The sequence below is a fragment of the Phycisphaerae bacterium genome, assembly GCA_035275405.1.
Taxonomy (GTDB): Bacteria; Planctomycetota; Phycisphaerae; order UBA1845; family UTPLA1; genus DATEMU01.
Map to the genome: position 1 here is coordinate 574,445 of DATEMU010000012.1, position 56,498 is coordinate 630,942.

Consider the following 56,498-nt stretch of genomic DNA (forward strand, 5'->3'; position numbering starts at 1 on the left):
CTTGAAACGCTTGTCCGCCTGGGGGTTATTGGGAAACCGCCGTCTCCCGGCTGGGCGACGCGGTACGACAAGAGCATGGATCGGCACCATCACCTGGTCTGCGTGCGCTGCGAGCGGACAGTGGATTTTGACGACGCGGCGCTGAACCGGGTGCGATTGCCGGATACGCGACGAATGGGTTTCACCATCGCCGACTATTCGATTCATTTCATGGGAGTTTGTCAGGCGTGTCGCCGGTCGGCGGCGCACCGCAGACCGCGCAGCGCGGCGCGGTCGCGCGGACGGCGAAAAGCGCGGTGAAGGCAGCGCGCCGCGGGGCGCGCGCGAGTTGGTTGGACTAGTTGAAAGGAATGGCAACATGAACAGACACACAATGTTGGGACGAATTGGGCGAATCGGTGTTATTGCAACGGGCCTCGGACTCGCGATAGGTGTCGCGGTTTGGGCGGAGGAAAAGAAACCGTCGAGCTTTTCGCCGGTCAAGATCGAGGAGAGCTTCAAGAGCATCCGCGAGCGGATGGAAGCGGCCAAGCCGGGCATCGCGGACAAGCACAAGGCGCTGCTGGAGGAGCGCTACGACTTGGCGGATCGTCCTGCGGCGGGAGTGACGATGACCAACGGCAAGGCCGTGCAGGGCGGCGTGCGGGTGAAGCTCTCCGACGGCATGACGTGGGAGCAGCTCGGGGACCTGAAGGCTGAAGACATCAAGGGCAAAGGGCTGTACCCCAAGGGCTTTCTGCCGCTGCCGCATCCGAACCATCCGGAGGGCGGGATGCTCTTTCCCAAACACCATATCGACGAGGTCAAGCGCCAGGAGAATCGCGACCTGACGCGGTTCGATCTGGACTTCGACTTTCCCGAGCATGTCCTGCCGGAGTTTCCGCCGCCGATCTTCCTGACGACACGCCCGGATTTGGGCGACGTGTCGAAGGGCCAGCTCGTCACCATCATGAACTTCTACGAGCTGTTCAACGGCGTCCTCAACCCCAAGCAGATCGAGGGCTTTCGCCTGCTCGTCACGCCCTTTCCGCAGCAGCAGTTCAACCAGACCGAAGACCGGCGGACGGTCGAGCCGAGCCGCGGCGTGGCGTGCTTTGATTGTCATATCAACGGTCATACGAACTCCGCGACGCACCTGGTCGGCGACATTCGGCCGCAGGAGATTCGCCACCGCATCGAGACGCCTTCGCTTCGCGGCGTGAACATTCAGCGGCTTTTCGGCTCGCAGCGGGCCCTCAAGAGCGTCGAGGACTTCACGGAGTTCGAGCAGCGGGCGGCGTACTTCGACGGCGACCCGGTCATTGCCACGAAGAAGGGCGTGAACATCCTGGAGCGCGGCAGCCAAGTCCATTTCATGGCGGAGGTTCAGGAACTGTTCGATTTTCCGCCGGCGCCGAAGCTGAACGTGCTGGGCCGGCTCGATCCGAGCAAGGCCAGCGAACAGGAACTACGCGGCGAGGCGCTCTTCTTCGGGAAGGCACAGTGCGCGGTTTGCCACCCGGCCCCCTACTACACGGACAACCTGATGCATAACCTGCGGACCGATCGCTTCTTTGAAACGCAGGAATATCTTGGCGTCAAGGCGATCAGCGACGGCGCGATCAAGACGTTTCCGCTGCGGGGCATCAAGGATTCGCCGACGTATCTGCATGACGGGCGGCTCATCACGCTGGACGACACTGTGGAGTTCTTCAACCTCGTGCTGGAATTGAAGTTGACCACCGAAGAGAAGAAGGACCTGGTGGCGTTCATGTATGCCCTTTAGCCACGATGAACCACGCTCGCAGGCCACGCTGACACGCACACGGCGGTAAGCCCGCGAAGAACGACTACTCCAACTCGTGCAATTTGCCGGGTTCGACCTCGAAGCCTTCTTCGATGGTGTCGTCGTCGATGTAGATATTCCATTTGCCGGCCGGCACCACCATGACTTGGCCGAACTTTTTACATTGCGTTGCCCTCTCCACGCTGCCAAGGTTGCTCGGTCGCGAGATGACGATTCCCCCTTTCGGCTGGCCTTCGCCACGGATGAGGATCATGCCCAGGTGGTCTTCGGGCCTTATTTCGACGAGCTTGCGCTCTGCGAAGACCTGGCCTCGCAGCATGGGGACCGGCAACATTTCCTTGTCCTTGGGCGCCCACATGATGTCGTACTTCACAGTGGCGGACGGCACTCGGATCTCTTTTTCGTAACCACCTGTGCCGGCGACGGAAACAGAGCCAAGACCGTAGCTCACGATCTGAATCTCGCCGAGGGCCGGAAATTCCTTGATCGGCGGCTTATGTACGATGATCGCGCGCCGCAGCGTGACCTTTTTCTCTGCCGGCTTTGCCGCGACTTCAAGTTCTTTGCGAATGCCACCGAGGGCATCGGCCAATTCCCTCGCGGAGTCGGCATTGTAGTACTTGCCATTGCCGGCATCGGCGATTTCCTTAAGGGTCTTATTTTCTGCAGGCTTTGTGCCGAAACCAACAACGTGCACGCCGAAGGAGCACTTGTTGGCGGCCAAGGCAGCGGCCTCGGCGGCGGGATCACCGCCACAGGTCTCCAGTCCGTCCGTGATGAGGATCAGGCCGCTGAACGCGTTCTTCTTGGCCAGCTCTTTACCGGCGGTCTTCAGCGAAAGCGCGATGGGCGTCGCACCCGTTGGCCGCAACCCGGCAATCAGGCTGCTAAGCTGCGACTTGCCGGCGGAATCCAGCGGGCTAATCGCCCGGGCAACCTTCACTGCCGTGCAGTTGCGCGGATCGTCGGCACGGCCGAAAACCTCGTTACCATATATTACGAACGTCATATTCAAACCTTCGGGCATCTTCTGCACCAGATCCGTCAACACGCGCTTTGCCGTCTCCATCTTTGTGCCGCCTTCGGGAGTCTTTTCTTTCATACTTCCCGAACAATCGAGCACGATCGCAAAGTCGGTGATCATTTCTGCGGCTTGCGGCGAAAGCGGGCGCATGCCTTGCATGGCGGCAATCAGTTTTTCCGACGCACCGGCCTTCTTAAGCTCGGCCACTTGTTCAGCACTGGGCGTCAGTATCGTGGGCGATTTCTGTAATCGCTTCAAAATCGTATCTTCGTCGATGCCCAACGAGACCAGCTTGAGCAGATCGTCGAAGGTGATGTCCTGGCCGGCTTCGGGAGCGGTTTGGCCACTCAGGCAGACCACGGGAAACAATAATTCGTTGCCGGCCCAGCTGTTACGGGCGGCAACGGTCGCCGTGACGAAAAACGCGACGTTAATGTAGCGAGTAATTTTCCGCATGGCTTCCTCCAGCAACGTTGTTCGCTGTACGCGAGATCACACCAAAATCTCAAGCTCACATGTACATAAAGGACAAAGGTGGGTGCTGTGCTCCCAAATTCTTTTGACTTTCATTCGCAGATGACGCGGACACATCCCGGCCCTATCAGCCCGCACCCCAATATCAACGGGAATCCCGACGAGTGCGAAGGAATGATGGGTGGGGGCGAGTCCAGAGCCGAGGGCGACTATGCCACACAAGAAGGCGGCGAAATCGACGATGGGGGCAACCGCGCCCTGGACTCTTGTTATAGTGGCGGGGACATGGCCGAATCGTCCATTGAGCAAGCGCCGGGAATCTCCGCGCCGGCGGCGCCCGCTCCTGTCGAGTTCAGCCCGCGGGTCCTGCGACGGCATTTGGCGGCGATCGCCTGTCTCGGTTGCGTGTACGCGACGTCGGGAATCCTTCCGTTTCTTGCGCGGCAACGTTTCGGCGCGGCCAATTGGCAGACGACCGTGCTGACCGCGGCCGTGCCGGTCACGCAGTTCTTCGCCATCTTCTGGAACCATCTGTACGCGCGGATACCGACGCGGACCTATTTGATCATCATCGGACTGCTCGCATGCGGGCCGCTGGCCCTGATCGGGACCGCCCGGACAATCTGGGAGGTGATGTTCTATTTCGTCCTGGCGGCGCTCGGCGGCGCGGGGGGCGTTGCGTCGCTCTCGCCGATCAGCGCCGATCTCCTGCGGACGTGTTATTACCCGGGGCGTCATGGCCGAATCTTCGCCGTACTCTGCGTCGTTCAGTTTACGGCGACGATGGTCGCAGGGCAGATTATGGGCTCGTGGTCCGACCGCAATCCCGATGCGTTTCGCATTTACTTTCCAATCCTGGCACTGCTCATGCTCGGGGGGCTCGTCTTTTTCGGCCTGATCTCGCGCGACGCGGCGTGGCAGAACCGCATTCGTTACACGCCGGCGAGCGGGGGCTCGTGGTGGACGCCGCTCAAGGACATGCGGACCATTCTTAAGGCGGACCGGCGCTTCGCGGGGTACGAAGCGGCGTTCATGTCGTATGGCATCGGCTGGATGATCTGCACGGCGCTGGTTCCGGCGCTGGCGACCGATCAGCTCCACCTCAACTACTCGCAGTTCGCCCAGGCGACGATCGTCGTGTATCAACTCGTCAACATCCTGCTCTTTTTGCCGCTGGGCCGGGTGTCGGATCGGTTCGGACCGATGCGGTTGGCGTCAGCGTCGTTTTTATGGCTGACGATCTACCCGATCGGGCTGATGTTTACCGGTAGCGCGCTGGAGTTGGGCGCTTGCGTGACGTTTTACGCGGTGGGGATGGTCGGTGTGCAGCTCACGTGGACGCTCGGGCCGTTGCAGCTTTCGGGCGACAGCGCCAAGGCGCCGCACTACCTGGCGATCCACAGCACGATGGTCGGTTTTCGCGGCATTGTCGCGCAAGGCCTGGGCATGGCACTTTATTCGATGACCGACAGCTTCGCGATCCCGCTGGCGATGGCGGCGGCGGGATTTGCGTGGGGATCGTGGCGGATGCGGGCGCTGTCTCAAGGACGCCCTTAGCGAGGAATATTCCGAGTTTGGAATTACCTCCACTTTCTGCTACGATGGCCAACGCAGCCGACGCGGGCCGCGGAAGGTTCGGGCACCACGCATTTCCTTCCGGTGGGCCGTGACGTTGAAAGGGAGCGAGTGATCATGCCACCGCCCACACGCAAGGGTTCTATCGCAATTTTCTTCGTTATTATTCTTACGTTGATTAGTGTCACGCTGGAACCACAGTCCGCCCGCAGCCAATGCAATTCATATGACGTCACCAAGCTCGTCGCGGACGATGCTGCGGAAGGGGACCAGGCCGGTTATTCGGTCGCCGTTGTCGGCGACACCGCGGTTGTCGGATCGCGGTTCGATGACCACGCGGCGGGTACCGATGCCGGCTCGGCGTATGTTTTTCTTAGATCGGGCGGCTCATGGGCTCAGCAGGAAAAACTCGTGGCCTCTGATGCAGCGGCAAGTGATGGCTTCGGTGTCTCCGTGGCGATTTCGGGCGACACAGCAGTGGTTGGGGCAAACGGTAATGATAATGCCGGCGGCGTAAGCGCGGGCGCTGCGTATGTCTTCACTCGCTCGGGCGGGATATGGACGCAACAGTCAAAGCTCACCGCCTCTGACGCTGCAACAAGTGATGCGTTCGGCTGGTCGATCGCGCTTTCTGGCGATACGGCGGTCGTCGGAGCCCCCGGGAATGACGACGCCGGCAGCAGCTCCGGTTCGGCATACATTTTCGTCCGCACCGGCGCCGTATGGACCCAACAAGCCAAGCTGACGGCCTCGGACGCGGCGACGCTGGACGTATTCGGCTGGTCGGTTGCAATATCGGGCGATACCGCCGTGATCGGGGCGGTCTACAACAGCAACCCGGCCGCCTTCGCTGGTGCCGCCTATGCATTTGTCCGCACGGCGGGCGTCTGGACCCAACAAGCAAAGCTCATCGCCTCCGATGCGGTGGAAGGCGACTTGTTCGGTATTTCCGTCTCCATCTCAGGCGACACGGCGCTCATAGGGGCCAATGGCGTCCAGATCGCCGGACAGCCTGGCGTAGGTTCAGCCTACATCTTTGTCCGTTCCGGTGTGGCGTGGTCGCAACAGGCGAAGCTGACGGCCTCCGATGGCGCGGCGAATGAGCAGCTTGGGCTTTCAGTTTCGATCGACGGCGATCGGGCCGTCGTCGGAGCATCCGGCGACAATTCCGCGGCCTTCGCCGCCGGGGCGGTTTATGTTTTCATCAAACCGGCCGGCGGCTGGACGAACATGACGGAAACAGCACAGCTGTTCGCGTCCGACGCCGCGACCGGGGCTAATCTTAGCTATTCGATCGGAATTTCGGCTGACACTGTGGTGGCCGGAGCCATCAGGGACAGCTCCGTAGCTGTCGACGCGGGTTCCGCATACGTGTTCGATCTCGATGACGATGACGACGGCGCACTAATTGGGCTGGACAATTGCCCGTGCGTGTCTAATGCCAACCAGCAAGATTCCGATGGGGACGCTTTGGGGGATGCCTGCGACAACTGCACAAACACCTCGAACCCCGACCAGTGGGATGCCGACGCAGATGGCATCGGCGACCTGTGCGATCCTGATGTCGACGGCGATGGTGTGCAGAATACCATCGACGATTGCCCCAATAATCTGCCGTGTTTAAGCACCAGCTCGTCTGGCCGGCCTCGCGCCGACTTCAATTCTGATTGCAACGTCGACGGCTTGGACATCCAGACGTTGGTGGATTGTGTCCTCCACGGTGGCGACGCCTGTGTCGGCATTGACCCTGACGGTGACGGTCAGACCGCCGATCTGGACCAGGCAGATGATATCGCTGCTTTTATAGCGAATGTTTTCTCACCGAGCGTCGGGCCTTGCAACTAGCCAGAAGCGGCTCCGACACGGCGAACCGCTCGCGGATCTGGCGGATTCGTTGACCGGCAGCTTCGCGATCCCGCGGGCGATGGCAGCGGCGGGATTTGCGTGGGGATCGTGGCGGATGCAAAGGCTGTCTCGTCATCATCATTAAGCGACCAATCTTGCTTTTGATTTCGCTCGCTTCGAGACACCTCTCCTCAAAATATCACACTTAACGCTACGTATTGTTCACCGCGGCGCTAGGGCTGTTCCTAACGGCATCCCCGCTAGGGCCTCAGATTTACTGGTCGCCGGGGTCTATGAATTTATTCATAGAGATTTCAGTCGGTCGTTAACTCGCAGGGCCTACCAATTGAGTGAAGTTATTTATGTTAACGGAACCTCTGGCAACCCGGGTTCGTTGAGTGCGGAACTTTATTGATTTGTTGAGGAACGAGCGGTCGCCGGCCTCGCAGGCGGCGGCCGAGTGGAACAGTCTCAGGAGATGTCGGACGGACGGAGGTGGGGGCCGCTCGCCTTGCGAGAGCAAGACGGGCGAGGCTCGGAAACGGGGGTGTTGATGGCCCAAGCGTTTTTCGGTGTCAGTAGGAATATAGAAGGCAAATTGTTTTTTTGGAGTCAGGCTGCAAATCCAGGCCTGAGAACAGGAGTATCATGATGTTAAAGCGAATTCTGCAGATCTCGGCCGCGTCGGTATGTTCCGTCGCGATTCTGTCCAACATCAGCTGCACGGCGCAGTGCGCGGAGGGCTCAACCGTCCAAGCGTGTGCGACGAAGACATCGTCGCCGTGCGCGAAGCCCTGCGCGACGAAGGTGGCGCATCAGGGCCCGTGTGTGAAGCCGGCCGGCGAACTCTCCGTCGACCTGCCGAATGCGCGAGTCGGCGAGTGCTGGACAAAGGTATGGATGCCACCGGAGTTCAAGACTGTTTCGGAACGCGTGATGGTGCGCGCGCCGTCCGAGCGGCTGGAGATTACCCCGGCCGAATACGAATGGGTCGAAGAGCGTGTCTGCGTCAAGGAAGCCTCGACCGAACTTCAGGAGATTCCGGCGGAGTTCGAGGACCGGCAAATCACCGTCCAAGTTCAGCCCGGGCACACCGACTGGGTCATCATGAAGGATGAGGAGTGCACGCCGGCCAAGGTGGTGCAGACATCGCTGCGCGACAACGGAAAGGACAAGGATGATGACGACGACGCCTTGCACCTCCGCGGACATGACGCCAAGGCGACACGCGACGTGTTCTGTCTGGTCAACACTCCGCCGCGGTCTGAAACGATCAGCGTTCAATGCCTGAAGAAGCCGGCCTGCGTCAAGCAAGTGACCATCCCGGCACAGTATGAAACCGTCAAACGCCAGAGACTGGCCAAGGCGGCCTGCACGAAGCGGATCGCCATCGCGGCGGAATACCGAGATGTCGAGAAGACGATCAAGGTTTGCGACGGCCGGTTTGCGTGGCAGCGCGTGCAATGCGAAGCTGTCAACAAGAACCAGGAGTCGGTTCGCATCGACGCGAACGGCAAGCCGCAGTTGGTGCAGCGGTAGACCCGTATCCCCATCCCGTGCGATGGGGATACATAGGATAGCTTGACTAACCCCCGAGCGACGGTCCGCCGTCGCTCGGGGTGTTGTAGGGGAAATGTCGGCTTGGCAATGTCTCGCCTCAGCGAGCAAGAACGGAGATTCGCTATTTATGTGCAAATGGATTCGCAATTTGAACTCGCTCATGGCGACCGCGTTGCTGGCGGCGGGATGTTCAGACTCAAACTCGTCCATCCGGACGTCGTCCTCCGCGCCGCGAAGCGATCCGACGACGGAGACGTATGCATCGGCCGAGCCGATGTCACCGCCAATTGAAGCTCGGCAACCGGCCGTTTCGGAATTGCGAACTTCGTCCGAGCCGGTCAAACTGACTTCGTTCCGCAACCCTCCGTCGGCCACTTCGGCCCATCCTCAGATCGGCATTGAGGAATTCCGGCAGCACGTGGAAAACAAGAACGCGATGGTCATCGATGCGCGCGCCCCCGACCGGTTCGCACAGGGCCATGTGCGCGGGGCGATCAACATTCCCTCGTCGCAGAAAGAGGCCTACACGGAACAATTCCTGCGCGGCGTGGATCCGAATCAGCCCATCCTTATCTATTGCGGAAGTGAATCCTGCCCGGCGAGTGACATTCTCTACGACTATCTTTCGACGCAAGGCTTCACCAATATGCGCGTCTTCAAGCCGGGTTGGGCGGTACTGAGTTCGGCAAAGCAACTACATTAGCAACTGACGGAAGGCTCCTCTGGATCGCGCTTTTCCGGTTCGCCGATTTCTTGATATGATTTGGCGAACAAAGGAGAAGCGGTGCGGCCGGTCACTCCAAGCCACGGCAGGTTGCCTCTTGCGCGCGGTCGCTGGCACGACGTGTTCGTCGCCTGGATGCAAATGGCCGCGCTCGCTGCCGTTTATTTCCTGACCGGAAAGCTCGGCCTGCGCCTTGCGTTTGTCAACGAGAGCGCGACGGCAGTGTGGCCCCCGACGGGGATTGCCCTGGCCGCGGCGCTGCTCTTTGGCCGCCGAATCTGGCCCGGCATCTGGGCGGGGGCGTTTCTCGTCAATATTACGACCACCGGCTCGGTTCTGACGAGCATGGGAATCGCGACGGGGAACACGCTGGAGCCCGTCGCCGGGGCGTGGCTGGTGGATCGATTCGCGCGGGGTTGCCACGCGTTTGAGGATCCGCGTCACACGCTGCGTTTCATCCTGTACGCCGTGTTTTTTAGTACGGGCATCAGCGCCACGGTAGGAGTGACGAGCCTCGCCTGGGGAGGATTGGCGAACTGGGCGCATTTCACCGCGATCTGGAAGACATGGTGGCTGGGCGACATGGTCAGCGCGGCGATCATCGCCCCGTTGATCCTGATCTGGAGTACGGCGCCGCGCCCGCGCCGATCGGGACGGGAAGCCGCTCAGTTTGTCGGTCTGTTCGTTCTGACGATCGGTGTCGGGTTAGTGGTATTCGGCGGAGTCCTCGTGCCGCCGATGAACCGATATCCCCTCGCATTTCTTTGTTTTCCCGTGTTAATGGGCGCGGGGTTCGCGTTTGAGGCGCGGGGGGCGGCGAGCGCCGCGTTTCTCCTTTCGGGAGCGGCCTTATGGGGGACGCTGCGCGGCGTGGGCCCGTTTGCCGTAGGAGAACCCAATGAATCGCTGATGCTGACCCAGGCATTCATGGCCACGATCACACTGACGAATTTGATGATCGGTGCCGTCATCACGGCACGGCGACGCGACCAGCAATCTCTACAGGAGGGCGAGGCCCGCAAGAGCGCCATCCTCGAGTCGTCCCTCGACTGCATCATTAGCATGGACGATCTGGGGCGCATCGTGGATTTCAATCAGGCCGCCGAGCGGACCTTCGGTCATCGGCGCGCGCAGGTCGTTGGTCAAACGGTGGAAGAGACCATCGTGCCGCCCAGATTTCGAGAGTCGCATCGCCGCGGCCTGGCGCGGTTTCGAGTAACAGGCGAAGGAAGGGTACTGGGCCGTCGCGTCGAATTCATCGCCCTCCGCAAGGACGGAACCGAAATTCCGGTGGAGCTGGCCGTTACGGCATCTCGCGTCGGAGACCACCCGGTCTTTTTCACCGCGTACCTGCGGGACATCAGCGAGCGAAAGCGGACGGAGCAACGGCGCGCCCTGGAACTGGCCGTCTCGCAGGTTTTGGCACAGGCCGCCACATCCGAAGAGGCCCTGGCTCGCATTCTGCAGTCGGTCTGCGAAACGCTGCAATGGAGCGCGGCGGCGATCTGGACGGTGGATCGGGAGAAGCAGTTGTTGCACTGCCGGCATTTCTGGCGCGGCCGGGCGGCGATGCCGCAATTCGAGGCGGCCACGAAGGCGCAGACCTTTCCGATGGGCGTCGGTCTTCCCGGCCGCGTATGGGCGACGGGCCAACCCGCGTGGATCGCCGACGTCGTGAAAGACGATAACTTCCCGCGCGCGCCCTTTGCCGCGGCCGACGGACTGCACGGGGCGTTCGGCTTCCCGATCACGATCGGCGGCGAGGCGTTTGGCATGATGGAGTTCTTCAGCGCGTCGATCGAGCAGCCGGATGACGCCGTGATGGCGATGATGGCGACCGTCGGCGCGCACATCGGTCAATTCCTGGGCCGCAAGCGCGCGGAAGAGGCGGTCGTGGAGGCCGATCGGCGAAAGGACCAGTTCCTGGCGACGCTTTCACACGAGCTGCGGACGCCGCTGAGTTCCATTCTTGGCTGGGCGCAGATGCTCCAGAAGTCCGGGCCCGATCCCGGCACGGTCGGAGAAGGACTGGCGGTCATTGAGCGAAATGCCAAGGCGCAGGCGCAGCTCATTTCCGAACTGCTGGACATGAGCGGGATCGTTTCCGGAAAGATTCGGCTCGAATTGCAGGATGTCGATCCCTGTGAAATCGTCGAACTCGCGGTCAAGGCCGCGCAGCCCACCGCCGCGGCCAGGGGCGTTGAACTTGGCCTTCACGGTCCCCCGCAAGCGGTGTCCGTTCGCGCCGATCCCGGGCGACTGCAGCAAGTCGTCGGCAACATCATTGCCAACGCCATCAAGTTCACTCCCCGGAATGGTCGTATCGACGTTCGGGTCAACCGCGAGCGGTCCGACATTGTCATCAGCGTGGCGGACACGGGCGAAGGGATCGCGCCGGAATTCCTCCCGTACATCTTCGACCGCTTTCGCCAGGCGGACGCCTCCACCGCGCGGCGGCACGGCGGCCTGGGGCTGGGCCTGGCCATCGTTAAACACCTCATGGAAATGCACGGCGGCGCGGTCCACGCGGAGAGCGCCGGACCGGGCAAGGGGACGACGATGCGAATCCTGTTGCCCGTTCGTACGGGCGCCGCAACGGACGCGGCCGAAGCGCCGGCAGACACGGCACCCGCGCAGGGCGGTACGAAGCGGTTGGCGGGAGTGAAGGTGCTCGTCGTGGAGGATCAGCCCGATTCGCGCGCATTGGTCCAAAGGGTTCTCGAACGGGCCGGGGCCAACGTCGTCGCCCTGGAGTCTGCCGCAGACGCGCTCGCCAGCCTGAATGGCAACCCGCCGGATGTCATCGTGAGCGACATCGGCATGCCGTTCATGGACGGGTTCGAATTTCTCCGCGCGGTGCGCGGGCGCGGCATTCGGGTTCCCGCCATCGCCCTGACGGCGTTTGCGGGGGAGAATGATCAGCGGATGGCGAGGCAGTCCGGTTACGACGAGCATCTCGCCAAGCCGATCGATCCGGAGACGCTGGTCGCGACGCTGGTCCGGATGACTCACACGTTTGATTCTCAGGGCGTCCGCAGATGAGTTTGGAATTCGCGTCGCGTCGGTGACGCGAGGTGATGCTGGAGAGATTATCATGAACTCACCGCCCCGGATTCTGGCCTTTGCCGGAAGTACGCGAAAGGATTCTTTCAACAAGAAGCTGGTGAAGATCGCCGCGGAGGCGGCGCGGTCCGCGGGGGCGGAGGTGACGGTGATCGACCTGCGCGATCTGCCACTGCCGCTCTACGACGGAGACCTGGAGGCGGCGGAAGGTCTGCCGGCCAATGCGAAGAAGCTTAAGGACATGTTTCTCGCGCATCAGGGCCTGCTCATCTCCTCGCCGGAGTACAACAGCTCGATCAGCGGCGTGCTGAAGAACGCGATCGACTGGGTCTCGCGACCGGCGCCGGGGGAAGGATCGCTGGCATGTTTCGAGGGAAAAGTCGCGGCGCTGATGAGCGCGTCGCCGGGGGCGCTCGGGGGCTTGCGCGGTCTCGTCCACCTGCGGGCGATCCTGGGCAATATCAAGGTGCTGGTGATCCCGGAACAGGTCGCGGTGTCCAAGGCGATCGACGCGTTCAACTCAGACGGTTCGCTGAAAGACTCCAAGCAGCAGAGCGCGGTCGAGGGGCTGGGTATAAAACTGGCCGGCCTTCTCTCAAAGCTGAAATAGGTAACCACAGTCAATGTCAAAAGGAGACGGGCATGCAGATATCCATAAAAACGGACGCCTACACTCGCGGGATCTTATTACTTATCCTCGGGTGTCTGGCGTGGTTGTGTCTCGAGAAGACCACGTCGTCGCCTGCCCTGGCCAGTAGCGACGACGACCCGCCGAAGGAAAAGGCCCCAAAGGTTCGCGAACTCGTCGCCGCTCGGGCATTTGTTTTGTTGGACGAAAACGGCAAAATCCGAGCGGCCTTAAGCACCAAAACCGGTGGACCAAGCTTAACCTTCATGGATTCCAAAGGAAACAACAATGTCCGCCTAGAAATCGACGAATTGTCATTCACCCTCGAGGGCGAATCACTGTTCAATTTGAGGCTCTCTAAGTCCGGCTCGCGATTACAACTGCGTGATCACGATGAAAAAAACAGCGCTAATCTTTTCGTCGGCGACGGAGGCCGCATTTCGTTCTCCTTGGATGGTGAAAAGGAGCAGGGAATTTCACTTCGCAAAGATGCGGATGGGATGACAAGTCTGAGCCTTCGCGGGAACCGAAATCAAGAGGTTAGCCTCATGACTACGCCGAGAGGAGATGCGATTTTGAGTCTCGGCGATAATGAACGCGCCGAAATCAGCCTATATTCTTCATTGTGTACCGCCGGATTAGTAGTGCAGGATGACGAGAACGTTCCGCGTGTCGTACTTGGATCGGGGTGGGATTCGGTTGAGAAAGAGCCCTCGAGTTGGATTCGCATTCTCGGCAAAGATGGTAAGAACAACTGGAAAGCGCCTTAGGATGTCCCTCTAGCGCGACCGGTATGCATTTGAACTATGGATGGCGTGTCCCCCACCTCGCCACGTTGCGGTCCGGAGTGAAGCGGGATTCGCCGCGCTCCATTCTCCATGTGATGCCGCCGTGTTCAAATGTTGACCCGTCGGTGTTAATCTCGCCTTCGGACTCAAACGTCTCTTGCGCGCGGCGGTAAATCGCATCGGTCAGGCCTGGCGTGGGTTGGCCTTCGCATTCGACCTCGAGGTCGGCTATGCCGAAGGCCGAGAAGCCTACGGTGTCACAAAGGTAGCGACCGGCCTCAGGGCCTTCGAGGGGGAAGGTGCGGAAGTTGAGGCAGGTGGCCTTGGCGAGGTCGAAGTCGCCGGGGGTGGCGATGAGCTTGGCCAGCACGGCGGCGGGGATCAGCCGACCGGCGGCGGGCCAGAGGATGGCGATGACCGGAGCAAACTCGGCGAGGGCGTGTTGGGCGCGGCAGTGGAGGCGGATGTTCGCGTCGCGGGTAGCGCCGGTGTCGGCGCGGGTCGTGAAGACGACGTGAGCGGCGTGCGGGGCGACGGTCCTGGCGGCATCGGGCCAGTCCCAGCTTTGGGCGGCGGCGTCGTTGATCTGCGTGCGGGGGAGAGGTTTGGGAGCGCATTCCAGTTCGAGCGTCAGGTCGTTGACATTGAGCCGGATCGGGGCCGAGGAAGTCAGCTTGGCCCCGCGTTCGCCGCCACGGCGGAGTGAGGCGAGGAAGACCTCCGGCGAGGGATGCCAATTTGAACGCAGCAGCGCGATGGAGATCAGCGGCGGAATGGCGGGCGCTGGAGGCGGAGGCGGTACGGGCGCGGGCAGGGGCATCGCGTGAGCGGACGAGATCGGGGCGGCCGGTTCGCTCTCCGCGGCGTTTCGCCCTATGGGTGACGAAACAGGTCGCGGATGGGGCGAGGCGATCGGCGGCGGTCCCGGCGGCGATTCGATATCGGGCGGGCTCGTTTCGATCACCGGCTCGGTCGCCGGGACCGGCGGGGTTGCACTCGTTCGCTGCGTCCGGAAGCGCCGCAGCCCTTCGACGCCGAATGCCGCGACCAGCGCGACCCAACCCTCGATCGTCGTATGGTGCATGAACCACGCGACGGACAGGAGCCCCACTTCGAGAAGCTCCCAGATGCAGGAGCGCCGCGCCCGGAGCGCAAAGATCAGGCCATACAGCGCGGAGGTGAGCGCGACGAGTCCGAGGATGACGAAGAGCCATGGCACCATCGCGCGTCCTGTGGGGTCAGCGGACTCCTACTCCTGGGCGGCGGCGAAGATCTCGTCGGGGATGGGGATCAGTTTTCCTGCGCGGTCGATGCAGGCGAGCGTGGTCTTCGCTTCGCAGAGCAACGTCTCCCCGCGGCAGAGGATGTATGAATGGTCGATGCGGGCGCGGGTCATGCGATCGATTTTGGTCGTGAGCACCAGTTCGTCGTCGTAGCGGGCCGGGGCGCGAAAGCGGCACTCCACTTTGGCGACGGCGAAAAGGACGCCACGCTCTTCGAGGTCGCGGTAGCGGAATCCGGCAAGGCGGAGCAGCTCGGTCCGGCCCATCTCGAAATACTCGAAGTACTTGGAATGGTGCAGGTAGCTCATCGGATCGCTTTCGGCGTAGCGGACCCGTATGGCGATGTCGCAGGAGGTAGGGGGGCGCTCGGACACGGCCCTATTGTCGGCGGCTATTTTTTTGACGCAAGCGATCGTGGAGCGCGTCGCGGACCCGGCCGTGGCAGTGTTTCAAAAGGGCCTCGGCCTTCGCGCGCGGCAGGCCGAGATGGTGCATGACGATCGCGCATTTGGCGCTGCCGCGGGCGTTATGCAGCAAGCGGAGCGCCGTCGGGCGGGAGTGCCCCGTGGCGGCGGCGACGACTCGCGTTGCCCGTTCGGTCAGCTTACGGCAGGCGTAGCTGTTGAGATCGACCATGAGGTTGCCGTAGGTCTTGCCGATCCCGACCATGCCCAGCGTCGTGATCGTGTTGAGCACAAGCTTGGTGGCCGTCCCCGCCTTGAGGCGCGTCGAGCCGGAGAGGATCTCGGGGCCTGTGAGCACGCGGATGTCGATGTCGCAGGCGATGCGGACCTGCGAACGCGGCACGCAGGCGAAGAAGATAGTCGTCGCGCGTCGGCGCTTCGCCTCGGCTAGCGCGGAGTGGACGTACGGCGTCGTCCCGCCAGTCGCTATACCCATAACCACGTCGTATTTGTTCACGGCGATTTCCCTTACGGCTTTCGCGGCGGCGCGGGCATCGTCCTCCGCGCCTTCGACGCTTCGCCACAGCGCCTTCTTTCCCCCTGAGATAATGCCGCGGACCATTTTTGGATCGGATCGAAATGTCGGCGGGCATTCTGCCGCATCCAGCACGCCGAGCCGGCCGCTCGTGCCCGCGCCGATGTAAACGAGACGCCCCCCTTTTTTCCATGCCGATGAGACCGCCCGGATCGCGCGGAGGATGGCGGGTTTGGCCCGGGCGACGGCCGTGGGGATCGTTTCATCCTCGCCGTTCATGACATCGAACGCGCGGTCCAGCGGCATGGCGTCGAGCGCGGCGGATCGGCGGTTGTGTTGTTCGGTAAGCAGGTGACCGCGGCTGCGGATCAGCCGGCGTTTGCGGCGTTTTAGTGATGCATTTGGTTTCATCGCCGGGCCCTCGGATCGCAAATCTGGCCGAGCACGACACGCTGCCTGGCGCCGGTCACCGAGGGCAAATTGGCGGGCACACGATCGGCGCACGCCGCGGCGAGCATGGCAAACGAGACGCTTTCCTTGGCTTGTGATGGGATGCCGTGTTCCTCCATCACGCTGAATCGAACCGCGAATCGCCCATTGAGCGTCACGCAGCGGCGCAGGTCATCGAGGAGCGTGCGGTTCCTGTCACCTCCGCCGCAGAGAATAATCTCGTCCGCCGGGGGATAGGGGCGGTCGGTGGCGATCGACAGCGTCAGGTAGGCCATGTGGATGCTGAACGCGGTGAAGAAGGTCGCCGTGGCAATCCAGTCGTCGGGTGATCGCCGCAGGCGACCGAAACGCTTCAACAAGTCCGCGAGCCACGCGTCGCCAAACTGCTCGCGGCCGCAGCTTTTTGGAAACATGCGGTAAAGGAACGGGTGCTCTAGTAAGTGGCGAATGATGGCAGGATGCGGACGGCCGCGCCGCGCGCGCCTCCCGCCACGATCGAACGATTCACGACCGCGCGTGAAACGCCGGACGAGGCCGTCGATGACCATTCCGCCGGGTCCGGTGTCAAACGCGCGGACGTTGTTGACGCTTCCGCCGGCAGGAAGCCAGGTGAGGTTCGCGATGCCGCCGATGTTTTGGATGATGCGGTTTTTTCGGGAATGGCCGAACAGGACGTAGTCCGTCCAGGGAACGAGCGGCGCGCCCTGACCGCCGACGGCCATGTCGGACTGGCGGAAGTGGTGGATGACGGGGCAGATGGCGCGGGCGGCGATAATGGAGGCGTCGCCGATTTGGCAGGTACCGAATGCACGTGGTTTTCCAACCCTCACCCCGGCCCTCTCCCTAAGAGGGAGAGGGGACGAAGGGGGAAGATGGCAGATGGTTTGACCGTGTGAGCCGATGAGGTCGGTTCGGCGGAGGCCGAGTTTGCGAACGACGGCTGCGGCGGCGTCGGCGAAGGCGTGGCCGACCTCTACGTCCAGACAACAAAGCTCTTCCGTCCGAGTGGCCGCCGGGGCCATGATGGCGAGGAGGCGGCTTTGCAACACGTCAGAGTAGGGGCGATGTACGAAGCCGAGCAATCGAACGCGCATCGCGAGACCACGGCCCGTGATTTCGCAGGCCGCGGCATCGACGCCGTCGGCACTGGTTCCGCTGTTGAGTCCGATGACGATGCGGCGCGTAGGCATGAGGGGCGGGGGTCCTCCGTGACGTGTGCGGCGGCATTGTTTCGGACGTGACGAGGTTTTGCAAATCGGACGCTCCTCGCAGCACCTCCCCCTTGCTTCCCGCCACGAGTCGCCTCGGCGACCGAACTTCTCGTCGACTTGCGGACCGTCGCCCGCCGCGCCTCCTCGGTATCAGTATTGAGGAACGGCATCTCAAGCGTCTGTGAGCGGTCTCCGATGAAATCCGGCGTTTCGAGGGGATTGCCCAGTGCAAGGTACTCGGACGTGTCGGCGGCCGGCCAACCCGGGCCGCCAAGGATGGGGAGACGCCATGCAGCGGGAAGCGCTTTTCGAACATACTTCGTCCTGGCTCAATGACCGCATGTTCTCGCGTCGGCCGGCCACGCATTGGAAGGCGCTTCGTAGCGGAACCTTTCGCGACGGTCCCGTATCGTCAGACCTCCCGGTCGAGCGATTTGGCCCTCAAGACGATGGCCGGCACCCGGTGGGGTCGACGCGACTTGCCGAGATGGTCGCGTCGTTACTGGCTGCCGCCGAGGCCAAGGACTCCGGCAGCCGGCAACATGCCTGCCGTGTTGCCGCGCGGGCCCGCGAGTTGGGTTTGCGGAGGGGCCTTTCGGAAGGAGAGATGTCGGTCTTGGGGACGGCCGCGCTGCTGCACGACATTGGCAAGATCGGCATGCCCGACGCGATCCTGGCCAAGCCGGGGCCGCTCACGCGGGCGGAATATGCAACGATCCAGCGGCACCCCGCAATTGGCGAATCGATTCTTCGACCGTTTGCCGAATTCGACCAGGTTCGTTCGCTTGTGCGCCATCATCACGAATGGTACGACGGTCGCGGCTATCCTGACGGTCTGGCCGGTGAGCGCATTCCGCTGGGGGCGAGGATTCTGCAAGTCGCCGACAGCATTGACGCGATGCTCACGCCGCGAAGTTACAAGAGCGGCTGCACGGAAGAGGAAATCGTCGCGGAACTGACCCGCTGCCGAGGGACGCAGTTTGATCCGGCGATCGCCGATCTGGCGGTCGCAAGCCTCACGCGGGGGTGATGGCGATCCGTTCGATGTTAGGTCGACTGCGGATTGCCGCAGTCTCCAGTCCCGCCTAGACTCCGCTCGATGTCCGCCAAGCCAAGAGTTCTGGTCGCCATGAGCGGGGGCGTGGATAGCAGCGTTGCAGCCTGTTTGCTTTGTGAACAGGGCTACGACGTGATCGGGGTCTTTATGCGCCTGGGAGCCGTGGACGAGGCGGACGGGGAGGTGCGAGGGGAAGCAGCAGAGGGCGGCTGCTCCACAATTCCTCTGCCGATCCAGAGCGATCGCCATCGCGGGTGCTGTTCGGCGGCGGATGCGGGGGATGCGCGGTTTGTCGCCGGGAAGCTGGGGTTTCCGTTCTACGCCCTGAACTTTGAGGAGGAGTTCGGGCGGCTCAAGCAATACTTTGCGGATGAATACGCCGCCGCACGCACGCCCAACCCGTGCGTGCGGTGCAATCAGTGGCTCAAGTTTGGGCGGCTCATAGACTATGCCCAGACCGTCAAGGCCGAGTGGATTGCGACCGGTCATTACGCGCGAGTCGATCAGGACAATGGGCGGCCGCGGCTGCGCCGCGCGCGGGACCTGGCCAAGGATCAATCGTATGTGCTCTTCGGCGTCGCGCCGGAGACGCTGCGGCGGACACTATTCCCCCTCGGCGAGTTGACCAAGGACGAGGTTCGCGCAATCGCGCGGCGCTGGGATTTGCCCGTGCATGACAAGCCGGAGTCGCAGGATATTTGCTTTGCGCCCGATCGGGACTATGCCCGCGTCGTGCGGCGATACCGCGACGACGCTTTTGTCCCCGGCGAGATTCGGCACGTCGATGGCCGCGTGCTCGGGCGGCACGACGGCCTGGGGAACTTCACCGTCGGCCAGCGTCGCGGTCTGCGTGTCGCCGTCGGTCACCCCATCTACGTGACCGACCTGGACGCCGCAACGGCGACGGTGACGGTCGGTCCGCAGGCGTCGGTGCTCGCGGAGAGGGCATCGGCATCACAAATGTCGTGGCTGATCGAGCGGCCGGCGGCAGCGTTCCGCGCAGAGGTGCGGATACGCTACAACCATGAGGCGGCGCCAGGGGCGGTCGAGCCGTTGCCGGAAGACCGGGTCGAGGTACGCTTCGACGAGCCGCAATGGGCGATCACACCGGGACAGGCGATGGTGATCTATCGTGGCGACGAGGTCCTGGGGGGCGGGTGGATTGACTGAGAAGGGGTCCCCAGAGCCATTGGGGGCGAATCCACGTTAGCGCAACTGATTGTCTTTTCGGGCCTCGGCGGCAATCGGGGTTGCTTCTTTTTCGTCGAGCCAATCCACCCTGAATCCCGACTCGGTTCGCCTGAGGACGTGTCGTCCGCTGGAGAAAAGGAGGAGGTGCGAATCCCGGCAGACGGCCAGGGGCAGGTCTTCTCCGGGAGTTTGACGCGAGGCCCAGTTTTTGACGATGAGATCATAGTGATCCGGCGCGATGCCGCTAGAAATCTGTTCAAACGATTGCCACTGCTGCTCGAGGATTTCGGGATGCTGGGCGCTGAGTTGGCTGGCTAGAGCGACCTCCGCGAAGCGGGTCAGGGCGTCGAAGCATTCGCGCTGGCGGGCCTGACCGCGCGTCCAGACCACCATGAGGAAGAGGGCGGCGCCGCCCAGGGCGAGCCACGCGACGCGCCGCCAGAAGACGACCTTGCGCCGCAGGGCCTGGGTTTCGGAGATGGCGTCCTCGGACGATGCCAGCGTCGGTCGATTTCGATTTAGGTCAGCCGGATCCATGTGTCGCCGTTGGCTCACAGTGTCGCGCGAGGGCGCTCGATGTCAAGACAGTACGGTCATCTAATCGGCATCGGCCGAAATTATTTGCCAAAAAGCGTGATTCCAGCTATGGTTCCCGATCATGGAATTGCCTAAAAGGCCGTTGGGGGACGAATACACCCGTCCTGGCGCGTTCGGCGAGCTGTGCCGCCGTCTGGCGGAGCACCCCAGAATGCGCGAACTGACCGCCCTCGTTATGTACGCCTTTGACCGGCGGACGCGGCTTCTGCCGTTTCTCTTCGCGGACACGCGGATCATTCCCGCGGGAGTTCGCGCGGTCGCGGACACGCTCGACGCAGCGGGACTGACCAAGTCGCGCGTGGTCTTTCAACTTTGGTCCCCCAACATTCGACCCTCGCTCGCCCGGATCGACGGCCGAATCCCCGACATCGTCCTCATCAGCAGCATGCAGATTCACGCATTGGAAGCCTATAAAATGGTCGCCGATGCGTGCCGAATTGAGGAATCCAAGCGGCCGCTGATCCTCTGCGGCGGTCCGAAGTCGATTTACGAGCCCTGGGATTATTTCGGCCTCGGCGAGCGCGGCGAGATCAACGCCGATTGCTGCGTCACCGGCGAGTCCTACATCCTTCTTGAACTGCTGGACCGCTTGATCGACGAAGTCGGTCCCGGTCGGACGATTCGCCAGGCGTTTCTCAGGGCGCGCGACGAAGGGGTCTTGGAGGACATTCCAGGGTTGGTCTATCGGGTCGACGCGCCGGGCGGCAAGGAGGCCCACCTCGTCGATACGGGCATCCAGCGTCTCGTGCAATACCTCGACGAGTTGCCGATGCCGCTGTCGTCGTTTTACAAAATGGAGCCGCCGCACAAGCGCGAGACGCTGGCGCCGCGGCCGTTTCCCCATAACGACATTCAAAAGCGCGCGCGGATCAACTCCTTGATCATGACCATGGGCTGCAAGTTTCGGTGCAGCTATTGTCCGATCCCCGCGTACAACCAGAACACCTTTCGCTTCAAGAGCCCGGAGCGCCTCGGCGACGAAATGACGCTGCTCAACCAGAAGCTGGGCCTGCGCAACTTCTTCGGGACCGACGACAACTTCCTCAATCGCCGCGAGACGGTCGAGGACATCGTCAATCATCTCGCCTCCCGGCGGATCGACGGGATGCGCTTTAATAAGAAAGTGCGCTGGGCGACCGAAGCGACGATCCATGACGCGTTCAAGTGCATCGACTTGTTCGAGCAGATGCGCCGCGCCGGTCTGCGGGCGCTTTGGTTCGGCGTCGAGGACCTGACCGGCACAATGGTCAAGAAAGGCCAGGCCGGCACGAAGACGGCGGAAGTCTTCAAGGCGATGAACGACTGGGGCCTGTGCCCGATGCCGATGATGATGCACCACGACGGTCAGCCGCTGTATACCAAGGGCCGGCTGTATGGATTGATGAACCAGGTCCGTTACCTGCGCAAACACGGGGCCATCAGCGTGCAGATCACGGTCCTGACGCCTGCCGTCGGCACGAATTTCTTCGATAAACCCTATCAGGACGGGATTGTTTTCAAGTCGGTCGCCGGTCAGCGCGTGGACGAAGCGCAATTCGACGGGAATCACGTGGTCGCCAGCAGCGAAAAACGGCCGTGGCTCAAGCAATGGAACCTGATTGCCGGATATGCCAGCTTCTATAACCCGCTGAGCCTGCTGGGCGCGATGTTCATGCCCAAGCGGCGGCTCGCGGGGGCGGATATCGGGATGCAGTTCATCGGCATGGCGGCGCTGGCCAAGACGGCCCTGGATTCCGCGCGCTGGTCGTGGCGGCTTTTGCGGGGACCGGTCGAGCATTGCACCGCCGTGCCGGGTCCGCGATTGAAAATGGTCAAGGCCCGACCGCACGAGATTGAGACGAAGCGGCCGACGGCCATCCCACCAGATTCGCGGGAAGTGTATCAATTAGACACCATGACCCGTGAGAATCGGAGCCTTCCTCTTCCCATTTTCGCGGCGCCGTGAGTACCGGCCCGCCGCTTTCGCTACTCGCTATTCGACATTCGCTATTACCATGAAAGACAAAGGCGTCATCGTTTCATTTCGCGTCGATCGGCATCTGGCCGACGTGCTTAACAAGGTGCCGGACAAATCGTCGTTCATCCGCGACGTGATCCTGCGGAGCTTTTACGAGACCTGTCCGGTCTGTCGCGGCCGCGGCGTGCTTCCGGCGGAGCTGGCGCGCTGGGCGAGCCGGCAGCTCAAGTCCGACAAGGTCGTGGAGTGCAGTTGCTGTCGCTACGGGTATCCCGATTCGACGCGAACGGGTCGCCGCGCGGGGCAGAAGCGCGACGAGCGATACGTCTGTTCGCACTGCCAGCAACACGAGCACGCACACTGACGGGCTCATTGCCTTTCGCTTATCGCAAATCCCGCTAGACTGCCCGCCATGCCGCGCGGTCCATCTTTCCCATCTCCATCCCTCGCCGAGCGGCTTCTGGCCAATCGCAACTTCGTTTTGCTCTGGATCGCCTACGGAGTCTCCGCTTTCGGCGACCATCTCTCCGAGATTGCCCTCCTCAAGATGCAGAACGCCCTCGAAGTGACGGATGTCACGCGCCGCCAGGCGGCGATGCTCTTTGTCTTCATGTTCCCCTTCTTTCTCCTGGGCCCCGTCTTTGGAGCCCTTGCTGATCGCCTGCCCCGAAAGTGGATCATGGTCTTCGCGGATGTGATCCGCGCCGTGATTATTTTCGAGATGGTCTTCCTCCTCACCGGCATTCACCGCTGGGCAGCGCCCGACGATCCTCCCGGCGCGCCCATCTCCATCGCGGTGGCCATGATCCCCATGCTGATGATGGGATTGTTCGCGGCGATGTTCTCTCCGGCCCGTCTCGCGCTCCTGCCGACGCTGATTCGACCGAATCAAATCGTCCGCGCCAACGCCGCCACGGCGGGGCTGGGGATGATCGCCAGCATTGCCTCGGCGGTGGCCGGCGGCTGGCTGGTGGAGAATGTCGGCGAGATCTGGAACTTCCGCGTGGACGCCCTCACTTTCGTCGTCAGCGCGCTGTGCATTCTTTTCATCCGACCGCCGGTCATCGAACATAGTGAGCGGGTAACGCACGGCGCCCATGCGATCGCCGAAGGATTCCGCTATGTCGCCCGCCACCGGCGCGTCGGCGAGATCATCCTCATCTCGGCCATCCTGTGGGCAGGGGCCTCCATCGTGCGCAGCGTCATTCCCGCGCTCGTCAAAGACGTGTTCGGCGGTACGTATCAGGACATTGGCTACTACCAGGGCATGCTCGGCGGCGGCCTCCTGCTCGGCTCGATCGTTCTCACTCTCCTCGGCGACTCCCTCAAGAGCGGCCTGGCCATCAGTTGGTCGCTGAAGCTGGCCGGTCTCAGCGGCCTGATCATTGCGGCGAGCGTGCAGTTCAAATGGCCGCAGGTCGTGTGCGCCGCGGCGATCATCCTGCTGGGTGTTTTCGGCGCGGGCATTCAAGTCAGCGTAAACGCCCTCCTACAGCGAATTGTGCCGGACTATATCCGCGGCCGCATCTTCGGCGTCCACGATCTGTGCACCATGAGCGGTCTGCTCCTCGCGACGGGGTTTCTCAGCATCCCCAACTGGCCGGAAATCGATCGCCACATCGCCTGGATCGCCGGCCTCACGTCGCTGGCGCTTTTCTTGACCGGCCTCTGGACGACTCTCGTGCGATTGAAAAGGGGCCGGTTTGGCCGGGCGATCACGTTCTGGAAGAACCTCAACGAGTTCTATTGCCGATTCTGGCCGCGCGTGCGGCGCGAGGGCATTTGCACCGTCCCGGCCGAAGGGCCGGTCATTGTCGCCGCCAATCACGTGTCGACCCTCGACCCGTTTCTGCTCACGGCGACAAGCCCCAATCGTTACGTCAGCTTCATGATCGCGCGGGAATTTGCCCGGATTCCCTTCTTCAGCCGGCTGGTGGAAATGGTGGAATGCGTGCCCGTGAATCGCACCGGCAGCGACATCGCGTCGGTCAAGGCGGCTTTGCGACATCTGGAACAAGGCCGGTGCCTGGGCATTTTCCCCGAGGGCCGGATTCGACGCCCCGATGAGACCATCAAGATTCGCGAAGGCGTCGGCATGCTCGCGCTGCGCAGTGGTGCAACGGTCGTCCCCGCCTACATTTCCGGGGTCCACCAGCCGTTTTACCTCCGGCGTACGCGGCTCCTCGATTGGATCAGCGTCCTCATGCCGTTTCTCCGGCGTCATCACGCGCGGGTTCGCTATGGTCCGCCGGTGGATCTGTCGCGCTGGCATGATCGGGAAAAGGATCGGGAGGCGCACCGCGAGGCGGCCGAGCACATCATGGAAAGGATTGCGGCGTTGGCCATGGACGGTGCGCCGCAAACGGGGCAGCGGCCCTAGCCTTTGGGAGATTGTGTTTGGTATGATGACCTGATCGCCGGCTGTTTTCGCTGGAAGCGGCGGAGAGCGGCGTTGAATCAAACAGGGATTCCCATGCGAAAACTTTGGCCGACTTTCTTGTTGGGGGTAGCGTTGTACTTTTCTGCGGACCGAGCCGTCGCCGACGTGATTGAAGAATTCACCTGTGCCGCATATGGAACAGGGTGCACCAATGTGATCCCGGCGGGAGCCCCCATTGTCACATTCGGCGCCATGGCGCCGTCGGTGATCACGGTCCCAAATCTTGGCGCGGATGCAACAATTCTGGACGTCAACGTATCCATCAAGTTAAGTCACAATTGGCGCGGCGATGTGACGGCGTATCTATGGGCGCCCGGAACGCCGGCTCAGGAACTCTTCTCGAATCCGGGGACTTCCCAGAACAACGCCAACGACATCGACGTCACGCTGGACGACGAAGCCGCGACGAACATCTTTTTAAGCCCGTGCGCGGGCGCGATGGCCTGCGTAGGTACGTTTCAGCCCGAAACAATTCCACTCTCGACCCTTGACGGAAAAAATCCGAGCGGTACTTGGACATTGGGTATCACCGACGGCGGCAGCAACGACACGGGTGCGTTACAGGCATGGTCTATCCGCCTGACGCTGGCCGATGGCGACGATGACGGCGTGCAGGACGGCGAAGACAATTGTATTGATACGGCCAATACCAATCAGGCCGACGGTGACGGCGACGGGATTGGCGATGCCTGCGACGTCTGCCCTGCCTTGGCGGGGGTCGATCAGGATGATCCCGACAGCGACGGTGTCGGCGATGAGTGCGACAACTGCCCCAACGCCGCGAACTCAGACCAGCCCGATCCCGACAACGACGGCCGCGGCAGCGCCTGCGACAATTGCCCGTCCGTGGCGAATTTCGATCAGGCCGACACCGACGGCGATGCGTTCGGAGACGTTTGCGATTCCAATCCGACGGTGTTCAACCCGGACGATCAGGGAGGAGAGCCGGAACCGGGGCCGGGAACCGGGGCGTCGTGCGGAACCTGTGCGGCCGGGACACCTCTACCGATGCTTGTGTCAGTTGCGATCTTGCCGATCCTGCGACGTCGCCGACGCTAATCGTCTCCGCCGAATCCGCTAATTCGTACCTTGCGTTGGCGCCGTGACCGGTTCACCGCGGGCCGTGAGTTCCGTCGGCGTCGGGAAGGGCAGCTTCTTGATTTGCTCTTCGATGAGCGATTTTTTTCCGACGAGGACCAGGAGCGCCTGCTCCAAGGGGACGGCGGCAGAGGCCAGTTTGTTGAGTCCGCCCGCCGACTGATTGGAGATCGCCGCCAGATCGTCGCCGAGCGTCGAGAACGGCAGGCCGTTCTGCTCCAGGAGCGCCGCTTGCGAAAGGATTCCGTTGAGCCCTTCGAACGACTGGATCAATTCCATTCGATTGGTCTCACGGGCCTTGCCGGCCTCTTCGTCGGAGACGTCTCCGCCCCGAATCTTCTTGAACTCCTTGAGGAATTCGGCCAGCGCCGCGCCGGTGTGTTCGGCCTGCACGTCGCAGCCGGCGGAGAAATAGCCCGTTCGCGGCGTCATGGTGTATCCGCAGCGAGCACCGTAGGTATAGCCGTGATCCTCGCGGAGGTTCTGATTCAGGCGGCTGGTGAAGCTGCCGCCGAGGATGGTGTTGAACAGCTCCAGCTTGATGCGGTCGGGTGAGGCGTAGGTCGGACCCGGCATGAAAAAGCGGATGACCGTCTGCACCGCGTCGGGCTTGTCGACGACGACGACGCGTAGCGCCGAGTTTGCCGGAGGCGGCAAGGCCTGGCGGGGGGGGCGGGCGGCACTTCGCGCCGACGAGTCGTTTTTCCAATCAGCCAGTACCTTTTCCAGGGACGCCTTGGCTTCATCGGCGGTCAAGTCGCCGGCGATGAACAACGTCGCCCGGGACGGGATCAGCAGCTCGGCATGACAGGCCTTGAGGGCTTCGACGGACAGATTCTCGACGGTGTCGACCGTGCCCTCGGCGGGCCGGCCGTAAGGGTGATCGTCGCCGTAGAAAGCGCGCAGACCGACGCGCCCCGCGACTTGTTGCGGTCGATCCTCCGCGCGTTTGAGCCCCTCGAGGTGCAGTCGTTTCTCTCGGTCCCACTCCTTCTCCTCGAAGCGCGGCCGCAAAACGGCGTCGCTGAAGAGGGCGAGACCCTGGTCGAGGTTCCGCTTGAGGACCGAGAGCCGCACGCTGGTCGTTTCCTGGCCCGCCGAGGCGCTGAAGTCCGCGCCGAGCTTGTCGAGCGCGTCGGCGAATTCGATGGCGCCCAGCGGGCCCGCGCCCTCGTCCAACATGCTGGCCGTCAAGAAGGCGCGACCTGACTGGGCGGGCGAATCCTCCATCGCGCCGCCGTCGATCTGCAGGAGCACGCTGACCAGCGGCAACTCCGACTTTTTCCAATGCCGCACGGGTATTCCGTTGGATAGCGTGAAGGATTGGGGCGCCTGCGGCGTGAAGGCGGCCGCGGCGGCGGTTTCCGGTCGCTTGTCGCGGGCCGTGGTCAACTCGACGGCAGTCTTTTCGGGCAGGACCCGCATGATGAGCCGGGCATCCTGTGTCAGCACCTTGCGCGCCCAGTCGCGGACGCCGTCGGTCGTCGCCTGGCGATAACGATCCAGATCACGTTTGAAGCCGTCGGGCTCGCCGAAGGCGAAGTTGTATTCGTTGAGGCTGTCCGCCTTGTTGAGAAGGGATTGCAGGCCGGTGATCGTCGCGTATTCGATCTTCGCTTTTTGGCGCTCCAGCTCCTCCGCCGTGGGCCCCTGGGCGAGGAACTCGGCGATGACCTCATCCGTCGCGGCCTCGACCTTGTCCAACGAGACTTCCTGGCGGGCCGTTACCTCGATGGTGAATAATGAGCCCAGCAGGCTGGATTGCTGATTCGCCTCGACCGCCGTGGCCAGTTTGTCCGTGTAAATCAACCGCTGGTACAGGCGGCTGGAGATCCCGTCACTGAGGACCGCAGCGGCGAGGTCCATCTCCGCATCGCCGGGGGCGAAGTGCGCGGGGCTGTGATAGACCATCGTCGTCCGCGGGAACTGCACCGAGTCGGTGTAGGTCACGCGACGGACTTCGGACAGCGTGATGGGTTCGGCGGTCTTGTGCGCCGGTTGAGCCGCGCGCGGCAAAGTGCCGAAGAGCTTCTCGATCAGCGGCATGATGATCTTCGGATCAAAGTCGCCCGCCACCACCAGCGAGGCATTATTCGGCACGTAATAGGCCGCGAAAAAATCCGTCACGTCGCGGACGGTTGCGGCTTCCAGATCTTCGTGCGACCCGATTACGGTATGGTGATAGGGGTGCTCGGGCGGGTACATGAGTTCGCCGATCTTTAGATCCGCCCTGCCATAGGGGCGCATTTCGCTGGTCTGCCGGCGCTCGTTGCGGACGACCTCGCGCTGCTTGTCCAGCTTCTCCTTGGTCATCTCCTTGCCGAGATCTTCCAGGCGATCAGCGTCCAACCAGAGCAGCGTCGGCAGGAGGCTCGAGGGCCCGAACGAGAAGTAGTTTGTCCGGTCCTCAGAGGTTGACGCATTATTGAAGCCGCCCTCGGTCTCCATGAGCACGTCGAAGGCGTTTCCGGGCACGCGGCGGGTGCCCATGAACATGAGATGCTCGAAGAGGTGCGCGAACCCGCTCCGCCCCGGGGCCTCGTCCTTGGAGCCGACGTAGAACCAAGTGTTGATGCAGGCGACGGGCAGGCTGTGGTCCTCGTGGAGGATGACGGTCATGCCGTTGGACAACTGGTATTTCTCGTACTTGACTTCCTGGGCCGAAGTCCTGTCCGTTACGATGAGGAGAGCGAAGACAATCAAGCATTTTCGGATCATGGGGTTACTCCGCCTGCCGTGGGTTTCAGAATGATCGATAGTTTAATCGACGGCGTGCCCTCCGCCTAACGCGGCGCGACCGAAGTAATGGGGTGGCCCGCCAGCGTTGACATCGCCTCGGACTGCGGCAATGCTGCCTCGCCATGAAGCTGATTGTCCAGATTCCCTGCTTGAACGAGGAGGAGACGCTGCCCGCCACGCTGCGCGACATTCCCCGCCAGATTCCGGGCATCGACAAGGTCGAGATCCTGATCATCGACGACGGCTGCACGGACCGGACGCTGGAGGTCGCCCGCGCGAATGGCGTCGATCACATCATCAAATTCCCCGGCAATCGCGGCCTGGGCCATGCCTTTGCGGCGGGGATGGACCGCTGTCTGTCGCTGGGGGCCGACATCATCGTCAATACCGACGGCGACAATCAGTATTTTGGAGGAGACATTCCCAGGCTCGTGCAGCCGATCCTGGAGGGGCGGGCGCATCTGGTGATCGGCGACCGCGAACCGGACAAGGTAGCGCACTTTTCATTCGTCAAGAAGAAACTACAAATTCTGGGGAGCAAAGTCGTCAGCGTTCTGGCGGATGTTCCCGTGCCGGATGTCGCCAGCGGCTTTCGGGCCTACAGCCGCGAGGCGGCGATGCGCCTGGTCTGCTCGACGGACTTCGATCACACCGTCGATCACGCCATCCAGGCGGGCCGCAAGCACCTGATCACGGTCAGCGTTCCGATCCGCACGAACGAGAAGCTTCGCGAGAGCCGACTGTTCTCGAACATCGGCGTGTTCATCACCCGCTCCGTCGGCATCATGGTGCGGGTCTATTCATCGTATCAAGCGATGAAGATCTTCACCGCCGCCGGGCTCGTAGTGATGTCGGTCGGCGTGGTCATCGGCCTGCGCTTTCTGTACTACTTTTTCTTCACGGACCAGCACGATCTGCACATCCAGTCGCTCATCCTGAGCGCGATCCTGCTCATTGCGGGGTTTCAGATGATCCTCACGGGCATCGTCGCCGACCTCATCAACAGCAGCCGGGCGGTGCTGGAGGATGTGTCGTATCGGTTAAGACGGTTGGAAGATACCCGACGCGAGGAATGACCACGTCGACACTCACGGACTATCTCGATCCCTCTTCCTTTCGCAGCGCCGCGAGTTGCACCGTCCTGACGGACAGGATGGGCGCCGCGTTCTTTAGTTCCTCCAGGACGGCTTCCGGCACGGCGCCATCTATCTTGAGGAGCATGAGCGCGGTCCTGGCCCGCCGCGAGAGCGCCATATCCGCGATATTGATCTGGTGATCGCCGAACAGCGTTCCCACGAGCCCGATCACGCCCGGTCGATCGTCGTTGAAGATCAGCACGAGCAGTCCCTCCGGCACCATTTCCATGCGGTAGCCGTCGATGGCCAAAATGCGCGGCACGCCGTCGAGGAAGACCGCGCCCTCGACGTGATGCACCTCGCCGCCGTGCTCGATTTTAAGGGTGACGATCTCGAAGAACTCGCGCCGGCTCGAATGGGCCGCGTGATGGACCTCGATCCCCCGTTGCTGCGCAAAGCTGCGCGCATTGACGAGGTTCAACCGCCCTTCGATGTGCGGGCTCATGAGCTCGGCCACGGCGTGCAGGGCCAGCGTCGGACACAGCGCCGTGAGCGCATCGCCGCCGTGGGTCATCACATCCACGCGGTCGATCCCGCCGCCACACAACGGCGCCAGGATCGCCGCCATTCGGCTCGTCAGGTCCAGATACGCGCGGTCGCGCGCGGAAAGGTGCGCCGGAAGCCCCGCGACGTTGACCGCTCCGCGGATCACGCCGTTTTGCAGAAAGTCGATCAGCGATTCGACCGCTTCGGTAGACACCGCCGTCTGTGCCTCCTCCGTGGATGCGCCCAGATGCGGGGTCAGGACGATGTTTTTGCACGTCAGCAGGGGACTGTCCCGGGGCGGCTCCGCGAAAAACACGTCCACCGCCGCGCCGGCGAGGCGACCGGCATTGAGCAGCGCGGCCAGGGCCGTCTCATCAACCAGCCCGCCGCGGGCGCAATTGATCACGACGGCGGACTTTTTCATCCGCGTGAGTTGTTCGGCGCCGATCATGCCCCTGCTTTCCGGCGTCATGGCCGCGTGAAGCGTGAGGCAGTCGATCTGCGGCAGGAGATCATCCAGGCTGCGGACGACCTGCACCCGGCCTTCAAGAGCGGTGTCCGTGCTCAGCAGCGGGTCATACGCCATGACGTTCATTTTCAGTCCGATGGCCCGCTCGGCGACGGCCCGCCCGACGCGTCCCAGTCCGACGATGCCCAATACCTTCCCGGCCGCCTGTCGTCCGACAAACTTTTTGCGCTCCCATTTGCCCTCGACGACGTGCGCGTGGGCCTGCGGAAGACTGCGCAGGATGGACAGCAGCATGGCAATAGTGTGTTCGGCGGTGGAGATGGTATTGGCATCCGGCGTATTGATGACGAGGACGCCGGCCGCTGTCGCCGCCGCGACATCGACGTTATCCACACCGACGCCGGCGCGGGCAATGACTTTGAGCCGCCCGGGCCGGGCCAGCACCGGCGCGCCGACCTGTACGCTCGATCGGATGATCATCCCGTCGTATTCGCCGACGATCTGGGCAAGCTGATCGGCACTCAGTCCCGTGCGGACCTCGGCCGAAAACCCCGGCACTTCGCGCAACCTCGCGAGCCCTTCTTCGGCGATCATGTCGGCGACGAGGACTTTCATGGGAGACTGGGTCCTTTAGGTCCAACTGGACCTATTTCCTTCACCTCCGCCTGAATGACCAGATCCTTCATCCCGGCGATCGCCTGAAGGACCGGAGCGGGAATAGGCTGATTGAGACGAATGGCGGCGACGGCGGTCTTGCCGCCCTGGAACGGCGAGTTTGTCATGGCGCCCACGTTGATATTCGCCCGGCGGAGGTGGTCGAGTACCGCGGCGAGCACCCCGACTTTGTCATAATGGCGCACGACGAGCTGGCAACTAGCCGGTGCCTGCGTCTCGATATTGAGACCGTTGGGCACTTGGCCGGTCGCGGCAAATGTCCGCACGATCCGAATGGTCTCTGCGGCGATCGCGTTTTGTGCCTGGTCCGTGGACGCGCCGATGTGATGTGTGCCGTAGACGACGCCGGCGTTCATGATCGAGGCGTGGAAGGCCGCCTGGCCGGACTCCGGCTCGTCCGGATAGACATCCAATCCCACGCGAATCCCCCGTTCGCGGACGGCCTTCTCCAGCGCGGAATAATCCACCACCTCGGCCCGCGACGTATTGATGAAATAGCTGCCCGGTTGGAGCCGTTCCAGCACGGCCGCGTCGATGATGCTCCGGGTGTCCGGCGTCATCGCCACATGGACCGTGAGGATGTCGCAATTGCCCGCCACCTGGCCCGGCGTCTCGCAGCGAACGATGGACAGCTCGTCGGACTGCTCCGCCGTAAGCGACCGGCTCCACGCGATCACCTTCATCTCAAACGACAGGGCCCTTTGCACGACGGCTCGGCCGATCTGTCCGAGGCCGATGACGCCCAGTGTCCGCCCCTTGAGCCCGCGGGCCTGGGAATACTCCTTTTTATTCCAGCGACCTTGTCGCAGATCGATGACGTTTTCGACGATGCGGCGGTCGAGGGCGAGGATGAGTGCAAAAGTCAGTTCCGCCACGGCGACCGCATTCTTGCCGGGACAGTTCGCGACATAGACTCCGCACTGGCTGGCGGCCCCGACGTCGATGGTGTTGAAGCCGGCCCCGGCACGAATCACCAGCCCCAAATGGGGCGAGGCCTCGAACATATCGGCCGTGACTTCGGTGCTACGGACAATGAGTACGGCGGCCCGAGTCTGGATCAGGGCGTCGCGAAGGGCGCTGCCGTTCAGGCCCGGATCGCACACGACTTCAAAACCGGCGGCGCGAAGCTCGTCGAGGCCCCACGATTCGAATTTGTCCGCGATCAGGACTTTCATGCCGCGACTCCGATTACGGCGATGGGTATAAGTACGTATCCATCGCGTCGGGCGAATCATCGTCGCTTGACCTGCGGTCGGCGTCAAGATCGCCGTCGGTTCGGCGGTCAAAAATTGACAGGCCGCGCCGCAGAGGATAGAAAGCCGCGAGCGCCGCGCTGCAACGCGGCCCGGAGATCCGAGTTGGCCACTGCCACAACCACAGCCGGTAAACTTTCCCGCTTCAGCGACTTTTCGCGCCGCGTGGTCGCCAGCTTCGGCGATTTTTGCATTTTCTCCGGTGAGACGTTTTGGTGGACCAGCCGCGATTTGGGCAAGCCGCAACTCTGGCGCTTGCTGATGCCGCAGTTGTACGAAGTCGGCTACCGTTCGCTTCCGGTCGTGCTCATCACGGGGGCTTTCGTGGGCATGGTCCTCGCCGTCCAGGCCATCGAACAATTTCGCGCCGTCGGCCTCGAAGAGCGCATGGGCGCGGTGGTCAATATTTCCGTCGTCCGCGAGTTGGGGCCGGTCCTCGCCGGCGTTATGCTTGCCGGCCGCGTCGGCGGGGCGCTGACCGCCGAGTTGGGCACCATGAAAGTGACGGAGCAAATCGACGCCCTCCGCAGCATGGGCGTCGACCCGGTCAATTACCTCGTCGTCCCGCGCGTGTTCGCCTGTATCCTGCTGACCCCGGTTCTGACGCTCTACGCCGACCTGACCGGCTCGATCGGCGGCTGGTTCATTTCCGTCGTCCAGCGCGGCGTCGACAGCGGTCCCTATTGGGAATTCACCGAGATGTCGGTCGATACGTTCGATCTGATGTCGGGCGTGCTCAAGGCTTTCTTTTTCGGCGCGGCCCTCGGTCTGATCAGTTGTTACAAGGGCTTTTTCTGCCGGCCGGGTGCGGAGGGCGTCGGCCGGGCTTGCACGGAGTCGTTCGTCGCGTCCTTCATCGCCATCCTCGCCCTTGACTACTTCCTCGCCGAACTGCTCCAAACCATCAGCGTTCGGTTGTGGGGCTTCCGCAGCTTCATCTAGGCTAAACTACCCTCGTCATGGGCGAATCCAACAACGAGCCAATCATCGAGTTGCGGGGCGTAAGCAAACGCTTTGGCTCGTTGACCGTCCTGGACAAGCTCGACCTGGCCTTTGAAAAAGGCAAGACGACAGTCATCATCGGTGAATCGGGCACCGGCAAGAGCGTGCTGCTCAAGCACATCGTGATGCTGCTTCGTCCGGACAGCGGTGAGGTCTATTTCCACGGAAAACGCGTGGACAACCGTTCCGAAGTCGAGCTGGTCGAAGTTCGCCGCCGCTTCGGAGTACTTTTCCAGATGGGGGCCCTGTTCGACTCGATGACGGTCGAGGAAAATGTCGCCTTCCCCATCCTTCAGCACAATGACAAGCCGCCCGCCGATCTCAAGGAGACGGTCACCCAGAAGCTGAAGATGGTCGGGCTCGAGGGGCTCGAACGCCGGCGGCCGGGAGAGATTTCGGGCGGCCAGAAGAAGCGCGTGGCCCTGGCACGGGCCGTCGCGCTCGATCCGGAAGTCATTCTCTACGATGAGCCGACGACCGGCCTGGACCCCGTGCGGGCCGATGTCATTAATGAGATGATCCTGAAGCTCAAGCAGGAATTGAATGTGACCGGCATCGTCGTGACGCATGACATGACCAGCGCCTTTAAAGTGGGCGACCGCATCGTGATGCTCCATCACGGCAAGATCATCGCGGACGAAGAGCCGGAATGGTATCGAAAGTGCAAAGATCCCGTGGTTCGCCGCTTTGTAGACGGGCAGGCCGACATGAAGGACTTGGCGGCCTTGGAAGCGGTCTAAACGCCTTTGGAATCTACGCGAGGAACAGTATGCCGAGCAAAAACAAGAACATCGTCGTCGGGGCCTTCGTCCTGGCCGGTTTTGTCGTCATGGGCGGGCTCATCGTCGCCTTCGGCGGCGGTCGGATGCTCTTCGGCACCTACGAACTGAAGGTGCTCTTTCCCAAGGGCGTCCAGTCCATCCAGCAGGGCCAGACCGTGACGCTTTATGGAAAGCGTGTCGGAGAAACCAAGGAAGTGATCTTCGTCGATGAGAATGCTGTGGAAAAAGGCGTCATTGTGGTGGTGAAGGTGGAAGGCTTCGATCTGCCCGCGACGCTGGAGATGGTCGTCACACCGAACCTCATGGGCCTCGGCAAGGCGCCCGTCGACCTCGTCGTCCGCGACCCGTCGGACAAGAACAAACTCCCCAAAGACGACACCGCTCAGATTCCCGGCCGGATTCGGCAGCCTCTGGATCAGCTCCTCCCGCCGGAGATGCAGAAATCGCTCAAGGACATGACGACCCACATCGGCGAACTGGCCGCCCGCTTCAAGCCCGTCGCCGAAAACCTCGGCCGCATGCTCGAGGCCCGCAAGCTGGAGGACGTCGACGCCCGCACCGCCGCCGCCAACCTCGATAGCGTGGTCCAGCGGTTCGATGCCACCCTGAAGGCCTTTGAGGAAGTGATCGGCGATCCCAAGAACCAGGAGAACTTCGCCGCCCTGATTGCCAACAGCCGCAAAATCTCCGAGACCGGTATCGCCACGATGGAAAACGTCCGCGAGATCACGCAGGAGGGTAAACAGGTCACGAAGGACGTGGGCGAGTTGATGCGCAAGCTGGTCTCGACCGCCGATGACATGTCCGCCGTGCTCAAGCGCATGGAGCAGACGGTCGCCTCGCTGAACGACAAGAACGGCACGGTCGGCCTGCTGCTCAACGACAACCGGCTCTACGAGGAGCTGCTGCTCTCGGCCCGCCGGCTGACCAAGATGCTCGATGACGTTCGCGAGGTGATGGACCTGGCCAAGAAGGGTCAGTTGCGGATCCGGGCGTTTTGAATAAAGGAAGACCTCCCCGAACGCAACCGTTTCGAACTTTGGGAAGCTGCCAAAACGGCAGATTATAGCGGCCGGTCTGTTAACCGCGAGAGCGCGGGTTATGTCTAGCAACGGTTTTCCGCGCTCTCCAACATGGTTCCGCGGCGGGTATGCGAAGGAGACCCCATCTTGCAATTCTAAGTCTGGGTTGGGTACTATTGAATCGGGTTCCCTTAAGAGAGCCTCCTTTCTCTACTCTCCGGCCCGAGAGATTGGGAACCCGGCCCCGCCGCAACGGTGGGGCTTTTTTGTGATCAGTGGGACCGACCATTTACGCACCTTCTATGCCTACCCATCCCTGCCCCAAGTGTGGCCGACAGCTCAATCAAAGCGGCGAGGCGGCGGTCGATGAAAGGGTGTACCCGATCTATCAGTGTGACGAGTGCATCGTCGTCACCGAATTCATGGGTCGGACAATCGAGATGGCATTGACGTTTGCACTTGGCGACGATGGGAAGCCGTTCGATCCCGCAAGCCCCGACGGTCACCTATCTCTCTGAGCGCCCGTTCCGATACGAACCGTGGCAGTTCACTTAGTTCGACTTTCCTTGTTCGGACCCGGCAGCCGCGAAGGTCTTCGGCGGAAGTCCTCCCGGCAGGTCCTTGGTAACAGCCAACGAGAATGGTATTATTGCTTCTCTCGTCCCTCAAATCGCCCTGTCAAGGGCGAAAGGAGCAGTCGAGGGCGTCCAAAGTCCAGGATGGGAAGCAATGTGGGTCGTTGCCCTACTTTTGGCGGCGGCGTTAATCGCTGTCGTGGTTGCCGCACGTTCCCAAGGAGTCAATCGGCCCTCACGAACAAGTACGCCTGCGTTGCCAAACGCGAGACCGATTCAGCGCCCAGATTCAGTCGTGGCGGATACTGATGTCATGGATTACGCCTTTGAAATCCGAGTTGGTGCAGCCCATTCGATCAGGGGCGGGTCGCCTGCAGAACTTCGCTGGTTAGGCAAAGGGCAAACTCTTCGCGTGCATGGCCTGGAGATCAAGGACCCACTCACGTACACCGGAACGACGGGTGTCGGATTTGAGCCTGCGGACCCGTCGCAGATCGACCCAGTACTCGCCGCAACGCCAGCAACCTCGGCAATCGACCTTCCATATTGGCCCTGGTTTGCGGCGCTCAACTCAGAACAGCGATGCCTCTACCTAAAGTGGCTGGCCTCCGACCGGCGCTCGCTGCCTCCGACCGACGGTTACCTTTTCCTTTACTACTACGGTCTCGAACGACGAGTTCTGGTCGACGGGGAGGATAAGGCCCTGGTCTTTGCCGAGGTGTATCGTCTCCGAAAGATGCATGCGGCTCAATCGCCGCGAAGACCGCGCAACAGCTTTCAGAACTACAGCACAGCCTTCCTGTGGTACATGATCGCCAAGTACAGCAATTCGGTCGGTTTTGAGGCAGTGTCCAAGATTGTCAATTCGACGGCTGTTTGGACCGAGGATGCACTCGAGACGGCGTTGGCTTGGTTTGCACTTCGGGCAGCGCCGTTGCCGTCGTGGATGGCTTATGTCGTGGCCGCGGAATCCGGGCTTTCCCAGCATAGCGTGGTCATTAAGCGGGCCGAAACCCAATTCAACGAGCTCTTCACCAAGAGATTTGAGACCGAGTTTGGTGACCGTCTGATTCTCAAGGCTTCCAAACGAGACAAGTCCATCACGTATAGGCCCGCCAGCGCCGCTCTCACCCCGTCGACGGTACGGTTGCCCGGAGTACTAACGGCCAATGCTCAGATTCGACGGCTATCCGCGATCTGGAACGAGTGTGTCGAGGAGCTGCGCCGCTTCAGTTCAGTGGTTCGCAATGCGCAAGATCAAGATGCACTAACTCCCGCCGCCTGGGAGGCCCTGCCGCCCGACTTACGAAAGGCGACCGAGCATCCCTTGGCGCAATCCATGTTCGCGTTGGTCGCGAAGCAGACGGACGAAAGCGGACAAGTATTTCTGAAAGTCAGCGACCTTGCTGCGCTCGCCGATTTAGGATCGCGACAACGGCTGACCCCGACTCAAAGTCGCAGTCTCGCGTCAATGGCGGAATACGCGGGGTTTGGAATCGAGCCCGACGCGCGCCTGACGGGGAGGGGCTATTACTGGGAAGAGCCGCTGGCGGTGTTCCCGCAGGCTTATTCGGGGGAGCCCGATCACAGCCGCTATGGCGCTGCGGCCTGCATGCTGAGGTTGGGCGTGGAGATCGCCGAGGCGGATGGAAAAATCAACGACGGAGAGCTTCATCGCGTAATGGAACAAATTGAGGCCGGATTTGAGTTGAACGATCACGAGCGACGGCGCCTCGAGGCCCTTCGATCGTTACTCCTCAAGACAGGTTCGGACGTCGCCGGCCTCGGCAAGCGTCTGCAAAAAGTCATGGGTGAGGAGGCCCGTCGCAATGTGGGCCGACTTCTCGTGGCGGTCGCTGGAATCGATGGCGTGATCAGTAAGGGCGAGCTGACCGCCTTGCGCCGCTGTTACCGAGCGCTGGGACTCGGTCCTGACCTTTTGGAAGGGGCCATCGCCGAACTAGCGCCGGAATTGTCGGATGCCCCCGTCGTCGTACAGCGAGGTCGCCGACGTGGGGAGGGTGAGGCGATCCCAGCGCCGCCGCCCAAGGAGGAAGGAGTCCGGCTCGACCGCAACCGCGTGATGCAGATCATGGCCGAGACGCGGGAGGTAAGCATCCTGCTCGCCGAGGCCATGCGCCGAGAAGATGACGAAGGCGAGAAGGAATGCGATCAAGGCGGACGCGCTGCCGTGATTGCAGCTACCCCTCAGTCAGTCAGTGCGCCCGTTGTTGTAGTATCTCCCGCACCGCCGAACCCAGGCGCGGCGGTTCCGACTGGGGATTTGCCAGCGCGATACGCCGCCTTTTTCGAGGTCCTCAGGACAAGACCAAGTTGGAACAAAGCGGAAGCGGGCAAACTCGCGCGCGAGCATGCACACATGCTGGCAGGGGCCCTCGAAGCCATTAATGACTGGGCCTTTGAGAGAGTGGGAGTGCCCATTATTAATGAAGACGGCGATTCAGTTAGAATCGACCAGTCGATTCTTAAGGAGGTGACGGTCCCATGACTCCACGCGTGACGGAAAGAGAGCGTTCGGCCATTCTGAGTTCCTTGGGGGCGGGCGTCGTGCCGAGCATTGGCCTGCACCACATTCAGGTCGGCCGCAAAGACGAGGTCGAGGCCATGCTGGAGGATCTTCGCCGCATCGCGGAGGGCGGGGCCGGGATACGTTTTATCGTGGGAAGATACGGCGCGGGCAAGAGCTTTTTTCTCAATTTGATCGAGACCGTGGCCTTGGAGCGCAAATTCGTCGTCGCCCGCGCGGATATTACGACGCAGCGTCGTTTGCATGGAACAGGGGGGCAAGCGCGCAGCCTCTACAGCGAACTTATGCGAAACCTGGCAACACGAAGCCGACCGGAAGGCGGCGCTCTTTCGAACCTTGTTGAAAAATGGATCGCCGACCGGGCACACGAAGTCAAAGCAGGGGGCGGAACCGATGAGCAGGTCGCCCAGCGCGTCCATGAGCTGTGCAAGCCTCTCCAAGAGATGGTCAGCGGATACGATTTTTCAACGGTGCTTGAATGCTACTATCGAGGTTTTGTGGAGCACAACGAACAGCTCCAGCAGGCAGCGATTCGCTGGCTTCGCGCCGAGTACACGACGAAGACGGAAGCCCGACAGGATCTCGGCGTCCGAACGATCATCGACGATGACTCCTTTTATGATTATTTGAAACTCATGGCGGCGTTCGTGCACATCGCCGGCTATTCGGGGCTTATCGTCGGAATCGACGAGGTGGTCGTCCTCTCCCATCGCCTCAATAACAAGATCGCCCGCAACAATAACTACGAGGCCGTCTTGCGCATCCTCAACGATACGCTGCAGGGGTCGGTGCAGAATCTCGGCTTCTTATTCGGAGCAACAGACGATTGCGTCTTTGACCAGCGCCGGGGAATGTATAGCTACGAAGCGCTAAGGACTCGACTCGCAAATAATCGATTCGCAACGGACGCTCTAGTAGACCTCAATGGCGTTTTGCTCAAGCTCGGCAACTTAACTCCCGAAGATTGTTTTGTACTCCTTCACAACGTTCGTCGCGTTCACGCCAAGGGAAATGACGGGAAGGCGGCTCTTCCAGATGACGGAATCGTCAAATACCTGGAGGACTGCAATCGCCGAATGGGCGCGGCCTATTTTCAGACTCCGCGGGAAACCGTGAAGGATTTCGTAGGCCTGTTGAGTATTCTGGAGCAAAATCCGGAGGCCAAATGGGAGGACGTGGTAGGCAAGATCACGACTTCGTCCGTACAGACACAGGATTCCGCCGTATTGGAGGCGGTAGAAGATAATGAAGAGGCGCCGCCCGCTGCGGTTGCAAAAACTGATGACGATCTCGTGAACTTCAAGCTTTAAATGGCCCCTTCTCCCAATTTGCCTGCCGACACTTCTTCGACGGCGATCAGTTCTGCCGCCGCTTTTGAGTTGTTGAGTCCGGGCGTCAAGCAGCAGCTCTGGCAGATGGGATGGACCGAACTTCGCTCCATCCAAGCGCAGGCTATTCACCACATCCTGGAATCCAGCGGTCACTGCATCATCGCAGCCGAAACGGCCGGCGGGAAGACGGAGGCGGCGTTCTTGCCGATTCTATCGAACATCGGCGACGAGCCGCCAGGTTCGGTTCGGGCCATGTACGTCGGGCCTCTGCGAGCCCTGATCAACGACCAATTCCGACGGGTCGAGGACCTCTGCAATCATCTGGAGATGCCAGTGTTTCGTTGGCACGGCGACGTGGAGGCCTCCAGCAAGAAAAAACTGCTTCGCGCGCCGGCCGGTATCCTTCTCATCACCCCAGAGTCCCTAGAATCGTTGTTCGTCAATCGATCCGGCGAATTGGGAAACCTGTTCGCCGGGCTCCGTTTCGTGGTTATCGATGAGTTGCATGTCTTCCTGGGATCCGAGCGGGGCCTGCATCTCGCCAGCCTTCTTGCGCGGCTGCGTACCTCGGCAACGGCCGGCAGGCCGGACTTTCGAGTCGTCGGTCTCTCCGCCACGATCGGGGACATGGAGGTGGCGCGACGGTTTATTGACCCCGACGCGCCGGAACGTGTGGCGATTATTGAAAGTGACCGGGAAGAGAAGGAATTCCGTTACCGGCTGCATGCCTATCTCAGTCAGGCGGCGGACGATCAGGAAACCGAGAAAGAGGCCGACGACGACGCTTTCGATCATGCCGAATATGAAACGATGCGGTTGGTCGCCAACGACCTCGTCGAGCACTGTCGTGGGTCGAGCAATCTCGTGTTCACCAACGCCAAGGGCGACCTCGAAATCTACGCCGACCTTTGCCGGAGTTTGTCTGAGTCGCAGGGCAGCCCGACGGAGTTCCTGGTTCACCACGGATCCCTCTCCAAGGAAATCCGCGAAGACACCGAATTGGAGATGAAGAGCGGGCGACCGAGGACCGCACTGTGTTCCAGCACAATGGAACTCGGGATCGACATTGGCAGCGTCAAGATGGTCGGCCAGATTGGTCCACCTTGGTCCGTCGCCTCCTTCAAGCAGCGCATCGGCAGGAGCGGCCGCAAGGACAACGACGCACGGGTCGCAAGGGTTTACATCGTAAACCGGGATTTGGGGGCCAATGCGGAGTTGCTCGACCGCCTGCACCTTGAACTGGTCCAGGCGATTGCCATCAGTGAACTTCTCTTTGAGGGATGGATCGAGCCGACGGTCGCTCCAAAGCTCGACTTTAGCACACTGACCCATCAAATCATCAGCGTTATCGCCGAGACGGGCGGGCTGGCAGCGGCGAAAGTCTTCGACCGACTGTGTAAGGTCGGACCCTTTCGAGCCGTCGAACCGGCCCACTTCGCGCAGGTGCTGCGCTGTTTGGGGGAAAAAGACATCGTCGAACAGACCGCCGAAGGCGATCTCATCCTCGGGCTCCTGGGCGAGCGATTGCGGGCGGAGAGAGATTTCTACGCGTCGTTCGCGACGCCGGAGGAGTTCTCGGTGCTGTACGGCGAGCGACCGATCGGCACCTTGCCGCTACGCATCGTACCCGATGTGGGTGAACACATTATATTGGCGGGAAGGCGATGGAAAATCGCCCACGTCGATTTGGAAAAAGGGGAGATCCATGTGGCCCCGGCCAAGGGTAGAAAGCGGCCACTCTTTTTGGGCGGTCCGGGAGAAATCCACGATCGCGTGCGGCAGACGATGAGGACGATCCTTGCGGACACCAAGTCCTACCCCTACTTGAACCCAACGGGCACTCAGTTCCTGACGGTCGCTCGCGCCGCCGCCTTGAGCGCCGGCGTGCTGCACACACCTCTCATCGCACCGTCGGACCACGAATGCCTTTGGTTCACTTGGATGGGGACGCGCGTCCAGACGACTCTAACCGCTATGCTACGCTTGCAGGGCCTTACGTGCGTGGAACGAGGCGTGGCCATCGACATTCGGCACCCAAGACAGGACGTGGTTGTCGCCGTCGAATCCCTCATCAAATCATGCCCGGCACCAGCGGCCATCGCCGGCCAGGTCCAACCGAAACAACGCAGGAAATACGATCACTGGTTTGACGAAGGCCTCCTCAACTCGTCTCTCGCACAAGACGTGCTCGATGTTTCAGGTGCCCTCACAGTTTGCGAAAACTCTAAGTAACCCGGATTATCCTCCCTTGTTCGCACGGACCAGGCGCGGCCCGGGCTCGCTGAGGCGGCAGCGGAGGAGGTTCACGAAATCCACTAGCTCGCCGCTCTCCGATGACGGGAGTTGGTTCATGACGGACTCTAACTGGCTCAAGAGGTCCATGATCTCGCGGACCACGTCCTCACGGGGCCGGGCGGATGGCGGTGGCCCCGGGGGTTTACGATTCCATGTCGATTCAAACAGGTTCACATGCCCATCTCCGAAGCCTCCGCAGAGGGATACCGACCGTTTTTGGATATTGTGCGTGGGCCGCCGTCTGTTTCCCTCATTAACGGCTCGGTGAGTTTCTCTGGCCGTTGCAAGCGCCGTCTCGAAACATGTTGATCGTCCAATACTCCAGAAACTCGGCTGCTGTCTTCAAGTCCGACCGTGCCGGAAGTTCGCGCATCAGCCCGCGAAGCTTGGCGAAGCGTTCGCAGGCCAGCGCGATGACGGGTAGGGGAATTTCGCAGCGCTCGAAGTGGGTCAGCATCTTTTGGTTGGGGAGCGAGCGAATAAACGCGTCGATCTTATTCGCATAGCGAGCCCGAGCCTCATCCAGCAAGGGCAGATGAAACGCTCGCCAGCCATGCCCCGGCATCTGTCAACAGGTGTGAGGGTACGGCCTCCAAAAACAAGACGGACGCTCTTGCCGCCGCCTCATCAATGGCCCACTCCAAATCAGCGATCTTCGTTAGATGATCCACGTGGCCCTTCCGCGAAAATGGGCTCGACGCAGAATTGGATTGAGATGGGAAACTACATCAGCCCGTCTTATTTCGGAAATCGGACGGGGGCGAGTGAGGTGTATTATGCACCACGCGCCTTTCTTCATGTGTAATGGACGTGGTTGATATTGAATCGATGTCCCAGGATCGCGCGCCTTATCCGAGGTTGCGATTCACCGTCCGGTATGGTGGACCGTTGGCAACCAATTCTCCGGCGAACGTGGGGGACACTCAACACCGCTGCCGAGCGCGCCGATTATCTCTTTGAACGGCGATGGTGGCCGTCGAACGACTGGCTCGCGTGGCGAGGGCCGATAGCCGGGAACCTCTCGGGCACGTCTCTGCCGAGCCTCCATACTCGCGAGCCTGACATGATTCCTCCAACACCGGGGCCCGGCAATCACCTTACGACGGATTCTCGCAGCCCCGGTTTATTGCCCTGTCCGTCGGGCCTGGCGCCCGACTTTCGAACCCTTTTCGAGTCCGCACCGGGTCTGTACCTGGTCTTGCTCCCGGACTTCACCATCGTCGCGGTCAGCGATGCCTATCTGCACTCAACGATGACGCAGCGCGAGGAGATCCTGGGCCGCAGTCTCTTCGATGTCTTTCCGGATAACCCGGATGACCCTACTGCAACTGGCACGCGAAACCTCCGCTCCTCGCTGGAGCGCGTCTTGCAAGGTCGAACCGCCGACGCGATGGCGGTTCAGAAGTACGATATTCGCCGCCCCGCGACGCAGGGCGGAGGCTTCGAGGAACGCTTCTGGAGCCCGGTCAATTCGCCGGTCTTCGCGCCCGGCGGTGAGCTGGCCTACATCATCCATCGCGTAGAAGACGTCACCGATTTCGTCCGCCTGAAAAACCATGGGGCCGAGCAACACAAGCTCCGGACGGAGTTGCAAATCCGCGCCCAGCAGATGGAATCCGAGATCTTCCTGCGGGCGCAAGAGGTACAGGAGGCCAATCGCAGTCTCCGCGCCGCCAACGAAGAGCTGGATCGCTTTTTCACACTGTCCCTGGATTTATTGTGCATCGCCGGCACGGACGGGTATTTCAAGCGGCTCAGCGCAGCATGGGAGCGCACGCTGGGGTTCAGTACCAAGGAACTCCTGGCCCGGCCGTATATCGAATTCGTCCACCCGGACGATCGAGAGGCCACGTTGGCTGAAGCGGCCAAGCTGGCCAGAGGGATCGACGTTCTTCGATTTGAGAATCGCTATGCGTGCAAGGACGGGACCTATCGCTGGCTGTTCTGGTCCACCAGCGTGGCTCCCGATGGCCGGACCCTTTACGCCGCCGCGCGGGACATTACCGAGCGCAAGCGGATTGACGACGCTCTTCGCGAGAGTGACGAGCGATTTCGCCAGCTGGCCGGATCCATCGACGACGTTTTTTATCTCGCGACCGGCGACTCGTCCCACGTGATCTACGCCAACCCCGCTTTTGAGAAGATCTGGCAGCGCCCCGTCGATCGGCTTTGCGAAGACATCAAGACCTGGGGCGATGCCATTCATCCCGACGACCGCCAGCGCGTCGACGCGTTGTTTCATGGCAAGTGCATCGAGGAACCTTACGACATCGAATACCGGATCGTTCGCCCGGATGGGAGTCTACGGTGGATACGGGATCGCGGATACCCCGTTCGCGACAGCGCTGGGCAAGTCTATCGCATCGCGGGCATCGCCGAGGACATCTCGGAGCGAAAATCCATCGAAGCCGATTTGCGTCGGGCACGCGATGAAACCGAGCAGTTGAACCGCTACCTCTTCTCGCTGGATCGCATCAACCAGGCTTTGCTGCAATGCGAATCGATGGAGGATATCGGCCGGACGATCACGCAAGCCCTGGTCAATCACTTCGGGGCCTACTTCGGCCGCCTGTGGCTGGTACGGCCCGGAGACCTCTGTACCCAATGTGCCTTGGCCCAAGATTGCCACAATCGAGAAAAGTGTTTGCATCTCATCGCGAGCGCTGGCCACTACACGCACATTGACGGCGACCACCGCCGCGTTCCGATCCGGGCCTTCAAGATCGGGCGCATTGCGACGGGCGCGGGAAAACTCGTCTCCCACGATGTGGCCAGCGACGAGCGCATCCACGATCGCGCCTGGGCGGCCCAGCACGGATTGCGTTCCTTCGTGGGGTTCCCCCTGGTGCAACAGGGCGAGGTACTGGGTGTCGTGGCCATGTTCAGCCAGCAAGCCCTCCCCGACGCCCTTGTCGAGGTCCTCGATCTGCTCTCGCACTCGGTCGTCTCCGCCGTGGAGAACGTGAAGCAGAGGGAAGCGGTGGCCCAGGCCAATCGCGCCAAGAGCGAGTTCCTGGCGACGATGAGCCACGAGCTGCGGACGCCGCTCAACGGCGTGATCGGCATGTCCGAACTACTGATGAGCACGAACCTGGATGCCAAGCAGCGCCGCTATGCCTGGTTGGCCAAGTCCTCCGGCGATGCCTTGCTCGCCCTGATCAACGATATCCTGGATTTCTCCAAAATCGAGGCGGGCAAGATAGACCTGGAGCACATTGACTTTGACCTGTGCTATTCCGTCGAGTCCGTGGCCGCCTCGTTTTCCTCGCGCGCCGAAAGCAAGGGACTGGAATTCGTCGTGGGAGTTCACCCCGGCGTGCCGTCACTGGTGCGCGGGGATCCCGGCCGGCTGCAACAAGTCCTGTTAAACCTTATCGGTAACGCCATCAAGTTCACGGAATGCGGGCAAGTTGTTGTTCGGGCCACCCTCGAGCAAGACGACGATCGCCACCCGGTGGTCCGCTTCGCGGTAAGTGATTCCGGGATCGGCATCTCGCCAGATCGATTGAGCCGTCTCTTCGCCACCTTTACGCAGGTCGATTCCTCGACCACCAGAAAATATGGCGGGACCGGCCTCGGACTGGTGATTTCCAAGCGACTGGTTGAGCTCATGGGCGGCCAAATCGGCGTCAACAGCGAGGAAGGAAAAGGCTCGACGTTCTGGTTCACGGTCCCAATGGAAAGACAGCCTGTCGACGCTTCCCAGATTCGCGCCGTCGGCGAGAGCGTCCGGAACCTGCGCGTCCTTGTGGTGGACGACAACGAGACGAGCCGGGAAATCCTTCACGAACAATTGGTAGGCTGGGGCTTGGACCATCAGGCCGCCTCCGGCGGTCCGGAGGCACTGGTCGCGTTGCAAGCGGCCGCAGCTGATGGCAGAAGATATGGATTAGCCATTGTCGACATGCAGATGCCCGGTATGGACGGCTGGGAGTTGGCTAAGACCATCAAGGCGGATTCCCGCCTGCAAGAGACGGTCCTGGTCCTCATCACCTCCACTCAGGATGAACCGAGTCCCCAGCGGCTACGCGCCGGAGGCTTCGCCGGCTACGCGGCCAAGCCGGTGCGGCCCTCGCAGTTGCTGGACACGATCACCGACGCGCTCAATTCGGACAAGGCGCCCTCGATCCGCGACTCGGAAATTATTCCGGCAAGGTCCACACCGCGGATAGAGAAGACCGGCGCGAACTTCAACGAATCACGCATCCTCTTGGCCGAAGACCACCCGATCAGCCAGGAGGTCGCCGCAACGATTCTTCGCCAAGCTGGCTTTCAATGCGATTGCGTCGGAAATGGCAAGGAGGCGTTGGAAGCGGTGACCCGGCAGCGGTACGACCTCGTCCTGATGGACTGTCAAATGCCGGAGATGGATGGATTCACCGCCACACGAGAGATCCGCGCGGCCGAGAAGGAAGGACGCGTCCCGAACGCCAGTGACGGAAGAATGTGCATCATCGCGCTGACGGCCAATGCCATTAAAGGCGACCGCGAGCGCTGCCTGGAATCGGGGATGGACGACTACCTCAGCAAGCCGCTGAACCCCGAAAAGTTGATTCGACTCGTCGAAGTCAATTTGTCGCGCACGGCGCGACCGGAGAAAGAAGTTCGCTCTCCGGCCGCCGATGCACCGGCTGGGAGAACGATCTACCCTACGGAGCGCCAGGGACCGCCCTTCAATATGGAGTTCCTACTCAAGCAATGGGGCGGCGACCAGGCCCTCGTGGACAATTTAATTGTCAAGTTTCGGACCCAGGCCCAGGCCGACCTTGAAAAATTGGAGCGGAGCATTGCCTCCGGAGAAATGGATGAAGCAGCTCGGCTGGCGCACAGCTTCAAGGGGGCCGCCGGATATCTCGCCGCCGAAAAACTGAGCCGCATAGCGGCGCAATTGGAGACTCTATGCCGTAACAGCGACTCGGCCAGCATCGGCGCCGGCGCGGCGGCATTTCGTGAGGAGCTTTACCGCTGGATGGAATACAGCCTCCAGAGGATGCAAGCACCGGACACCGGATCCACCGGTGGGCCGGGCAATTCGGAGACTAACCGTGAATATTCTGATTCTCGACGATGACGCCGTCTGCCTGGAAGCGCTGAATCAAGCGCTGATCCGGGCGGGGCACGACGTGCAAGTCGCCCGCAATGGCCACGAAGCGCTGGAACTCCTTCGCGAGGGGACCATCCGCCTGGTCATTTCCGATTGGATCATGCCCGGAATGGACGGCTTGGAACTTTGCCGCCGTATTCGCTCTGAAGAGTTCCCCGCCTATGTCTATTTCATCCTGTTGACCTCGCGGGACGGAGTCGACCGCATTGTCGAAGGCCTTTCCGCCGGGGCCGATGAATTCTTGACCAAGCCCTTCCATCCAGCGGAATTGAGCGTTCGGTTGCGGGCGGCGGAGCGCATCCTCTCCCTGGAGACGCGCGACGTGGCCATCTTCGCCCTGGCGCGGCTGGCCGAATCCCGCGATCCCGAAACGGGCGAGCACCTGGATCGCGTGCGCATGTACTCTCGAATCATCGCCAAGCATTTTGCGCAACGTGCCGATGGAGGAGAGCCGGTGGATGCGGAATTCGTGCGGCTGATCTATCTAACGAGCCCCCTTCACGATATTGGAAAGGTGGGCATCCCAGACAGTGTGCTCCTCAAGCCCGGTCGCCTGAGCAACCGCGAATTCGAAATCATGAAAACGCATGTCACCATTGGCGCCGAAACCCTGGGCGCCGCCCGGCGGCAGTTTCCCAATGTTCGGTTCCTGCAGATGGCGCAGGAGATCGCCCTCTCTCACCATGAGCGGTTCGACGGGAGCGGTTATCCCTCCGGCTTAAGGGGTAAACGAATACCGCTTAGCGGGCGGATCGTCGCTTTGGCCGACGTCTACGACGCCCTGACCTCCAAGCGAGTTTATAAACAAGCCTTTGCCCACGAGGTGGCCCGCGGGATCGTCCTCGAAGGAAGCGGCCAGCACTTCGATCCGGATGTCGTCGAGGCCTTCGTCGAGAACGAGGATGCTTTTATCGCCGTGCGCGAGCGCTTTGCCGAGCACGAACTGGTGCCAGCCTGAGGGAACCGTCGCCGCAGCCGGGAGTGTCGGGCATCTTGAAACCAACCATCGGAAATTGGAAATATCGTATGGCCGTCGTCCTCGCAGGTTCCGCGTGGCTGTCCGTTGTGGCCGTGGGGACTTTGGCCCTGGTGGGATATCAGAGCACACCGGGACGGGCAGAATCTGCACCATCGGAATGGCCGCCCAATTGCGGCCTTCGATCACGACCGGACCTTCCTCAGCTCTTAATGTTCGCCCATCCGCGCTGCCCGTGCACGCGGTCCAGCATCGGCGAACTGGCTCGCCTTATGACGCAGTGCCAAGGAAAACTGACAGCGACGGTGCTGTTCTATCAGCCCGAGGATGCGCCCGACGACTGGCCCCACACCGATCTTTGGAATAGCGCCGAAATGATTCCTGGCGTATCGGTGCGCGCCGATGTAAAGGGCGTTGAGGCACAGCGATTTGGCGCGGCTACCTCCGGCCACGTCGTGCTCTATGATCGCTTCGGCGGATTGCGGTTTCGCGGCGGCATCACCGCCGCCCGCGGCCACTTCGGCGACAATGTCGGGCGTAGCGCGATCGTATCGATCCTCCGCAGTGCGGGAGGTGACGCCATCAACACCCCCGTATTCGGATGCGACCTGCTGGGTTCTCCTCGCGGCGGTACTTTGGGGGAAAGACCGTGCCCTCAACCCTAATGCTCTCAGGGGGTGCCGATGCGAAGGTCCAAAAGAGGGCGAACACGCTCTTTCTTGAACACAAGACGCGTATTGCCGAGCGGACGGATCAGTTGTTCGCCGTGCTTATGGCCCTGCAGTGGTCCGCGGGCGTCATGGTGGCTCACCTGATCTCCCCGCGCACGTGGAGCGGCGCACAAAGTCAGGTTCACCTGCATGTTTGGGCCGCCCTTCTCTTGGGCGGTGCCCTGGCCGGCCTGCCGATCGCCCTCGTGATGAGCCGTCCTGGACGGACTCTCAACCGCTTTATCATCGCCTTTGCCCAGATGCTCACCTCGTCGTTACTCATTCATCTGACCGGCGGGAGGATCGAGACGCACTTCCACGTCTTCGGGTCTTTGGCGTTCTTGGCGGTCTACCGCGACTGGCGCGTCTTCATCCCCGCCACCGCGGTCGTGGCGATCGATCACCTTCTGCGCGGCCTGTATTGGCCGCAGACGGTCTACGGCGTCCTGAGCGCCAGCGTTTGGCGCACCATCGAGCATGCCGGATGGGTCATTTTCGAGGACATTTTCCTTATCCGCTCGGTGCTCCAAAGCGTCAGCGAAATGCGGTCCATCGCCCTACAGCGGGCGCAGCTCGAAGCGTCCCACCAGCTCGTCGAAGACGAAGTCATGAAGCGGACCGCCGAACTCTCCGCCAGCGAAGCCAAGATCCGCGCGATCCTCGACCATGCCCCCGACGGAATCATTACCGCCACGGGAGAGGCCATGCTGATTCAGAACGTGAACCCCGCCGGGGCGGAATTGTTCGGATATCAACCGAATGAACTGGTGGGCTTCCCCCTGGCCACGATCGTCACCGAGCGGGCCCCGAAAAACGATCAGGTGACGCAGCCCCAACTCGCTAGCATCGGAACTTCGGCGAGCCTCCGACGGAAGGGCGTCGAGGTCCTCGGTCGTCACCGATCGGGTCGTGAATTCCCCGCTGAATTGCGACTGGGCGCGGCCCCTCTTCGCGGAGAGATCGTCTTCACCGCGATCGTCCGCGACACTTCGGAGCGCCGGCGATCCGAGGAACTGGAGCGGGAGCGAAACTCCCTACGCGATGCCGTCACCAGCCTGGACAAAGTGCTGGGCGTGGTGGGACACGAACTCCGTACGCCCTTGGCGGCGATTCGAGCCATGTCGGAATTCCTGGCCAGCGACCATGAGGGCCATGCAGCGGAGTACGACAAATACCTTCTCTCCATTAATGAACAAGCCGTACACATGGCAGAGATGGTCAACGACTTGCTGGAGGTTGCGCGACACAACAGCGGCACGGCCCGTTGGAACTGGGAGCCCCTCGCACTCGAGGACGCCTGTGCCTCCGGTCTTGATGCCATTCGGTCGTTGATCGATCCGGCGAAGTTGAGCCTGGGGCTGACCGTGGAACCGCCGGGGCTGTCCATGAACGGCGACCCCGCGGCCATCCGCAGGTTGATCGTCAATCTGGTCAACAACGCCTTCAAACACACCCAACAAGGATACATCCGCGTGACGGCGCAGTCCGAGTTGGAAGAGAGCGATGCTTGGGTCAGGATCGAAGTAGCCGACACCGGGCGAGGCATGAAAGCGGAAATCACCGCCCGCCTCGGACAGGCCTTCGCCTTGAATGCCGGCGTCGTGGGCGAAAACCATGTGAACGGCACCGGTCTCGGACTGGCGATCAGCAAGGGAATCGTGGCGGCTCACGGCGGCACCATGGCCGTGCAATCTGCAGAGGGGCGGGGAACGACCGTCTCGGTGCGACTGCGCGCCGACCTCGCCGAACCGGTAAAAAACATTCGGGACGCAAACATACTTACGAGCGTGATCTCATGAGCACTATCTTGATCGTCGACGACATGGAGATTTTTCGGGAGCCGATAGCCTCGACCCTGCGATCGAAGGGGTATGCCACGGTCTGTGCCTCCAATGGCAAGGAAGCGATCCATGTGCTGGAAACGCAGACGCCCGACCTGGTCCTGCTGGACCTGGCCATGCCGATCATGGATGGACTCACCTGCCTGAAGGCGATTCGCGGCGATGCGAGACTTCGCGATCTTCCGGTGATCCTGCTCACGGCCTCGTCGGACCGGGCGCATGTCACCCAAGCCGCCCAACTGGGCGTCAGCGGCTACCTCCTGAAGTCGCAATTCTCGCTCAAGGAGATGTTGAGCCGCGTAGAACAGCATATCGGCCCATCCGACGCTAAGACGATTGCACCCGCGACAGCCTCGCCGGCGATCTCCCCGAGCGGATCGACCGGCCGATCTCCGATACCCAGCGAACGCGTTACGAAAGAGATCGTGTGGGAGCGCATCGGCCAGGAACTTCACTTGGAGGCCGTGCCTCCCGTCTTGCACCATGTGCTGGCGATGATCAACAGTCGCGAAACCAGCATGGACGATATCGCGGAGGCCATGCGCATGGACCAGGTCCTGACCCTGCGTGTCATGCAGGTCGCCAACTCCAGCTTTTATAACAACGGAAAGCCCGTGAAAAACCTCTCCGAAGTGGCCCAGCGGATCGGGCTGTCGGGCTTGAGAGTCGTCGTGATGACGGCGACGGCCATGAGTCATTTCAGCGATGTCGCCCGGGGCGGCTTGATACCGCAGCGCTTCTGGGAACACTCCCTGGCGACGGCCATGCTGTCGCAATTGCTCGCGCAGCCCATGGCTAAGGAGGAGACGGAGCGTTATTTTCTGGCCGGGCTGCTCCACGATATCGGCCGGCTCGGGCTGTGTCGGTTGTTTCCCGAACTGTATCAGTCTGCGCTCCAGGCGGCGGCCGAGCGCCGCGCGGACCTCTCTACGGTTGAGTTGGAATGCTTTGGAGTTACCCACGCGGAGGTTACCCATGGGTTGTTGAGTCAGTGGAAGCTGCCCGGCGACTTGGTCGAGGCAGCGTCGCTGCATCATTCCTCCGTCGCCCACATCAAATCGAACGCCCGCGAACCGCGCGCCGCTCTCGTCGTGGCCTTGGCCAACGCCCTGGCCCATGCAATGGCCTGCGGTGACAGCGGAGGAATGTCGCTAGTGCCGTTCCATCAATACGCACACACTCTCGGGTTGGACCGGGAATCAGTCGAACGCATCGCCCTGCAGGGAATGAAGGACGCCGAAAACACGGAATTGCTTTGTGCCTCTCGATGCGCCGGGGGGATACGCAGTCCCCTGTATCGGGAACTGGCTCAAGGTGCGAAGGTCGCGCCAAGACTAGCGGTGTTAGCCAACCCCAAGCACGGAGATCCGCTGAAGCTTTTTCTACGGCAATTGGGTTGGTGGGAACAAGATTGTCCCCGTGCAGCGCTCGTGTATGTCGCCGAGCCGGGAGAAATGACCCAACGATTTTCCGAATTGCGCGACATCGAGGCGCGGATAGGAAATTCCCTACCGACGCTTGTCGCTTCGCCAGAAGGCAGGATGGCCCTCCCATCGGACCTCGCCGTAGGACGATCGTCCGCAATCGTGGCGGTCCCGGGACGCTACTCGGACCTCGTTGATGCGATTGCGAAACTCTGCTCGTAATGTCGGACCGGAAGAACCGGTACGTCACTTGCGCCGCTCCTTGATCAGCCAACGGCGGCCCACGCCTGTGCGGCTCTCAATCTCCTTCAAGGACAAACGTCCCCTCTACTAAATCGAGCCCCGGCATGATCACGTAGTATTCGTCAGCCGTGACCACGATGCGGATCGTGCCCGCCGCTCCTTCTAGGTCCTCTTCCTCGTCATCTTCGCGAAACGTGTCGTCCGCGACGAACTTGAGGTCCGCCGGTTGATGGGCGCGGGTATCCGTGTTCAGGTTCGTTTGGAAGAACTTGCTCCCAACCTGCTCGATCAGCCGCTTGGCGACCTTGGCGTTGGGATGTCCATGCGAGGTTCCGTTGGAGGCTACGCTGACCTCGGGATCAAGTTTCTGGATGAACTCCAGGACGCTCGACGTGGCCTCGCTGCCGTGATGATTGGCGTGATAGACGTCGCAGTTGCGGACGCAGTTTGCAAGCGATCGCTCGGGCACCTTGGTGAGGTCCCCTCCCGTAAAATAATCAAAGTCCAGATAAGAGACGATCAGGGCGATGGAATTGGGATTGTCCTCCTCTGGAGCCGAGGGTTCTGTAGTCGGGTCGCAATCGGTCGCCTGATTGACCGCCACGCATTCGACGCTGACCCCGCCGGAAAAATCTTCCTGGTAACTCAGCGTCATCAGGCGCCGGTCCACGCCGGGCTGGGAAGTCATGTTCTGGTATTTCTGCTTCAGACCGGCCTTGATATTATCCCCGTGGTCGTACACCGCCTGCGCGAGGGGCATCAGGGGTTCGGCATCGCCGCAGTGGTCCCGGTCATAATGGGTGATCACGAAACGCGTAATGGGCCGGCCGGTGAGGGCGATCCCATTCCGGGCCATCTCATCCTTGATTCGCTGGCTGTCATCCTCGCCAGTATCGATAAGGATGACGTCGCGCTGGCCATTTTGTTCGGGACAGATGATGAGCGTGGCGTCGCCGACCTCCACGTCAATCACGATGATTTGGAGGACGTCGTTGCGGGCCAATAGGCTTTCGGGAGTGACCGCCATGGTCGAGGTGGGAGTTGCCGGCGTGACGACCTCGAAATTCGACTTCGCCGACCAGCCGTCTCGGCCATCCGCCAGCCGAATCTGGTAGTACCACGGGACCACGCCGATCTGCACAACTTGGGTTCCCGGCGGCAACCGATCGGGGAACTGCGCGGCGTCGCCACTGGGTTGCGTCTTGACGATGGCCTGTCGGCCTTCCTTGACCCGCAGCGTCTGTCCGCACGCGACGTCGACCCCGATGAATAAGACCAGCAGACCAATGAGCCCACCAGCACGACGAGTCTGACCCGTGGTGAACATGTTCATTCCTCCTGGCTTTGGTTCGGATGATGCTATCTTCTAAATACCATCTCCCGAATAAGGAAACCGCTGCGGAGGGCCCAACTCGGGGTTTACGTGCTTTCGAAGAGCCGCGTCGCAGATTGCATAGCCCCAGTTGATCAGCCGCCGCTGAAGATAGGAGTCCAGGCGCTTGAGTCGCGTGGGCGTCGCCGCCAGCGCCCGAACGCGGTCCGGCGGACAGTCGAGGGCATCAGGGAGGCCGTAATCGGCGATGTGCGAGCGGATGCCCCAGTAGGCCCCGTTGTGCCCGTCAGTCTTGCGTTGAAACGCCTCAATGACCTGGCGCTTGCGCAGGCTACGCACTTGGTTGTCGATCACGAACAGCACCCGCATCGCGTGACGGCCCCAATCGCGCTTCGGGTCCGGCTCCGCGTCCAGCGCACCGCCCGCGTCGCTCACCATTACCGTCTGATAGCGTTTCCAGACCGTCTCTAGCCCCAGATTGTCATAGACCCCTCCGTCGGTCAGCACGACCGTGCTCGTGTACGGCTCTTGCTGGAGGTCCAGTCCGCTATTCGGGGCAAAGTCGGGCGAGCGAAGTTCGAGTTCGACGGGCGACAGGACCGGCGGAAACGCCGAGGAAGCGGCAACGGCCGTAGCCAGCGGCACGGTGGGGTTCGGCACCATGCCCACGCGATAGTCCGCCATGTAGGGTTTACTGAATCGCCACAGCGCGCCGGACTGGACATTGGTCGCGTTGATGACGAACCGGGGCGCGTCGGGCAAGTCTTGCAGCGTCGCCGCGCCGTAGAGATGGCGCCGATAGGCATTGGCGATCTTGTCGGAGATGTTTCCAGGGAGCAAGACGCCGCCCACGATCGCCGCGGCATCGATCGTCCTTTCGGCCAGGTCGCGGATCGGCGTAACAACTTCTTCTTCAAATCGCCGCGCGACGCCCTCGGGATCAAAGGCCAGCTTGGACCAAGCCAGTCCGAGCATGCCCGACGTGATTGACCCGCCGGAGACGCTGGAGATGCGGGCGAGCTTGGGGAGCAGGCCCGCCTCATTCAATCGCCACAACGACCCCAGATGGAACAGCATGGCCCGGTAGCCGCCGCCGGAAAGGCACAGCCCAATGCCTGGTTCGGGCGCGGCGCGCTTCTCCTGGGGCCGGTTGGGATACACCGGTTCGTTGGCGCGGACGACTTCGAGATCAAAAGGAAATGGGATCATCCCGGACTCCTTTCTCCTCTGGGTCGTTACAGACTGCGACTCTTCACTGCTCTCAAAAGCGCACGCTCCCTAGGGTCATATAGACATTTGCGCCCTCGGCGCTCAGACTTTTTAAAGATTTTTTTCTGGCCCAGTACGGAGGGGGCATGTGGGCTATGAGTTCTTTATCAAACTAAGGGTTTTCCCTAATCGCCTGCTCGCCAAGTCGTCGCTCCCGGTTTCGCTGCATCTCCGCAAAGGTGACATGCCGGCGTTTGGGTCGGTTGAACTTCATCTCCGCCAGCTCGACTCCGTGAATAGACGCGGCGACGGCGCAGCCCACGACGCCGTCCAACCAGTGATTGTCGCTGCCATCCACGCGGAGTTTCCATTCCTCAACCGTGCGCCCCCGGCCCTCGGTGGGGACGCGGTACTCGCTGGTCAGGTGCTCGGCCAATAGGCGGTGTAGTTCGGGCTTGCGGCCGAAGAGCGTCAGGGAGCCGGGATCGCCCTTGGCCACGGCCAGCCGCGACTGGATGAAGCTCTTCCAGAAGTTGGTGTCGAAGATCACGTACCGGCAGATTCGCTTGCTCGTGCCGGGGATGCGCCAGTTGAGACCGACCTTATCCCCCGGCTGTTTTTTGTATTCTGTGAAGGGGTTGCTGGCGGCCCCGATGTAGCGCCCGTAACTGGGCATGACCACGTTCGCGTACTGACTCTGACGGCAGGCCTGATAGACTGTGTGCGTCATGGGTCCCCAGCCGGCGTCGATCAAGCACCGATCGATCCGCGCAATAGTCCCATCCTCGCGCACCCACTCACGACCCACCGTCGCGTGAATTAAACGTTCCAGTCCGGCGAAAATCGCCCCCTCCCGGCCCGCACCCGGCAGCGCCGCTTCCAATGTCCGCTGGATATCCCGCAGCGCGAAATACCCTCGCTTCTGATCCGGCTCCGTGCCGTATTCGACGATCCATCCGGTAAAGTTGTCCTGCCAGGCGACGACCATGTAATAGAGCGCCTTGCCCTGCACGTCGACGAACATGGTCAGCGCCGTGGCCTCCTTGGGGATAATCCCGCGTTTCAGGCCGTTACCCTTGGCCACGATTTGGTCGGCGGTGAGCAGATCGACGTCGACCTGGTCTTCCGGTAGCGGCTCGTTCTGATACTCGGCGCAAAACGCCGCCTCGCCCCGCCCCAGCCGCAGGTTCATGGCATGCTGGAGGGCCGACAATTCGCCAGGCTCGTAGCGCTGCGGCCACGAGACGACCGCGCCCTCATCCATTGCCGCGCGGTGAGCGGTGTAAAACTCCGTCGCCGCGGCGAGGCCCTTTTCCGTCCGCATGCCCTCTTTCCACAACTCCCCGTATTTGGACCAGAGTTTTTCGTTCGTGGGGAAGGCATAGACCATTTTGGTCCTCTCCCCCTGCCATTGCGGGTGCAGATCTCGGTTGAGGATGCGGTCGGCCAGGTCATCCGGCCGCACGACGGTCAGGGTCATCAGGCCGGCGATCTTTTTGCCGGGACCGGCCAGTCCCAGGATGGCCCCGGCGAGGATGCGCTCTCGCGTGGCGCACTGGGAGGGTGACTTCGCCGATTCATCCGTCTGCGGGTCATCGATCAGGACCAGGGAGGGCCGAATCGCCGCGCCATCCACCCGCTTGTGTTTCATCCCG

42 protein-coding genes (1 of these 42 cut by a window edge) are annotated in these 56,498 nt (G+C 61.7%); 28 read left to right on the top strand and 14 right to left on the bottom strand.

The features are described from left to right. Nucleotides 1-300, top strand: the 3' portion of a protein-coding gene (locus VJZ71_15310; GenBank protein ID HKQ49438.1) for a Fur family transcriptional regulator. The gene continues 204 nt to the left of window position 1, outside the view; 300 of the gene's 504 nt are visible here — the last part of the coding sequence; the start codon falls outside the window, past its left edge; the stop codon is at nucleotides 298-300. 73 nt (nucleotides 301-373) lie between these two features. Further along, on the top strand, nucleotides 374-1,765 hold the full coding sequence (locus tag VJZ71_15315) for a cytochrome B6 (GenBank protein ID HKQ49439.1): 1,392 nt from the start codon (nucleotides 374-376) through the stop codon (nucleotides 1,763-1,765). A 64-nt stretch (nucleotides 1,766-1,829) separates the two neighbouring features. Here VJZ71_15315 and VJZ71_15320 read toward each other — a convergent pair whose 3' ends face one another. Continuing rightward, the gene (locus VJZ71_15320; protein HKQ49440.1) at nucleotides 1,830-3,266 is read right to left on the bottom strand and encodes a VWA domain-containing protein; all 1,437 of its coding nucleotides are present in this window, start codon (nucleotides 3,264-3,266) and stop codon (nucleotides 1,830-1,832) included. A 120-nt stretch (nucleotides 3,267-3,386) separates the two neighbouring features. On the opposite strand from VJZ71_15320, the gene VJZ71_15325 reads away from it, so the two are divergent. The 7 genes from VJZ71_15325 to VJZ71_15355 all read left to right on the top strand — a co-directional run bounded on the left by VJZ71_15325 (nucleotide 3,387) and on the right by VJZ71_15355 (nucleotide 13,449). Next, on the top strand, nucleotides 3,387-4,841 hold the full coding sequence (locus VJZ71_15325) for an MFS transporter (protein HKQ49441.1): 1,455 nt from the start codon (nucleotides 3,387-3,389) through the stop codon (nucleotides 4,839-4,841). A 135-nt stretch (nucleotides 4,842-4,976) separates the two neighbouring features. After that, the gene (locus VJZ71_15330; protein HKQ49442.1) at nucleotides 4,977-6,704 is read left to right on the top strand and encodes a thrombospondin type 3 repeat-containing protein; all 1,728 of its coding nucleotides are present in this window, start codon (nucleotides 4,977-4,979) and stop codon (nucleotides 6,702-6,704) included. Nucleotides 6,705-7,352: 648 nt separating this feature from the next. Next, the gene (locus VJZ71_15335) at nucleotides 7,353-8,243 is read left to right on the top strand and encodes a hypothetical protein (protein ID HKQ49443.1); all 891 of its coding nucleotides are present in this window, start codon (nucleotides 7,353-7,355) and stop codon (nucleotides 8,241-8,243) included. A gap of 169 nt (nucleotides 8,244-8,412) precedes the next feature. Continuing rightward, entirely contained in the window at nucleotides 8,413-8,967 is a 555-nt protein-coding gene (locus VJZ71_15340; GenBank protein HKQ49444.1) for a rhodanese-like domain-containing protein, read from the top strand. Nucleotides 8,968-9,027: 60 nt separating this feature from the next. Next, complete coding sequence (locus tag VJZ71_15345) at nucleotides 9,028-12,030, top strand: MASE1 domain-containing protein (protein HKQ49445.1); 3,003 nt, start codon at nucleotides 9,028-9,030, stop codon at nucleotides 12,028-12,030. Between the two features lie 52 nt (nucleotides 12,031-12,082). Beyond that, a complete protein-coding gene (locus VJZ71_15350) occupies nucleotides 12,083-12,661 on the top strand; it encodes an NAD(P)H-dependent oxidoreductase (protein HKQ49446.1) in 579 nt (192 codons plus the stop codon). A gap of 32 nt (nucleotides 12,662-12,693) precedes the next feature. Continuing rightward, the gene (locus VJZ71_15355; protein ID HKQ49447.1) at nucleotides 12,694-13,449 is read left to right on the top strand and encodes a hypothetical protein; all 756 of its coding nucleotides are present in this window, start codon (nucleotides 12,694-12,696) and stop codon (nucleotides 13,447-13,449) included. A 34-nt stretch (nucleotides 13,450-13,483) separates the two neighbouring features. Here VJZ71_15355 and VJZ71_15360 read toward each other — a convergent pair whose 3' ends face one another. From VJZ71_15360 to VJZ71_15375, 4 genes are read right to left on the bottom strand one after another with little or no spacing between them, the layout of a single operon-like run. Continuing rightward, nucleotides 13,484-14,689, bottom strand: a complete 1,206-nt coding sequence (locus VJZ71_15360) for a hypothetical protein (GenBank protein HKQ49448.1) — start codon at nucleotides 14,687-14,689, stop codon at nucleotides 13,484-13,486. 27 nt (nucleotides 14,690-14,716) lie between these two features. Beyond that, nucleotides 14,717-15,124, bottom strand: coding sequence for a thioesterase family protein (locus VJZ71_15365; protein ID HKQ49449.1), 408 nt, complete (start codon nucleotides 15,122-15,124; stop codon nucleotides 14,717-14,719). Between the two features lie 4 nt (nucleotides 15,125-15,128). Then, complete coding sequence (murQ, locus tag VJZ71_15370; protein HKQ49450.1) at nucleotides 15,129-16,100, bottom strand: N-acetylmuramic acid 6-phosphate etherase; 972 nt, start codon at nucleotides 16,098-16,100, stop codon at nucleotides 15,129-15,131. Further along, nucleotides 16,097-17,329, bottom strand: coding sequence for an anhydro-N-acetylmuramic acid kinase (locus tag VJZ71_15375; protein ID HKQ49451.1), 1,233 nt, complete (start codon nucleotides 17,327-17,329; stop codon nucleotides 16,097-16,099). Before VJZ71_15375 ends, murQ begins: the two co-directional genes overlap by 4 nt. A gap of 310 nt (nucleotides 17,330-17,639) precedes the next feature. Between VJZ71_15375 and VJZ71_15380 the strand changes: the two genes are divergently transcribed. Both VJZ71_15380 and mnmA read left to right on the top strand, forming a co-directional pair. Beyond that, nucleotides 17,640-18,380, top strand: coding sequence for an HD-GYP domain-containing protein (locus tag VJZ71_15380; GenBank protein ID HKQ49452.1), 741 nt, complete (start codon nucleotides 17,640-17,642; stop codon nucleotides 18,378-18,380). 69 nt (nucleotides 18,381-18,449) lie between these two features. Further along, the gene (mnmA, locus tag VJZ71_15385) at nucleotides 18,450-19,577 is read left to right on the top strand and encodes a tRNA 2-thiouridine(34) synthase MnmA (protein HKQ49453.1); all 1,128 of its coding nucleotides are present in this window, start codon (nucleotides 18,450-18,452) and stop codon (nucleotides 19,575-19,577) included. 36 nt (nucleotides 19,578-19,613) lie between these two features. Here the strand turns inward: mnmA and VJZ71_15390 are convergent, their stop codons facing one another. Beyond that, nucleotides 19,614-20,135 carry a hypothetical protein gene (locus VJZ71_15390; protein ID HKQ49454.1) on the bottom strand — a complete coding sequence of 174 codons (522 nt, stop codon included), beginning with the start codon at nucleotides 20,133-20,135 and terminating at the stop codon, nucleotides 19,614-19,616. A 211-nt stretch (nucleotides 20,136-20,346) separates the two neighbouring features. On the opposite strand from VJZ71_15390, the gene VJZ71_15395 reads away from it, so the two are divergent. The 4 genes from VJZ71_15395 to VJZ71_15410 all read left to right on the top strand — a co-directional run bounded on the left by VJZ71_15395 (nucleotide 20,347) and on the right by VJZ71_15410 (nucleotide 25,651). Further along, nucleotides 20,347-22,140, top strand: a complete 1,794-nt coding sequence (locus VJZ71_15395) for a radical SAM protein (protein HKQ49455.1) — start codon at nucleotides 20,347-20,349, stop codon at nucleotides 22,138-22,140. A 49-nt stretch (nucleotides 22,141-22,189) separates the two neighbouring features. Beyond that, nucleotides 22,190-22,516 carry a hypothetical protein gene (locus VJZ71_15400; GenBank protein HKQ49456.1) on the top strand — a complete coding sequence of 109 codons (327 nt, stop codon included), beginning with the start codon at nucleotides 22,190-22,192 and terminating at the stop codon, nucleotides 22,514-22,516. A 48-nt stretch (nucleotides 22,517-22,564) separates the two neighbouring features. Further along, on the top strand, nucleotides 22,565-24,532 hold the full coding sequence (locus VJZ71_15405) for an MFS transporter (GenBank protein ID HKQ49457.1): 1,968 nt from the start codon (nucleotides 22,565-22,567) through the stop codon (nucleotides 24,530-24,532). A 93-nt stretch (nucleotides 24,533-24,625) separates the two neighbouring features. Continuing rightward, nucleotides 24,626-25,651 (top strand): proprotein convertase P-domain-containing protein, encoded by a 1,026-nt coding sequence (locus VJZ71_15410; protein ID HKQ49458.1) that lies wholly within the window; start codon nucleotides 24,626-24,628, stop codon nucleotides 25,649-25,651. A gap of 18 nt (nucleotides 25,652-25,669) precedes the next feature. On the opposite strand, the gene VJZ71_15415 is transcribed toward VJZ71_15410, so the two are convergent. Beyond that, complete coding sequence (locus VJZ71_15415; GenBank protein HKQ49459.1) at nucleotides 25,670-28,408, bottom strand: pitrilysin family protein; 2,739 nt, start codon at nucleotides 28,406-28,408, stop codon at nucleotides 25,670-25,672. A gap of 143 nt (nucleotides 28,409-28,551) precedes the next feature. Here VJZ71_15415 and VJZ71_15420 point away from each other — a divergent pair, with 143 nt between their 5' ends. Further along, nucleotides 28,552-29,505 carry a glycosyltransferase family 2 protein gene (locus tag VJZ71_15420; GenBank protein ID HKQ49460.1) on the top strand — a complete coding sequence of 318 codons (954 nt, stop codon included), beginning with the start codon at nucleotides 28,552-28,554 and terminating at the stop codon, nucleotides 29,503-29,505. Between the two features lie 19 nt (nucleotides 29,506-29,524). On the opposite strand, the gene serA is transcribed toward VJZ71_15420, so the two are convergent. Both serA and VJZ71_15430 read right to left on the bottom strand, forming a co-directional pair. Continuing rightward, on the bottom strand, nucleotides 29,525-31,135 hold the full coding sequence (gene serA, locus VJZ71_15425) for a phosphoglycerate dehydrogenase (protein HKQ49461.1): 1,611 nt from the start codon (nucleotides 31,133-31,135) through the stop codon (nucleotides 29,525-29,527). Continuing rightward, the gene (locus tag VJZ71_15430; GenBank protein ID HKQ49462.1) at nucleotides 31,132-32,370 is read right to left on the bottom strand and encodes an NAD(P)-dependent oxidoreductase; all 1,239 of its coding nucleotides are present in this window, start codon (nucleotides 32,368-32,370) and stop codon (nucleotides 31,132-31,134) included. Before VJZ71_15430 ends, serA begins: the two co-directional genes overlap by 4 nt. A 183-nt stretch (nucleotides 32,371-32,553) precedes the next feature. On the opposite strand from VJZ71_15430, the gene VJZ71_15435 reads away from it, so the two are divergent. The 7 genes from VJZ71_15435 to VJZ71_15465 all read left to right on the top strand — a co-directional run bounded on the left by VJZ71_15435 (nucleotide 32,554) and on the right by VJZ71_15465 (nucleotide 41,940). Then, nucleotides 32,554-33,390, top strand: a complete 837-nt coding sequence (locus VJZ71_15435) for an ABC transporter permease (protein HKQ49463.1) — start codon at nucleotides 32,554-32,556, stop codon at nucleotides 33,388-33,390. A gap of 17 nt (nucleotides 33,391-33,407) precedes the next feature. Next, complete coding sequence (locus VJZ71_15440) at nucleotides 33,408-34,190, top strand: ABC transporter ATP-binding protein (GenBank protein HKQ49464.1); 783 nt, start codon at nucleotides 33,408-33,410, stop codon at nucleotides 34,188-34,190. Between the two features lie 29 nt (nucleotides 34,191-34,219). Then, nucleotides 34,220-35,233 (top strand): hypothetical protein, encoded by a 1,014-nt coding sequence (locus VJZ71_15445; protein HKQ49465.1) that lies wholly within the window; start codon nucleotides 34,220-34,222, stop codon nucleotides 35,231-35,233. Between the two features lie 323 nt (nucleotides 35,234-35,556). Continuing rightward, nucleotides 35,557-35,772: a hypothetical protein gene (locus VJZ71_15450; protein HKQ49466.1), complete on the top strand. Its 216-nt coding sequence runs from the start codon at nucleotides 35,557-35,559 to the stop codon at nucleotides 35,770-35,772. Between the two features lie 370 nt (nucleotides 35,773-36,142). Continuing rightward, nucleotides 36,143-38,338, top strand: a complete 2,196-nt coding sequence (locus VJZ71_15455; GenBank protein ID HKQ49467.1) for a TerB N-terminal domain-containing protein — start codon at nucleotides 36,143-36,145, stop codon at nucleotides 38,336-38,338. Next, nucleotides 38,335-39,687, top strand: coding sequence for an ATP-binding protein (locus VJZ71_15460; GenBank protein ID HKQ49468.1), 1,353 nt, complete (start codon nucleotides 38,335-38,337; stop codon nucleotides 39,685-39,687). Before VJZ71_15455 ends, VJZ71_15460 begins: the two co-directional genes overlap by 4 nt. Then, nucleotides 39,688-41,940 carry a DEAD/DEAH box helicase gene (locus tag VJZ71_15465; GenBank protein ID HKQ49469.1) on the top strand — a complete coding sequence of 751 codons (2,253 nt, stop codon included), beginning with the start codon at nucleotides 39,688-39,690 and terminating at the stop codon, nucleotides 41,938-41,940. A gap of 6 nt (nucleotides 41,941-41,946) precedes the next feature. Here the strand turns inward: VJZ71_15465 and VJZ71_15470 are convergent, their stop codons facing one another. Next, on the bottom strand, nucleotides 41,947-42,177 hold the full coding sequence (locus tag VJZ71_15470) for a hypothetical protein (GenBank protein ID HKQ49470.1): 231 nt from the start codon (nucleotides 42,175-42,177) through the stop codon (nucleotides 41,947-41,949). Nucleotides 42,178-42,256: 79 nt separating this feature from the next. Beyond that, a complete protein-coding gene (locus VJZ71_15475; protein HKQ49471.1) occupies nucleotides 42,257-42,532 on the bottom strand; it encodes a hypothetical protein in 276 nt (91 codons plus the stop codon). Nucleotides 42,533-43,066: 534 nt separating this feature from the next. Between VJZ71_15475 and VJZ71_15480 the strand changes: the two genes are divergently transcribed. The 5 genes from VJZ71_15480 to VJZ71_15500 all read left to right on the top strand — a co-directional run bounded on the left by VJZ71_15480 (nucleotide 43,067) and on the right by VJZ71_15500 (nucleotide 52,280). After that, nucleotides 43,067-47,074, top strand: coding sequence for a response regulator (locus VJZ71_15480; protein HKQ49472.1), 4,008 nt, complete (start codon nucleotides 43,067-43,069; stop codon nucleotides 47,072-47,074). Next, on the top strand, nucleotides 47,049-48,065 hold the full coding sequence (locus VJZ71_15485; GenBank protein HKQ49473.1) for an HD domain-containing phosphohydrolase: 1,017 nt from the start codon (nucleotides 47,049-47,051) through the stop codon (nucleotides 48,063-48,065). The genes VJZ71_15480 and VJZ71_15485 overlap by 26 nt, the downstream gene beginning before the upstream one ends. Before the next feature lie 68 nt (nucleotides 48,066-48,133). Beyond that, entirely contained in the window at nucleotides 48,134-48,748 is a 615-nt protein-coding gene (locus VJZ71_15490; protein ID HKQ49474.1) for a RedB protein, read from the top strand. After that, a complete protein-coding gene (locus tag VJZ71_15495) occupies nucleotides 48,733-50,592 on the top strand; it encodes a PAS domain-containing sensor histidine kinase (protein HKQ49475.1) in 1,860 nt (619 codons plus the stop codon). Before VJZ71_15490 ends, VJZ71_15495 begins: the two co-directional genes overlap by 16 nt. Continuing rightward, entirely contained in the window at nucleotides 50,589-52,280 is a 1,692-nt protein-coding gene (locus VJZ71_15500) for an HDOD domain-containing protein (GenBank protein ID HKQ49476.1), read from the top strand. Before VJZ71_15495 ends, VJZ71_15500 begins: the two co-directional genes overlap by 4 nt. A 76-nt stretch (nucleotides 52,281-52,356) precedes the next feature. Here VJZ71_15500 and VJZ71_15505 read toward each other — a convergent pair whose 3' ends face one another. The 3 genes from VJZ71_15505 to VJZ71_15515 form a co-directional block, all read right to left on the bottom strand. Beyond that, a complete protein-coding gene (locus VJZ71_15505; GenBank protein ID HKQ49477.1) occupies nucleotides 52,357-53,628 on the bottom strand; it encodes an MBL fold metallo-hydrolase in 1,272 nt (423 codons plus the stop codon). Between the two features lie 39 nt (nucleotides 53,629-53,667). Next, nucleotides 53,668-54,843 (bottom strand): patatin-like phospholipase family protein, encoded by a 1,176-nt coding sequence (locus VJZ71_15510; GenBank protein ID HKQ49478.1) that lies wholly within the window; start codon nucleotides 54,841-54,843, stop codon nucleotides 53,668-53,670. Nucleotides 54,844-55,015: 172 nt separating this feature from the next. Then, nucleotides 55,016-56,498: terminase gpA endonuclease subunit (locus VJZ71_15515; GenBank protein ID HKQ49479.1), on the bottom strand; the 1,483-nt coding region annotated here is incomplete at its 5' end.

Excerpts from the sequence above, each read along its gene's own strand:
- VJZ71_15405 (HKQ49457.1), top strand. The coding sequence starts at position 22,565 with ATGCCGCGCGGTCCATCTTTCCCATCTCCATCCCTCGCCGAGCGGCTT.
- VJZ71_15450 (HKQ49466.1), top strand. The coding sequence starts at position 35,557 with ATGCCTACCCATCCCTGCCCCAAGTGTGGCCGACAGCTCAATCAAAGC.
- VJZ71_15445 (HKQ49465.1), top strand. The coding sequence starts at position 34,220 with ATGCCGAGCAAAAACAAGAACATCGTCGTCGGGGCCTTCGTCCTGGCC.
- VJZ71_15460 (HKQ49468.1), top strand. The coding sequence starts at position 38,335 with ATGACTCCACGCGTGACGGAAAGAGAGCGTTCGGCCATTCTGAGTTCC.
- VJZ71_15455 (HKQ49467.1), top strand. The coding sequence starts at position 36,143 with ATGGATTACGCCTTTGAAATCCGAGTTGGTGCAGCCCATTCGATCAGG.
- VJZ71_15465 (HKQ49469.1), top strand. The coding sequence starts at position 39,688 with ATGGCCCCTTCTCCCAATTTGCCTGCCGACACTTCTTCGACGGCGATC.
- VJZ71_15440 (HKQ49464.1), top strand. The coding sequence starts at position 33,408 with ATGGGCGAATCCAACAACGAGCCAATCATCGAGTTGCGGGGCGTAAGC.
- VJZ71_15350 (HKQ49446.1), top strand. The coding sequence starts at position 12,083 with ATGAACTCACCGCCCCGGATTCTGGCCTTTGCCGGAAGTACGCGAAAG.
- VJZ71_15325 (HKQ49441.1), top strand. The coding sequence starts at position 3,387 with ATGACGCGGACACATCCCGGCCCTATCAGCCCGCACCCCAATATCAAC.
- VJZ71_15315 (HKQ49439.1), top strand. The coding sequence starts at position 374 with ATGTTGGGACGAATTGGGCGAATCGGTGTTATTGCAACGGGCCTCGGA.
- VJZ71_15360 (HKQ49448.1), bottom strand. The coding sequence starts at position 14,689 with ATGGTGCCATGGCTCTTCGTCATCCTCGGACTCGTCGCGCTCACCTCC.
- VJZ71_15415 (HKQ49459.1), bottom strand. The coding sequence starts at position 28,408 with ATGATCCGAAAATGCTTGATTGTCTTCGCTCTCCTCATCGTAACGGAC.
- VJZ71_15500 (HKQ49476.1), top strand. The coding sequence starts at position 50,589 with ATGAGCACTATCTTGATCGTCGACGACATGGAGATTTTTCGGGAGCCG.
- VJZ71_15430 (HKQ49462.1), bottom strand. The coding sequence starts at position 32,370 with ATGAAAGTCCTGATCGCGGACAAATTCGAATCGTGGGGCCTCGACGAG.
- VJZ71_15480 (HKQ49472.1), top strand. The coding sequence starts at position 43,067 with ATGATTCCTCCAACACCGGGGCCCGGCAATCACCTTACGACGGATTCT.
- VJZ71_15390 (HKQ49454.1), bottom strand. The coding sequence starts at position 20,135 with ATGGATCCGGCTGACCTAAATCGAAATCGACCGACGCTGGCATCGTCC.
- mnmA (HKQ49453.1), top strand. The coding sequence starts at position 18,450 with ATGTCCGCCAAGCCAAGAGTTCTGGTCGCCATGAGCGGGGGCGTGGAT.
- VJZ71_15335 (HKQ49443.1), top strand. The coding sequence starts at position 7,353 with ATGATGTTAAAGCGAATTCTGCAGATCTCGGCCGCGTCGGTATGTTCC.
- VJZ71_15375 (HKQ49451.1), bottom strand. The coding sequence starts at position 17,329 with ATGCCTACGCGCCGCATCGTCATCGGACTCAACAGCGGAACCAGTGCC.
- VJZ71_15400 (HKQ49456.1), top strand. The coding sequence starts at position 22,190 with ATGAAAGACAAAGGCGTCATCGTTTCATTTCGCGTCGATCGGCATCTG.
- VJZ71_15330 (HKQ49442.1), top strand. The coding sequence starts at position 4,977 with ATGCCACCGCCCACACGCAAGGGTTCTATCGCAATTTTCTTCGTTATT.
- murQ (HKQ49450.1), bottom strand. The coding sequence starts at position 16,100 with ATGAAACCAAATGCATCACTAAAACGCCGCAAACGCCGGCTGATCCGC.
- VJZ71_15410 (HKQ49458.1), top strand. The coding sequence starts at position 24,626 with ATGCGAAAACTTTGGCCGACTTTCTTGTTGGGGGTAGCGTTGTACTTT.
- VJZ71_15490 (HKQ49474.1), top strand. The coding sequence starts at position 48,134 with ATGGCCGTCGTCCTCGCAGGTTCCGCGTGGCTGTCCGTTGTGGCCGTG.
- VJZ71_15380 (HKQ49452.1), top strand. The coding sequence starts at position 17,640 with ATGCAGCGGGAAGCGCTTTTCGAACATACTTCGTCCTGGCTCAATGAC.
- VJZ71_15505 (HKQ49477.1), bottom strand. The coding sequence starts at position 53,628 with ATGTTCACCACGGGTCAGACTCGTCGTGCTGGTGGGCTCATTGGTCTG.
- serA (HKQ49461.1), bottom strand. The coding sequence starts at position 31,135 with ATGAAAGTCCTCGTCGCCGACATGATCGCCGAAGAAGGGCTCGCGAGG.
- VJZ71_15510 (HKQ49478.1), bottom strand. The coding sequence starts at position 54,843 with ATGATCCCATTTCCTTTTGATCTCGAAGTCGTCCGCGCCAACGAACCG.
- VJZ71_15395 (HKQ49455.1), top strand. The coding sequence starts at position 20,347 with ATGCGCGAACTGACCGCCCTCGTTATGTACGCCTTTGACCGGCGGACG.
- VJZ71_15420 (HKQ49460.1), top strand. The coding sequence starts at position 28,552 with ATGAAGCTGATTGTCCAGATTCCCTGCTTGAACGAGGAGGAGACGCTG.
- VJZ71_15355 (HKQ49447.1), top strand. The coding sequence starts at position 12,694 with ATGCAGATATCCATAAAAACGGACGCCTACACTCGCGGGATCTTATTA.
- VJZ71_15320 (HKQ49440.1), bottom strand. The coding sequence starts at position 3,266 with ATGCGGAAAATTACTCGCTACATTAACGTCGCGTTTTTCGTCACGGCG.